The sequence below is a fragment of the Streptomyces sp. NPDC091282 genome, from assembly GCF_044757385.1.
Taxonomy (GTDB): Bacteria; Actinomycetota; Actinomycetes; order Streptomycetales; family Streptomycetaceae; genus Streptomyces; species Streptomyces gramineus.
Genome location: NZ_JBIVUX010000001.1, coordinates 111,115 through 167,203, shown reverse-complemented (window position 1 = coordinate 167,203; position 56,089 = coordinate 111,115). Strand labels below are relative to the sequence as shown.

The 56,089-nt window shown below is 71.0% G+C and carries 53 protein-coding genes and 1 pseudogene (2 of these 54 running past the window's edge); 29 read left to right on the top strand and 25 right to left on the bottom strand.

All coding sequences use genetic code 11. From position 1 onward, the window contains the following. The 7 genes from ACIQOE_RS00810 to pgi form a co-directional block, all read left to right on the top strand. On the top strand, positions 1–1,548 hold the 3' portion of the coding sequence (locus ACIQOE_RS00810; protein ID WP_401408748.1) for a M14 family zinc carboxypeptidase. It extends 1,407 nt beyond the left edge of the window; only the last 1,548 of its 2,955 coding nucleotides appear in the window; its start codon lies beyond the left edge, outside the window; the stop codon is at positions 1,546–1,548. A gap of 274 nt (positions 1,549–1,822) precedes the next feature. Continuing rightward, complete coding sequence (gene gap, locus ACIQOE_RS00805) at positions 1,823–2,833, top strand: type I glyceraldehyde-3-phosphate dehydrogenase (RefSeq protein WP_351326296.1); 1,011 nt, start codon at positions 1,823–1,825, stop codon at positions 2,831–2,833. Between the two features lie 152 nt (positions 2,834–2,985). Then, positions 2,986–4,197, top strand: a complete 1,212-nt coding sequence (locus ACIQOE_RS00800) for a phosphoglycerate kinase (protein WP_351326294.1) — start codon at positions 2,986–2,988, stop codon at positions 4,195–4,197. 6 nt (positions 4,198–4,203) lie between these two features. Beyond that, positions 4,204–4,980, top strand: a complete 777-nt coding sequence (gene tpiA, locus ACIQOE_RS00795) for a triose-phosphate isomerase (RefSeq protein ID WP_351326293.1) — start codon at positions 4,204–4,206, stop codon at positions 4,978–4,980. A 142-nt stretch (positions 4,981–5,122) separates the two neighbouring features. Then, positions 5,123–5,353, top strand: coding sequence for a preprotein translocase subunit SecG (secG, locus tag ACIQOE_RS00790; protein ID WP_046733461.1), 231 nt, complete (start codon positions 5,123–5,125; stop codon positions 5,351–5,353). 210 nt (positions 5,354–5,563) lie between these two features. Beyond that, positions 5,564–5,899: an RNA polymerase-binding protein RbpA gene (locus tag ACIQOE_RS00785; RefSeq protein WP_003976875.1), complete on the top strand. Its 336-nt coding sequence runs from the start codon at positions 5,564–5,566 to the stop codon at positions 5,897–5,899. Positions 5,900–6,210: 311 nt separating this feature from the next. Then, complete coding sequence (pgi, locus tag ACIQOE_RS00780) at positions 6,211–7,863, top strand: glucose-6-phosphate isomerase (RefSeq protein ID WP_401408743.1); 1,653 nt, start codon at positions 6,211–6,213, stop codon at positions 7,861–7,863. Between the two features lie 72 nt (positions 7,864–7,935). Here pgi and pgl read toward each other — a convergent pair whose 3' ends face one another. Genes pgl through tkt form a run of 5 tightly spaced genes read right to left on the bottom strand, consistent with a single transcriptional unit; the run spans position 7,936 to position 14,618 of the window. Next, positions 7,936–8,718, bottom strand: coding sequence for a 6-phosphogluconolactonase (gene pgl / locus ACIQOE_RS00775; protein WP_351326290.1), 783 nt, complete (start codon positions 8,716–8,718; stop codon positions 7,936–7,938). After that, on the bottom strand, positions 8,715–9,857 hold the full coding sequence (opcA, locus tag ACIQOE_RS00770; RefSeq protein WP_401408739.1) for a glucose-6-phosphate dehydrogenase assembly protein OpcA: 1,143 nt from the start codon (positions 9,855–9,857) through the stop codon (positions 8,715–8,717). Before opcA ends, pgl begins: the two co-directional genes overlap by 4 nt. Beyond that, the gene (zwf, locus tag ACIQOE_RS00765; RefSeq protein ID WP_351326287.1) at positions 9,854–11,377 is read right to left on the bottom strand and encodes a glucose-6-phosphate dehydrogenase; all 1,524 of its coding nucleotides are present in this window, start codon (positions 11,375–11,377) and stop codon (positions 9,854–9,856) included. Before zwf ends, opcA begins: the two co-directional genes overlap by 4 nt. 1 nt (position 11,378) lies before the next feature. After that, entirely contained in the window at positions 11,379–12,497 is a 1,119-nt protein-coding gene (gene tal, locus ACIQOE_RS00760) for a transaldolase (protein ID WP_365570130.1), read from the bottom strand. Positions 12,498–12,530: 33 nt separating this feature from the next. Then, a complete protein-coding gene (gene tkt / locus ACIQOE_RS00755) occupies positions 12,531–14,618 on the bottom strand; it encodes a transketolase (protein ID WP_401408735.1) in 2,088 nt (695 codons plus the stop codon). 389 nt (positions 14,619–15,007) lie between these two features. On the opposite strand from tkt, the gene ACIQOE_RS00750 reads away from it, so the two are divergent. The 4 genes from ACIQOE_RS00750 to ACIQOE_RS00735 all read left to right on the top strand — a co-directional run bounded on the left by ACIQOE_RS00750 (position 15,008) and on the right by ACIQOE_RS00735 (position 18,360). Continuing rightward, positions 15,008–15,964 (top strand): heme o synthase, encoded by a 957-nt coding sequence (locus ACIQOE_RS00750; protein WP_351326280.1) that lies wholly within the window; start codon positions 15,008–15,010, stop codon positions 15,962–15,964. Between the two features lie 58 nt (positions 15,965–16,022). Then, complete coding sequence (locus tag ACIQOE_RS00745) at positions 16,023–16,349, top strand: hypothetical protein (protein ID WP_351326279.1); 327 nt, start codon at positions 16,023–16,025, stop codon at positions 16,347–16,349. A 149-nt stretch (positions 16,350–16,498) separates the two neighbouring features. Further along, a complete protein-coding gene (locus tag ACIQOE_RS00740) occupies positions 16,499–17,605 on the top strand; it encodes an amidohydrolase family protein (RefSeq protein ID WP_362645191.1) in 1,107 nt (368 codons plus the stop codon). 17 nt (positions 17,606–17,622) lie between these two features. Beyond that, on the top strand, positions 17,623–18,360 hold the full coding sequence (locus ACIQOE_RS00735; RefSeq protein WP_401408730.1) for a nucleotidyltransferase domain-containing protein: 738 nt from the start codon (positions 17,623–17,625) through the stop codon (positions 18,358–18,360). On the opposite strand, the gene ACIQOE_RS00730 is transcribed toward ACIQOE_RS00735, so the two are convergent. From ACIQOE_RS00730 to ACIQOE_RS00715, 4 genes are all read right to left on the bottom strand, one after another. Next, positions 18,315–19,334: a COX15/CtaA family protein gene (locus tag ACIQOE_RS00730; RefSeq protein WP_351326274.1), complete on the bottom strand. Its 1,020-nt coding sequence runs from the start codon at positions 19,332–19,334 to the stop codon at positions 18,315–18,317. The genes ACIQOE_RS00735 and ACIQOE_RS00730 overlap by 46 nt on opposite strands. Before the next feature lie 114 nt (positions 19,335–19,448). Then, positions 19,449–20,219 (bottom strand): ABC transporter permease, encoded by a 771-nt coding sequence (locus ACIQOE_RS00725; protein WP_401408726.1) that lies wholly within the window; start codon positions 20,217–20,219, stop codon positions 19,449–19,451. Continuing rightward, positions 20,216–21,139 (bottom strand): ABC transporter ATP-binding protein, encoded by a 924-nt coding sequence (locus ACIQOE_RS00720; RefSeq protein ID WP_351326271.1) that lies wholly within the window; start codon positions 21,137–21,139, stop codon positions 20,216–20,218. Before ACIQOE_RS00720 ends, ACIQOE_RS00725 begins: the two co-directional genes overlap by 4 nt. A 46-nt stretch (positions 21,140–21,185) precedes the next feature. Next, positions 21,186–21,989, bottom strand: a complete 804-nt coding sequence (locus tag ACIQOE_RS00715; RefSeq protein ID WP_401408722.1) for an aminoglycoside N(3)-acetyltransferase — start codon at positions 21,987–21,989, stop codon at positions 21,186–21,188. 172 nt (positions 21,990–22,161) lie between these two features. On the opposite strand from ACIQOE_RS00715, the gene ACIQOE_RS00710 reads away from it, so the two are divergent. From ACIQOE_RS00710 to ACIQOE_RS00675, 8 genes are read left to right on the top strand one after another with little or no spacing between them, the layout of a single operon-like run. Beyond that, the gene (locus ACIQOE_RS00710) at positions 22,162–22,905 is read left to right on the top strand and encodes a winged helix-turn-helix transcriptional regulator (RefSeq protein WP_351326267.1); all 744 of its coding nucleotides are present in this window, start codon (positions 22,162–22,164) and stop codon (positions 22,903–22,905) included. Further along, the gene (gene sufB / locus ACIQOE_RS00705; RefSeq protein ID WP_351326265.1) at positions 22,902–24,323 is read left to right on the top strand and encodes a Fe-S cluster assembly protein SufB; all 1,422 of its coding nucleotides are present in this window, start codon (positions 22,902–22,904) and stop codon (positions 24,321–24,323) included. Before ACIQOE_RS00710 ends, sufB begins: the two co-directional genes overlap by 4 nt. 57 nt (positions 24,324–24,380) lie before the next feature. Beyond that, complete coding sequence (gene sufD, locus ACIQOE_RS00700; protein WP_365570142.1) at positions 24,381–25,565, top strand: Fe-S cluster assembly protein SufD; 1,185 nt, start codon at positions 24,381–24,383, stop codon at positions 25,563–25,565. After that, the gene (locus tag ACIQOE_RS00695; RefSeq protein ID WP_351326261.1) at positions 25,562–25,891 is read left to right on the top strand and encodes a non-heme iron oxygenase ferredoxin subunit; all 330 of its coding nucleotides are present in this window, start codon (positions 25,562–25,564) and stop codon (positions 25,889–25,891) included. The genes sufD and ACIQOE_RS00695 overlap by 4 nt, the downstream gene beginning before the upstream one ends. A gap of 8 nt (positions 25,892–25,899) precedes the next feature. Next, positions 25,900–26,664: a Fe-S cluster assembly ATPase SufC gene (gene sufC, locus ACIQOE_RS00690; protein ID WP_351326259.1), complete on the top strand. Its 765-nt coding sequence runs from the start codon at positions 25,900–25,902 to the stop codon at positions 26,662–26,664. Continuing rightward, the gene (locus tag ACIQOE_RS00685) at positions 26,661–27,917 is read left to right on the top strand and encodes a cysteine desulfurase (protein ID WP_351936847.1); all 1,257 of its coding nucleotides are present in this window, start codon (positions 26,661–26,663) and stop codon (positions 27,915–27,917) included. Before sufC ends, ACIQOE_RS00685 begins: the two co-directional genes overlap by 4 nt. A gap of 18 nt (positions 27,918–27,935) precedes the next feature. Beyond that, positions 27,936–28,406, top strand: coding sequence for a Fe-S cluster assembly sulfur transfer protein SufU (gene sufU, locus ACIQOE_RS00680; RefSeq protein ID WP_351936846.1), 471 nt, complete (start codon positions 27,936–27,938; stop codon positions 28,404–28,406). Then, on the top strand, positions 28,403–28,735 hold the full coding sequence (locus tag ACIQOE_RS00675; protein ID WP_037743875.1) for a metal-sulfur cluster assembly factor: 333 nt from the start codon (positions 28,403–28,405) through the stop codon (positions 28,733–28,735). The genes sufU and ACIQOE_RS00675 overlap by 4 nt, the downstream gene beginning before the upstream one ends. 54 nt (positions 28,736–28,789) lie before the next feature. Here the strand turns inward: ACIQOE_RS00675 and ACIQOE_RS00670 are convergent, their stop codons facing one another. Then, complete coding sequence (locus ACIQOE_RS00670; protein ID WP_401408714.1) at positions 28,790–29,644, bottom strand: AbfB domain-containing protein; 855 nt, start codon at positions 29,642–29,644, stop codon at positions 28,790–28,792. Between the two features lie 276 nt (positions 29,645–29,920). Between ACIQOE_RS00670 and ACIQOE_RS00665 the strand changes: the two genes are divergently transcribed. The 3 genes from ACIQOE_RS00665 to dapD all read left to right on the top strand — a co-directional run bounded on the left by ACIQOE_RS00665 (position 29,921) and on the right by dapD (position 31,928). Continuing rightward, entirely contained in the window at positions 29,921–30,241 is a 321-nt protein-coding gene (locus ACIQOE_RS00665; protein ID WP_351326253.1) for an SMR family transporter, read from the top strand. Continuing rightward, entirely contained in the window at positions 30,241–30,777 is a 537-nt protein-coding gene (locus ACIQOE_RS00660; protein WP_401408710.1) for a TetR/AcrR family transcriptional regulator, read from the top strand. The genes ACIQOE_RS00665 and ACIQOE_RS00660 overlap by 1 nt, the downstream gene beginning before the upstream one ends. Positions 30,778–30,941: 164 nt before the next feature. Next, entirely contained in the window at positions 30,942–31,928 is a 987-nt protein-coding gene (gene dapD / locus ACIQOE_RS00655; protein WP_401408707.1) for a 2,3,4,5-tetrahydropyridine-2,6-dicarboxylate N-succinyltransferase, read from the top strand. Positions 31,929–32,262: 334 nt separating this feature from the next. On the opposite strand, the pseudogene ACIQOE_RS00650 reads toward dapD, so the two are convergent. The 3 genes and pseudogenes from ACIQOE_RS00650 to ACIQOE_RS00640 all read right to left on the bottom strand — a co-directional run. After that, positions 32,263–32,466, bottom strand: a pseudogene (locus tag ACIQOE_RS00650) (transposase); the annotation flags it as partial. Next, complete coding sequence (locus tag ACIQOE_RS00645) at positions 32,465–33,007, bottom strand: DUF6882 domain-containing protein (RefSeq protein WP_399008523.1); 543 nt, start codon at positions 33,005–33,007, stop codon at positions 32,465–32,467. The pseudogene ACIQOE_RS00650 and the gene ACIQOE_RS00645, both read right to left, overlap by 2 nt. A 398-nt stretch (positions 33,008–33,405) precedes the next feature. Next, positions 33,406–34,524, bottom strand: coding sequence for a DUF1152 domain-containing protein (locus ACIQOE_RS00640; protein WP_401408704.1), 1,119 nt, complete (start codon positions 34,522–34,524; stop codon positions 33,406–33,408). An 80-nt stretch (positions 34,525–34,604) separates the two neighbouring features. On the opposite strand from ACIQOE_RS00640, the gene ACIQOE_RS00635 reads away from it, so the two are divergent. Together ACIQOE_RS00635 and ACIQOE_RS00630 are read left to right on the top strand one after the other, a co-directional pair. After that, positions 34,605–35,345 carry a GntR family transcriptional regulator gene (locus ACIQOE_RS00635; RefSeq protein WP_401408701.1) on the top strand — a complete coding sequence of 247 codons (741 nt, stop codon included), beginning with the start codon at positions 34,605–34,607 and terminating at the stop codon, positions 35,343–35,345. A 270-nt stretch (positions 35,346–35,615) separates the two neighbouring features. Continuing rightward, positions 35,616–36,056: an ATP-binding protein gene (locus tag ACIQOE_RS00630; protein ID WP_365555464.1), complete on the top strand. Its 441-nt coding sequence runs from the start codon at positions 35,616–35,618 to the stop codon at positions 36,054–36,056. 669 nt (positions 36,057–36,725) lie between these two features. Here ACIQOE_RS00630 and ACIQOE_RS00625 read toward each other — a convergent pair. The 3 genes from ACIQOE_RS00625 to dapA all read right to left on the bottom strand — a co-directional run bounded on the left by ACIQOE_RS00625 (position 36,726) and on the right by dapA (position 38,687). After that, on the bottom strand, positions 36,726–37,013 hold the full coding sequence (locus tag ACIQOE_RS00625) for a hypothetical protein (RefSeq protein WP_351326246.1): 288 nt from the start codon (positions 37,011–37,013) through the stop codon (positions 36,726–36,728). A gap of 136 nt (positions 37,014–37,149) precedes the next feature. Then, positions 37,150–37,659, bottom strand: a complete 510-nt coding sequence (locus tag ACIQOE_RS00620; RefSeq protein ID WP_401408697.1) for a hypothetical protein — start codon at positions 37,657–37,659, stop codon at positions 37,150–37,152. Positions 37,660–37,703: 44 nt separating this feature from the next. Next, positions 37,704–38,687, bottom strand: a complete 984-nt coding sequence (gene dapA / locus ACIQOE_RS00615) for a 4-hydroxy-tetrahydrodipicolinate synthase (RefSeq protein ID WP_401408694.1) — start codon at positions 38,685–38,687, stop codon at positions 37,704–37,706. A 158-nt stretch (positions 38,688–38,845) separates the two neighbouring features. On the opposite strand from dapA, the gene ACIQOE_RS00610 reads away from it, so the two are divergent. The 3 genes from ACIQOE_RS00610 (at position 38,846) to ACIQOE_RS00600 (ending at position 40,860) form a co-directional block, all read left to right on the top strand. Next, positions 38,846–39,328, top strand: coding sequence for a hypothetical protein (locus ACIQOE_RS00610; RefSeq protein ID WP_401408691.1), 483 nt, complete (start codon positions 38,846–38,848; stop codon positions 39,326–39,328). A gap of 87 nt (positions 39,329–39,415) precedes the next feature. Continuing rightward, positions 39,416–40,105, top strand: coding sequence for a helix-turn-helix domain-containing protein (locus tag ACIQOE_RS00605; RefSeq protein ID WP_401408688.1), 690 nt, complete (start codon positions 39,416–39,418; stop codon positions 40,103–40,105). A 17-nt stretch (positions 40,106–40,122) separates the two neighbouring features. Then, positions 40,123–40,860, top strand: coding sequence for an SRPBCC domain-containing protein (locus ACIQOE_RS00600; RefSeq protein ID WP_362645151.1), 738 nt, complete (start codon positions 40,123–40,125; stop codon positions 40,858–40,860). A 15-nt stretch (positions 40,861–40,875) separates the two neighbouring features. Here ACIQOE_RS00600 and ACIQOE_RS00595 read toward each other — a convergent pair whose 3' ends face one another. After that, the gene (locus tag ACIQOE_RS00595; protein WP_401408685.1) at positions 40,876–42,702 is read right to left on the bottom strand and encodes an endonuclease/exonuclease/phosphatase family protein; all 1,827 of its coding nucleotides are present in this window, start codon (positions 42,700–42,702) and stop codon (positions 40,876–40,878) included. Positions 42,703–43,010: 308 nt separating this feature from the next. On the opposite strand from ACIQOE_RS00595, the gene ACIQOE_RS00590 reads away from it, so the two are divergent. Continuing rightward, positions 43,011–44,441: a hypothetical protein gene (locus ACIQOE_RS00590; RefSeq protein WP_351326233.1), complete on the top strand. Its 1,431-nt coding sequence runs from the start codon at positions 43,011–43,013 to the stop codon at positions 44,439–44,441. Between the two features lie 178 nt (positions 44,442–44,619). After that, on the top strand, positions 44,620–46,065 hold the full coding sequence (locus ACIQOE_RS00585) for an alkaline phosphatase PhoX (RefSeq protein WP_401408681.1): 1,446 nt from the start codon (positions 44,620–44,622) through the stop codon (positions 46,063–46,065). Positions 46,066–46,090: 25 nt separating this feature from the next. Here ACIQOE_RS00585 and ACIQOE_RS00580 read toward each other — a convergent pair whose 3' ends face one another. From ACIQOE_RS00580 to ACIQOE_RS00545, 8 genes are all read right to left on the bottom strand, one after another. After that, entirely contained in the window at positions 46,091–47,092 is a 1,002-nt protein-coding gene (locus tag ACIQOE_RS00580) for a helix-turn-helix domain-containing protein (RefSeq protein ID WP_351326230.1), read from the bottom strand. Positions 47,093–47,237: 145 nt separating this feature from the next. After that, a complete protein-coding gene (locus ACIQOE_RS00575; protein WP_401408678.1) occupies positions 47,238–51,092 on the bottom strand; it encodes a S8 family serine peptidase in 3,855 nt (1,284 codons plus the stop codon). A gap of 141 nt (positions 51,093–51,233) precedes the next feature. Further along, positions 51,234–51,851 (bottom strand): G/U mismatch-specific DNA glycosylase, encoded by a 618-nt coding sequence (gene mug, locus ACIQOE_RS00570; RefSeq protein ID WP_401410058.1) that lies wholly within the window; start codon positions 51,849–51,851, stop codon positions 51,234–51,236. Positions 51,852–51,910: 59 nt separating this feature from the next. Further along, complete coding sequence (locus ACIQOE_RS00565; protein WP_365555478.1) at positions 51,911–53,095, bottom strand: TerD family protein; 1,185 nt, start codon at positions 53,093–53,095, stop codon at positions 51,911–51,913. A 52-nt stretch (positions 53,096–53,147) separates the two neighbouring features. After that, positions 53,148–54,137 carry a zinc-dependent alcohol dehydrogenase family protein gene (locus ACIQOE_RS00560; protein WP_399008534.1) on the bottom strand — a complete coding sequence of 330 codons (990 nt, stop codon included), beginning with the start codon at positions 54,135–54,137 and terminating at the stop codon, positions 53,148–53,150. After that, the gene (locus tag ACIQOE_RS00555; protein ID WP_351326223.1) at positions 54,134–54,970 is read right to left on the bottom strand and encodes a carbohydrate ABC transporter permease; all 837 of its coding nucleotides are present in this window, start codon (positions 54,968–54,970) and stop codon (positions 54,134–54,136) included. Before ACIQOE_RS00555 ends, ACIQOE_RS00560 begins: the two co-directional genes overlap by 4 nt. Next, positions 54,967–55,908 (bottom strand): sugar ABC transporter permease, encoded by a 942-nt coding sequence (locus tag ACIQOE_RS00550; protein ID WP_351326221.1) that lies wholly within the window; start codon positions 55,906–55,908, stop codon positions 54,967–54,969. Before ACIQOE_RS00550 ends, ACIQOE_RS00555 begins: the two co-directional genes overlap by 4 nt. Continuing rightward, positions 55,905–56,089, bottom strand: partial view of a sugar ABC transporter substrate-binding protein gene (locus ACIQOE_RS00545; protein WP_351326219.1) — the final stretch only. 1,186 nt of this gene lie beyond the right edge of the window; 185 of the gene's 1,371 nt are visible here — the last part of the coding sequence; its start codon lies beyond the right edge, outside the window — the gene reads right to left on this strand; it ends in the stop codon at positions 55,905–55,907. The genes ACIQOE_RS00550 and ACIQOE_RS00545 overlap by 4 nt, the downstream gene beginning before the upstream one ends.

The following is a 56,089-nucleotide window of genomic DNA, read 5'->3' as shown; positions in this document are numbered from 1 at the left end:
CAGGAGGTCTCCGTCGTCGTCCGCAAGGCGGTCCGCGACAAGGAGCTGAGGTACCGCGTCGACGGCGGCCGCACGCACGTCACCTCGCTCCGGCACTGGAAGGGCGGCGACACCTACGGCGGTGAGGACGACCTCTACTTCGACGAGTACCGGGCCAGGGTGAAGGGCGGCGACCCGGGCGACAAGGTCGAGGTGTGGTTCACCGGGGAGGCCGGGAACGGCAAGAAGGTCTCCAGCTCGCACTTCACCTACACCGTGGCCCGGCTGCCCGGGGCGGACACCCTGGTGGTCGCCGAGGAGGGCGCCAAGGCCGCGCAGGCGCAGACCTACGTCGACGCGCTGCGGGCCGCCGGCCGCAAGGCGGTCGTCTGGGACGTCGCCACCCAGGGCGTGCCCGACGCGCTCGGCGTGCTGAAGCACTTCAGGACGGTCGTGCACTACTCGGGCACGAGCGGCCCGGGCAACGACACCCAGCTCCAGCTGCGCGCCTACCTCAACGAGGGCGGCAAGCTGATCGAGGCCGGCGAACTGGCCGGCGGCAGCGTCGACCTCGGCGACGGCACCCCGTCCAACGACTTCAGCCAGTACTACCTGGGCGCCTACTCCCGCTCCTCCACCCCCGGCGCCACCGGCTTCACCGGCTCCGGCGCGCTGGCCGGCTCCGGCGGCGCCCTCAGCGGCACCTCCGCCAACCCCCTCGACAAGGCCGGCACCTACGCGGTCACCTCCGACGAGCTCCCCGCCGACACCTACCCGCAGTTCGCCAGCGCGGGCGCGGGCCGGTTCGCGGGCACCGTCAACCCCTACGGGCCGTACACGGGGTCGTACATGGCCGCCGCGGTCCACACCGACGACTCCTACAAGCGACTCACCCGCACCATCGACCTCACCGGTGTCACCGCCGCCGACCAGCCGGCCCTCAGCGCCCGGCTGCTGTGGGACACCGAGCCCGGCTACGACCACGCGGTGCTGGAGGCGCACACCGTGGGCGCCGACGACTGGACGACGCTGCCCGAGGCGGGCGGCGCCACCCGCGACACCGTGCCGAGCGAGTGCGGCGCCGGGTTCCTGATCGCCGAGCACCCGTGGCTCAAGCACTACCTGACCATCGGCGGCAACCAGTGCACCGCGAGCGGCACCACCGGCTCCTGGCACAGCTTCACCGGCAGCTCCCCGGGGTGGCAGCCGGTCAAGTTCGACCTGAGCGCCTACGCCGGGCGCACCGTCCAGGTCTCCCTCGCCTACATCACCGACCCGAGCAGCGGCGGACACGGCGTCCTCGTCGACGACACCGCGCTCCTGAAGGGCTCCACGGCCACCCAGACCGAAGGTTTCGAGACCTCCTTCGGCCCCTGGACCGTCAGCGGGCCGCCGCCGGGCAGCCCGGCCGTCCTCAAGGACTGGGAGCGCACCGGCGCCTTGTTCCAGACGTACGGAGCCGTCTCCACCGACCGCACGGTGCTGCTCGGTTTCGGTCTGGAACAGGTCACCTCGGCCGCCGATCGTGCCGCCTTGGTGAAGAAGGCGTTGACAGCACTCGACAACTGACCCCGTCCGCCCTCGACATGTGAGCCGACCCGCTCACGAACGAGTGACAACGGCCTGAAACGCGGTCACCATTCCGTGGCAAAACGGCGTGATACGGGCCCCGATCCGAGACGGTCCGTACCCCTACTGGCGGGTACGGACCGCCTCGCCGTGTATGAGGCATCTGGATGTCACCACGAGAGCCTCAGGGAGGTAGGGTCGTGGGTGGTCGGGGACATCCCAAATACAGCTCGCCGGCACCGCATGGCCGGCGTACCAACGAGGAGATCGGTTCGTGACGATCCGCGTAGGCATCAACGGCTTCGGCCGTATTGGTCGCAACTACTTCCGCGCTCTGCTGGAGCAGGGTGCTGACATCGAGATCGTGGCTGTCAACGACCTGGGTGACACCGCGACCACCGCCCACCTGCTCAAGTACGACACGATCCTTGGGCGTCTGAAGGCCGAGGTGTCGCACACCGCCGACACCATCACGGTCGACGGCCACACCATCAAGGTCCTGTCCGAGCGCAACCCCTCCGACATCCCGTGGGGCGAGCTGGGCGTCGACATCGTCATCGAGTCGACCGGCATCTTCACCAAGAAGGACGACGCCGCCAAGCACATCGCCGGCGGCGCCAAGAAGGTCCTCATCTCGGCTCCGGCCAAGGACGAGGACATCACCATCGTGATGGGCGTCAACCAGGACAAGTACGACCCGGCGCAGCACCACGTCATCTCCAACGCCTCCTGCACCACCAACTGCGTGGCGCCGATGGCGAAGGTCCTCGACGAGAACTTCGGCATCGTCAAGGGTCTGATGACCACGGTGCACGCGTACACGAACGACCAGCGGATCCTGGACTTCCCGCACAAGGACCTGCGCCGCGCGCGTGCCGCCGCCGAGAACATCATCCCGACCACCACGGGTGCCGCCAAGGCCACCGCGCTGGTCCTGCCGCAGCTCAAGGGCAAGCTCGACGGCATCGCGATGCGCGTCCCGGTCCCGACCGGCTCGGCCACCGACCTGGTCGTGACGCTGCAGCGCGAGGTCACCAAGGACGAGGTCAACGCCGCGTTCAAGAAGGCCTCCGAGGACGGCGACCTGGCGGGCTACCTGGCGTACACCGAGGACGAGATCGTCTCCTCGGACATCGTCGGCGACCCGGCCTCCTGCACCTTCGACTCCTCCCTGACCATGGTCCAGGAGGGCAACACGGTGAAGATCCTCGGCTGGTACGACAACGAGTGGGGCTACTCCAACCGCCTCGTCGACCTCACGGTCTTCGTCGGCAACCAGCTCTGATCGGCCGAGCAGGCACCTCGATGCGGTAGCAGGGCTCGGGCAGCGCAAGGTCGCGCCGCCCGAGCCCTGACGCGCGTAAGGATCGACCCGGCGGCTACGGTTCGATCAGCCCTCGTACGATCACGAGCCCTCCTGGAGGAGTCCCCAACACCATGAAGACGATCGACGAACTCCTCGCCGAAGGGGTCGACGGCAAGCGGGTCTTCGTCCGCGCCGACCTCAACGTGCCGATGTCCGAAGGACTCATCACCGACGACGGCCGTATCCGCGCCGTCCTGCCCACCGTCAAGGCCCTCGCCGACGCGGGCGCCAAGGTGGTCGTCGCCTCCCACCTGGGCCGCCCCAAGGGTGCCCCGGACCCCAAGTTCTCCCTGCTCCAGGCCGCCGAGCGGCTCGCCGAACTCCTCGGCGCGCCGGTCGCCTTCGCCCAGGACACCGTCGGCCCCGCCGCCCACGACGCGGTGAACGGCCTGCAGCCCGGCCAGGTCGCCGTCATCGAGAACCTGCGCTTCAACGCCGGTGAGACCTCGAAGGACGACGCCGAGCGCGGCGAGTTCGCCGACCGGCTGGCCGCCCTCGCGGACGTCTACGTCGGCGACGGCTTCGGCGCCGTGCACCGCAAGCACGCCTCCGTCTACGACCTCCCGGCCCGGCTGCCGCACTACGCCGGCTACCTGATCGCCACCGAGGTCGGCGTCCTGAAGAAGCTCACCGAGGACGTCAAGCGCCCCTACGTGGTGGTCCTCGGCGGCGCCAAGGTCTCCGACAAGCTCGCCGTCATCGACGAGCTGCTCGGCAAGGCGGACCGGATCCTGGTCGGCGGCGGGATGGTCTACACCTTCCTGAAGGCCAAGGGGTACGAGGTCGGCAGCTCCCTCCTCCAGGAGGACCAGCTCGCCACCGTCACCGAGTACCTGGAGCGCGCGGAGAAGACCGGCGTGGAGATCGTCCTGCCCGTCGACACCCTGGTCGCTCCCGAGTTCCCCGACCTGTCGGGCAAGACCCCGTCCCAGCCGAGCACGGTCGCCGCGGACGCCATGCCGGCCGGCCAGATGGGCCTGGACATCGGCCCGGAGACCAGCAAGCTGTACGCCTCGAAGCTCGCCGACGCCGCCACCGTCTTCTGGAACGGCCCCATGGGCGTCTTCGAGCACCCCGACTACGCCGCGGGCACCCGGGCCGTCGCCCAGGCCCTCGTCGAGTCCGACGGCTTCACCGTCGTCGGCGGCGGTGACTCCGCAGCCGCCGTGCGCATCCTCGGCTTCGACGAGAACGCGTTCGGACACATCTCGACCGGTGGCGGCGCCTCCCTCGAATACCTCGAGGGCAAGACGCTCCCCGGCCTCGCCGCACTGGAGGACTGACCCCGCATGACCACTCGCACGCCGATCATGGCGGGCAACTGGAAGATGAACCTCAACCACCTCGAGGCCATCGCGCACGTCCAGAAGCTCGCCTTCGCCCTGGCCGACAAGGACTACGAGGCCGTCGAGGTCGCCGTCCTGCCGCCCTTCACCGACCTGCGTTCCGTGCAGACCCTGGTCGACGGCGACAAGCTCAAGATCAAGTACGGTTCCCAGGACCTGTCGGCGCACGACTCCGGCGCCTACACCGGCGAGATCTCCGGCCCCATGCTGGCCAAGCTGAAGTGCACGTACGTGGTCGTCGGCCACTCCGAGCGCCGGCAGTACCACGCCGAGACCGACGAGGTCGTGAACGCCAAGGTCAAGGCCGCCTACAAGCACGGTCTGACCCCGATCCTGTGCGTCGGCGAGGAGCTGGAGGTCCGCGAGGCGGGCAACCACGTCTCCCACACCCTCGCCCAGGTCGAGGGCGGTCTCAAGGACGTCCCGGCCGAGCAGGCCGAGTCCGTCGTGATCGCCTACGAGCCCGTCTGGGCCATCGGCACCGGCAAGGTCTGCGGCGCCGCGGACGCCCAGGAGGTCTGCGCCGCGATCCGCGCCAAGCTCGCCGAGCTGTACGGCCAGGAGCTGGCCGACCAGGTCCGCATCCAGTACGGCGGCTCCGTCAAGGCCGGCAACGTGGCCGAGATCATGGCGCAGGCCGACATCGACGGCGCGCTGGTGGGCGGCGCCTCGCTGGACGCCGACGAATTCGTCAAGATCGTGCGCTTCCGCGACCAGTGAGCGCACCCGCGAGTAGGCGGTAGCGGCGATCCGTCGTACCCTTGCGGGGCCGAAACTGTTACCAGGAGCGCGTCCGGCGCTCCGGTCCCGGTTCCGGCCCCGCAGTCCATCCGTATCCGAGGAAGTTGGTCCAGCCGTGGTTTTGGGGTTCTCGATCGCCCTGATCGTCTTCAGCCTGCTGCTGATGCTGCTGGTGCTGATGCACAAGGGCAAGGGCGGCGGCCTCTCCGACATGTTCGGTGGCGGCATGCAGTCCTCCGTCGGCGGCTCCTCGGTCGCCGAGCGGAACCTGGACCGGATCACCGTGGTGATCGGTCTGCTGTGGTTCGCGTGCATCATCGTCCTCGGCATGCTGATGAAGACGAACAGCTGATCCGCGACACGCACACACGCACAATCCGCACGTAAGGCCCCATGTTCGGTACGCGCACCTGAGCGCGGCCTATCATGGGGCTTGCGTCTAGGTGCGGGGGCGGTAACTCCCAACACTGGACGCGCGTTGGGCCTTACGTAGACTGAGGCGCTCGCAACGAAGCGACACGCCGACTCGCTTCGCGGCACCATCACGCAGGGAGTTACGACCGTGGCAAGTGGCAACGCGATCCGAGGTAGCCGGGTCGGGGCGGGGCCGATGGGCGAGGCCGAGCGCGGCGAGTCCGCGCCGCGTCTGCGCATCTCCTTCTGGTGCTCCAACGGGCACGAGACGCAGCCGAGCTTCGCCAGCGACGCGCAGGTGCCCGAGACCTGGGACTGCCCGCGCTGTGGCTTCCCGGCCGGTCAGGACCGGGACAACCCGCCGGACCCGCCGCGCACCGAGCCGTACAAGACGCACCTCGCGTACGTACGGGAGCGGCGCAGCGACGCGGACGGCGAGGCGATCCTCGCCGAGGCGCTCGCCAAACTGCGCGGCGAGATCTAGGAGTTGAACCGGCCGGGTGCCCGAGGGCGCCTGGCCGGAGTCGTCCCGGCGGCCGGAACCCGGCCGCCGCACCGGCATGCGCGCACCGGTCACCGCCGCCGCGCCGCGCCGGTCCTGCCGCACGCCGTGCACCGCCCTTCCGCCGAGTCCTGCCGTCATCTCGTTGACACCGGTGCGCCGGCCGGACGTACCTGTTGTTGCGCCGCGGGACGGCGCGACGTCGGGCCGCCTCCCCTGCTGATCAACTAGGTTGGGACAGCAGTGGCGCAGGGGCAACAGGACAGGTGCAAGGAAGAAGGCTGAAGTCGTACATGAACGCAGACGGCCGTACCAGGCTCAACCAGACGCCCGAGTGGACCGCGCTCGCCCGGCACCGGGAGGAGCTCGCCGACACCCATCTGCGGGACCTGTTCGCGGCCGACCCGGCGCGCGGTACGGGCTACACCCTCCAGGTCGGTGACCTCCACATCGACTACAGCAAGCACCTGGTCACCGACGAGACGCTGCGGCTGCTGCGCGAGCTGGCCGCCGCGACCGACGTGTTCGGGCTGCGGGACGCGATGTTCCGCGGCGAGAGGATCAACGTCACCGAGCGGCGGGCGGTCCTGCACACGGCGCTGCGCGCGCCGCGGGACGCGGTCGTCGAGGTCGACGGCGAGAACGTCGTCCCGCAGGTGCACGCGGTCCTGGACAAGATGAGCGGCTTCGCCGACCGCGTCCGCTCGGGCGAGTGGACCGGTCACACCGGCAAGCGCATCAGGAACGTCGTCAACATCGGCATCGGCGGCTCCGACCTCGGTCCCGCCATGGCCTACGAGGTGCTGCGCAGCTTCACCGACCGCGACCTCACCGTCCGTTTCGTCTCCAACGTGGACGGCGCCGACCTGCACGAGGCGACCCGTGGCCTGGACGCGGCCGAGACGCTGTTCATCGTCGCCTCGAAGACCTTCACCACCATCGAGACGATCACCAACGCCACCTCGGCCCGCAACTGGCTGCTCGGCGAGCTGAAGGCCGGCGAGGACGCCGTCGCCCGGCACTTCGTGGCCCTGTCCACCAACTCCGAGAAGGTCGCCGACTTCGGCATCGACACGGAGAACATGTTCGAGTTCTGGGACTGGGTCGGCGGCCGCTACTCCTACGACTCGGCGATCGGCCTCTCGCTGATGATCGCGATCGGCCCGGACCGCTTCCGGGAGATGCTCGACGGCTTCCACCTGGTCGACGAGCACTTCCGCACCGCGCCGGCCGAGGCCAACGTCCCGCTGCTGCTGGGCCTGCTGGGCATCTGGTACGGCAACTTCCACGACGCCCAGTCGCACGCGGTACTGCCGTACTCGCACTACCTCTCCAAGTTCACGGCCTACCTCCAGCAGCTCGACATGGAGTCCAACGGCAAGCACGTGGCGCGGGACGGCAAGGAGGTCGAGTGGACCACCGGCCCGGTCGTCTGGGGCACGCCCGGCACCAACGGGCAGCACGCGTACTACCAGTTGATCCACCAGGGCACGAAGCTGATCCCGGCGGACTTCATCGGCTTCGCCGAGCCGGTCGCCGAGCTGAGCGGTGAACTCAAGGCCCAGCACGACCTGCTGATGGCCAACTTCTTCGCCCAGACGCAGGCGCTGGCCTTCGGCAAGACGGCCGAGGAGGTCCGCGCGGAGGGCGTCCCTGAGGAACTCGTCCCGCACAAGACGTTCCAGGGCAACCGGCCGACGACCACCGTCCTGGCCCGCGAGCTGACCCCGTCGGTCCTCGGCCAGCTCGTCGCCCTCTACGAGCACAAGGTGTTCACGCAGGGCGCCGTCTGGAACATCGACTCCTTCGACCAGTGGGGCGTGGAACTCGGCAAGGTCCTCGCCAAGCGCGTGGAACCGGCCCTGACGGAGGGCGCCGAGGTACCGGGCCTGGACCCGTCGACCACGGCGCTGGTGGCCAAGTACCGCGAGCTGCGCGGGCGTTAGGCCCGCACATGAAGGAACCCGTACGGCCGCGGGGCCGTACGGGTTCCTCACGGGGTCCGACTCACCGCTCGGTCACGGGGAAGCCGGCGGGTACAGCGCGCGGGGCAGCTGGGCGGCCGCCGCCGCGTCCAGGAGCCACAGGGTGCGGCTGCGCCCCCGGGCACCCGCCGCCGGGGCCTGGATCTCGCCCGCGCCCGACAGGGCGATGGCGACGGCCTCGGCCTTGTCCTCGCCCGCCGCCAGCAGCCAGACCTCACGGGCCGAGCGGATGGCGGGCAGGGTGAGGGAGACGCGGGTCGGCGGCGGCTTGGGAGAGCCGTGCACGCCCACCACGGTCCGTTCGGTCTCCCGGACCGCGGGCAGCTCGGGGAAGAGCGAGGCCACGTGGGTGTCCGGGCCGACGCCCAGCATCAGGACGTCGAAGGTGGGCACCGCACCGTGGTTCTCGGGACCGGCCGCACGGGCCAGTTCCGCCGCGTAGGACTCGGCCGCCGCGTCCACGTCGGTGCCCCAGGGGCCGTCCGTTGCGGGCATGGCGTGCACGCGCTTCGGGTCCACCGGTACCTGGTCGAGCAGGGCCTCGCGGGCCTGGGTGTCGTTGCGCTCCGGGTCGCCCGTGGGCAGGAAGCGTTCGTCACCCCACCACAGGTCGAGCCGGCTCCAGTCGATGGCGTCGCGGGCCGGAGCCGCGGCCAGGGCCGCGAGCAGCCCGTTGCCGTTGCGGCCGCCCGTGAGGACCACGGACGCCTCGCCCCGGGAGGCCTGGGCGTCCACGATCTTCGTGATCAGGCGGGCCGCGGCGGCCTGCGCCATCAGCTCCTTGTCGTGATGCACGACCAGCTGGGGAGTGCTCATGTCGCCTTCGCCCTCTTCGTCAGCGGCGGCCGTTCCTGGGGCGCCGCTTCTGTCGTGGGAGCCTCGGCAGCGGCGTCGGGGGCCGCTGCCGGCCGGGTGGCCGGTTCTCCTTTGGCCGGTTCCTCCGCAGCCGCGCCGTCCTGCGCCGCGAGGTCCTCGGAGGCCTGAGCCCGCGGGGCCGGAGCCTCGGGGGCGGCAGCCTCGGGTGCCGTCGACGCGTTCAGCCGGTCCACGCCGAAGCGCAGCGCCGACGCGTACGTGTCGTCCGGGTCGAGCCGGCGCAGTTCCTCGGCGATCAGCTCGGCCGTCTCCCGCCGCTTCAGCGCCACCGCCCGGTCCGGCTGGCCGTCGATGGACAGGGTGGCGAGGGAGCCGTCCGCCCGGTCCAGCGCGATCGCGCCGTGGCTGGTCGCCATCCGGACCGCGGTCAGACCCGGGCCGGACGACAGGGAGCGCCTGACCGGGACGTCCAGCCGGTCCGCGAGCCACATCGCCAGCAGCTCACAGCTCGGGTTGAACTCCTCGCCCTCCACCTCGACGGCCTTGACCTCGCAGACCACCTGGTCCAGGGCCGCCGCCAGCATGGAGCGCCAGGGCGTGATCCGGGTCCAGGACAGGTCCGTGTCGCCGGGCGTGTAGGTGTCCGCGCGGGCGGACAGCTCCCGTACCGGCTGCTCGGAGGAGTAGGTGTCGGTGACCCGGCGCTGGGCGAGGGCGCCCAGCGGGTCCTTCGCCGGGTCCAGCGGGGCGTTGACCGGCCACCAGACGACGACCGGCGCGTCCGGCAGCAGCAGCGGCAGGACGACCGAGTCGGCGTGGTCGGCGACCTCGCCGTGCAGCCGCAGCAGCACCGTCTCGCCGGAGCCCGCGTCCGCGCCCACCCGGACCTCGGCGTCCAGGCGGGACGCCGTACGGTCGCGGGGGGAGCGGGAGACGCGCTTGATGACGACCAGGGTGCGCGAGGGGTGCTCGTGCGAGGCCTCCTCGGCGGCCTTGAGGGCGTCGTAGGCGTTCTCCTCGTCGGTGACGATGACGAGGGTGAGCACCATGCCCACGGCGGGCGTGCCGATGGCCCGGCGGCCCTGCACCAGCGCCTTGTTGACCTTGCCGGCCGTGGTGTCCGTGAGGTCTATCTTCATGGCCGGCGCCAGCTCCGTCCGTCTCGTGCGAGCATCTCGTCGGCCTCGACGGGACCCCAGGTGCCCGACTTGTACTGTGCGGGCCTGCCGTGCTGGTCCCAGTACGTCTCGATCGGGTCGAGGATCTTCCAGGACAGCTCGACCTCCTCCGTGCGCGGGAAGAGGTTGGCGTCGCCCAGCAGCACGTCCAGGATCAGCCGCTCGTAGGCCTCCGGGGACGACTCGGTGAACGACTCGCCGTAGGCGAAGTCCATCGACACGTCCCGGATCTCCATCGACGTGCCCGGCACCTTGGAACCGAAGCGGACCGTGATGCCCTCGTCGGGCTGGACGCGGATGACGATCGCGTTCTGCCCGAGTTCCTCGGTGGCGGTGTGGTCGAACGGAGAGTGCGGAGCGCGCTGGAAGACCACCGCGATCTCGGTGACCCGGCGGCCCAGCCGCTTGCCGGTGCGCAGGTAGAAGGGGACGCCCGCCCAGCGGCGGTTGTCGATCTCGACCCGCACGGCGGCGTAGGTGTCGGTCTTCGACTTGGGGTCGATGCCGTCCTCTTCGAGGTACCCGGTGACCTTCTCGCCGCCCTGCCAGCCGGCCGCGTACTGGCCGCGCACGGTGTGCTTGCCCAGGTCGTCCGGCAGCCGTACCGCGCCGAGCACCTTCTCCTTCTCGGCGGCCAGCGCGTCCGCGTCGAAGGAGGCGGGCTCCTCCATCGCGGTCAGCGCCATCAGCTGGAGCAGGTGGTTCTGGATGACGTCACGGGCGGCGCCGATGCCGTCGTAGTAGCCGGCCCGGCCGCCGATGCCGATGTCCTCGGCCATGGTGATCTGCACGTGGTCCACGAAGGACCGGTTCCAGATCGGCTCGAACATGGTGTTGGCGAAGCGCAGCGCCAGGATGTTCTGGACGGTCTCCTTGCCGAGGTAGTGGTCGATCCGGAACACCTGGTCCGGTTCGAACACCTCGTGCACGACCTTGTTCAGCTCCTCGGCCGACTTCAGGTCGTGGCCGAAGGGCTTCTCGATGACCGCGCGCCGCCAGGAGCCGCCGCTCTGGTCCGCCAGCCCGTGCTTCTTCAGCTGCTGGATGACGACAGGGAAGGAGCGCGGCGGGACGGACAGGTAGAAGGCGAAGTTGCCGCCGGTGCCCTGCGCCTTGTCCAGCTCCTCGATGGTGGAGCGGAGCCGCTCGAAGGCGTCGTCGTCGTCGAAGGTGCCCTGGACGAAGCGCATCCCCTGGATGAGCTGCTGCCAGACCTCCTCGCGGAACGGGGTGCGGGCGTGTTCCTTGACGGCGTCGTGGACCTCGGCGGCGAAGTCCTCGTTGGCCCACTCGCGGCGGGCGAAGCCGACCAGGGAGAAGCCCGGCGGCAGCAGACCACGGTTGGCGAGGTCGTAGACCGCGGGCATGAGCTTCTTGCGGGAGAGGTCGCCCGTGACGCCGAAGATCACCAGACCCGACGGTCCCGCGATGCGCGGGAGCCGTCGGTCTGCGGGGTCACGCAGCGGGTTGCTGCTCGACAATTTAGCCCTCCGAAGGGGCCAGGCGCTCCAGCTCCGCCTGGGTCGACTTGAGCAGGTCGTTCCAGGAGGCCTCGAACTTCTCGACGCCCTCGTCCTCCAGAACCTGGACCACATCGTCGTACGAGATGCCCAGCCGCTCGACGGCGTCGAGGTCGGCGCGGGCCTGCTCGTAGGTGCCGGTGATCGTGTCGCCGGTGATGCCGCCGTGGTCCTCGACCGCGAGGAGGGTGGCCTCCGGCATGGTGTTGACCGTGTTCGGCGCGACCAGGTCGTCGACGTACAGGGTGTCCTTGTACGCCGGGTCCTTCACGCCGGTGGAGGCCCACAGCGGGCGCTGCTTGCGGGCGCCCGCGTTCTCCAGCGCCTGCCAGCGGTCGGAGGAGAAGACCTCCTCGTACGCCTGGTAGGCGAGCCGGGCGTTGGCGACGGCGGACTTGCCGCGCAGCGCCTTGGCCTCGTCGGTGCCCAGGTCGTTCAGGCGCTTGTCGATCTCGGTGTCCACGCGGGACACGAAGAACGACGCCACCGAACGGATGAGCGAGAGGTCCAGGCCGCGCTCCTTGGCCTTCTCCAGGCCGGTCAGGTAGGCGTCCATGACCTTGCGGTAGCGCTCCAGCGAGAAGATCAGCGTGACGTTGACGCTGATGCCCAGGCCGATGACCTCGGCGATCGCCGGCAGACCCGCCTCGGTGGCCGGGATCTTGATGAGCGTGTTGGGACGGTCCACCAGCCAGGCCAGCTGCTTGGCCTCGGCGACGGTCGCCTTCGTGTTGTGCGCCAGGCGCGGGTCGACCTCGATCGACACCCGGCCGTCCTGGCCGTCGGTCGCGTCGAACACCGGGCGCAGGATGTCGGCGGCGTCGCGGACGTCCGCCGTGGTGATCATGCGGATGGCCTCTTCGACGGTGACCTTGCGGGCCGCGAGGTCCGAGACCTGCTGCTGGTAGCCGTCACCGGACGAGATCGCCTTCTGGAAGATCGTCGGGTTGGTGGTGACGCCCACGACGTGCTGCTGGTCGATCAGCTCGGCGAGGTTGCCGGACGTGATCCGCTTGCGCGACAGGTCGTCCAGCCAGATCGCGACGCCCTCCTCGGAGAGGCGCTTGAGTGCGTCTGTCATGGAATTACATCTCCTACGTGTCGTATGTGAGCGTCAGCGCTGCGCGGCGGCGATGGATTCCCGGGCCTTGGCGGCCACGTTCTCGGCGGTGAAGCCGAACTCCCGGAAGAGCACCTTGCCGTCGGCGGAAGCACCGAAGTGCTCCAGGGAAACGATGCGGCCGGCGTCCCCGACGTACTTGTGCCAGGTGAGGCCGATGCCCGCCTCGACCGACACCCGCGCCCGGACCGACGGCGGCAGGACGCTGTCCCGGTACCCCTGGTCCTGCTCCTCGAACCACTCCACGCACGGCATGGAGACGACCCGGGTGGGCACACCGTCGGCCTCCAGCTGCTCGCGCGCCTCGACGGCGACGTGCACCTCGGAACCGGTGGCGATCAGGATGACCTCGGGCGTCCCGTTCGACGCCTCGAAGAGGACGTAACCGCCCTTGACGGTGTCCTCGTTGGACTCGTACACCGGCACGCCCTGGCGGGTCAGCGCGAGGCCGTGCGGGGCACCCTTGCCGAACTCCTTGGTGTAGCGCTTGAGGATCTGGCGCCAGGCGATCGCCGTCTCGTTGGCGTCGGCCGGGCGGACCACGTTCAGGCCGGGGATGGCGCGCAGCGAGGCCAGGTGCTCGACCGGCTGGTGGGTCGGGCCGTCCTCGCCGAGACCGATGGAGTCGTGCGTCCACACGTACGTCACCGGCAGGTGCATCAGCGCCGACAGCCGCACGGAGTTGCGCATGTAGTCGGAGAAGACGAGGAACGTACCGCCGTAGACACGGGTGTTGCCGTGCAGGGTGATGCCGTTCATCTCCGCGGCCATGGAGTGCTCGCGGATACCGAAGTGGATGGTGCGGCCGTAGGGGTTCGCACCCGGCAGCGGGTTGTCCGCCGGCAGGAACGAGCTGTCCTTGTCGATGGTCGTGTTGTTCGACCCGGCGAGGTCGGCGGAGCCGCCCCACAGCTCGGGGATGACCGCGCCGAGGGCCTGCAGCACCTTGCCGGAGGCGGCGCGGGTGGCGACGCCCTTGCCGGGCTCGAAGACCGGGATCTTCTCCTCCCAGCCCGTGGGCAGCTCGCCCGCGGCGATCCGGTCGAAGTCCGCGGCCCGCTCGGCGTTGCTGTCACGCCACTGCTGGAACGACTTCTCCCACTCGGCCTTCGCCGCCGCGCCGCGCTCCCCGGCCTGCCGGGTGTGGGCGATGACCTCCTCGGCGACGTCGAAGTGCTTCTCCGGGTCGAAGCCGAGGACGCGCTTGGTGGCCGCCACCTCGTCCTCGCCGAGCGCCGAGCCGTGGGCGGCCTCGGTGTTCTGCGCGTGCGGGGCGGGCCAGGCGATGATCGAGCGCATCGCGATGAAGGACGGCTTGTCCGTCACCTTCTTCGCGGCCTCGATCGCGTTGTAGATCGCGTGCGGGTCCAGGTCGCCGTCCGGCTTCGGGGCGATGCGCTGGACGTGCCAGCCGTAGGCCTCGAACCGCTTGACGGTGTCCTCGGAGACGGCGGTCTCGGTGTCGCCCTCGATCGAGATGTGGTTGTCGTCCCACAGCAGGATCAGGTTGCCGAGCTTCTGGTGGCCGGCCATCGAGGAGGCCTCGGCGGAGATGCCCTCCTGGAGGCAGCCGTCACCGGCGATGCAGTAGACGAAGTGGTCGAAGGGGGATTCGCCCTGCGGGGCGTCCGGGTCGAACAGGCCGCGCTCGTAGCGGGAGGCCATGGCCATGCCCACCGCGTTGGCGACACCCTGGCCGAGCGGTCCCGTGGTGGTCTCCACGCCCTTGGTGTGGCCGTACTCCGGGTGGCCCGGGGTCTTCGAGCCCCAGGTGCGGAAGGCCTCCAGGTCCTCCAGCTCCAGACCGAAGCCGGCCAGGTAGAGCTGCGTGTAGAGGGTCAGCGACGAGTGACCGGCGGACAGCACGAAACGGTCGCGGCCCACCCAGTCGGGGTCGGACGGGTCGTGCCGCATCACCTTCTGGAAGAGGGTGTAGGCGGCCGGCGCCAGGCTCATCGCCGTACCCGGATGGCCGTTGCCGACTTTCTGTACGGCGTCGGCGGCCAGGACGCGGGCGGTGTCTACGGCCCGCTGGTCCAGCTCGGTCCAGTCGAGGTCTGTGGTGGTCGGCTTGGTGCTCACCCTGGGTCAGGGCTCCTCTCCACATGTTCGGTTACCGGTCCACGGGCACACGCCCGCACCGGCTGCCGGTGCACTGGGTGCCCACCGGCCGCTGTCGAGCCTACCCCCGTAAGGACGTGCGTTTTTTCGAGTGTTTCCAGACTGCCGGGCCTTGCGGGGATCCGCCTCCCGACTGGCCGGGAAGCCATGTCGGCACGTGAATCCAGATGAATACGGAACCGCTCATCTGACTGCTCAATCGAGTCACCCCGCCCCTCTTCCGAGACGCCCGCCAACACGACCCCACCCCCGCGAAGGTCGGGGTATGGGCAACGTCTAAAGTGGCGTGGTACGCGCGAGCCTTCACCGTGAGTTCACACGGCGGGGCTCGCTGGGAGTCTCTGTCAGGGGTGTGCGTGACGGCCGTCGAATCCCGTCCAGCCGGGGTGCTCGGTGCGAGCGAGAGCCCGAGTCACCGGCCGCCGATCGGGGCCCGTGTCAAGGCTTTCGTGGCGCTGACCAAGCCGCGGATCATCGAGCTGCTGCTGATCACCACCGTTCCGGTGATGTTCCTGGCGCAGCGGGGTGTACCCGACATGACGCTGGTCCTGCTCACCTGCGTCGGCGGTTACCTCTCCGCGGGCGGCGCCAACGCGCTCAACATGTACATCGACCGGGACATCGACGCGCTGATGGACCGCACCTCGCAGCGGCCCCTGGTGACCGGCATGGTCAGCCCGCGCGAGTGCCTCGCCTTCGGCGTGACCCTGGCCGTGGTCTCCACCCTGCTGTTCGGTCTGACCGTCAACTGGCTGAGTGCCTGGCTGTCACTCGGAGCGCTGCTTTTCTACGTCGTCGTCTACACGATGATCCTCAAGCGCCGTACCTCGCAGAACATCGTGTGGGGCGGCATCGCCGGCTGCATGCCGGTGCTGATCGGCTGGTCGGCCGTGACGGACTCGCTCTCCTGGGCGCCGCTCATCCTCTTCCTCGTCATCTTCTTCTGGACGCCGCCGCACTACTGGCCGCTGTCCATGAAGGTGAAGGACGACTACGCGCGCGTGGGCGTGCCCATGCTCCCGGTCATCGCCTCCAACAAGGTGGTCGCCAAGCAGATCGTCATCTATAGCTGGGTGATGGTCGTGGTCTCGCTCCTGCTGACCCCGCTCGGCTACACGGGCTGGTTCTACACGGCGGTCGCGCTGGCGGCGGGCGGCTGGTGGCTCTGGGAGGCGCACGCGCTCCAGAACCGCGCGAAGTCCGAGGTGACGGGCGGCAAGCTCAAGGAGATGCGGCTGTTCCACTGGTCCATCACCTACGTGTCGCTGCTGTTCGTGGCCGTGGCCGTCGACCCCTTCCTGCGCTGACACAGCTCACACCGCCCTGCCCTCGCCAGTCGATCTACCGGTGAGTAGCATCCTGTCCATGGCAGACACGCAGCAGGTTGAGGTGGACCAGAAGGCCGAGCGCAGGGCCGCGCGCCTCGCGAAGCAGATCGGCGCCTTCGCCAAGGCCCACGGCGGTGCCGAGGGTCAGGTGGCCTACATCGGCGAACGCGGTGCCCGCATCGTCCTGGTCGGCGAGGACGGCGGCTGGGGCGACCTGGTGGCCCCGACCTACGAGATCGCCGAGCAGGCGGTGGCGAAGTCCGGCATCACGGTCCACGAGTCCTTCGACGGCGAGTTCGCGGCGAAGGTGACGACCGGGTCCTACGAGTGGAAGCGCATGGCCGGCATCCAGATCGGCGGCTGAACTCCGCCCCTCGCGGGCGCGGGCACCCGCGCGGGCCAGGACGTGCGGCCCGCGGCCTCCGATCGGCCGGTACCCGCCGCCGGACCGCGACCTCCTTCCCCGTTCCCCCGTTAAGACGGTCAAGCAACCGTCGTCCACGGGGAGCCCGGATGATCGAAACGCCGTCCTTGGTGGACCAGTACTGCCACGGCGTCCTCCGTACGGAACTGGGCCTCGGCACCTTCGAGGCCCAGCTCGCCCGCACCGAAGGCCCCCCGGCCCCCGGCACCACCCTCTTCGACACCCAGACCGGTTTCGCCGTCCGCCGCTGGTGCCCCCCGCTGCTCGGCCTGGAACCGCACTGCCCGCCCGCCCGCTACCTCGCCCGGCGCCGTGAACTCGGCGTCCTGGAGGCGGGCCGCCGGCTGCTGCGCGGCAGCGGCATCACCACCTACCTCGTCGACACCGGCCTGCCCGGCGACCTCACCGGCACCACCGAGATGGCCTCCACCGGGGACGCGGAGGCGCGCGAGATCGTCCGCCTGGAACTCCTGGCCGAACAGGTCGCCGACACCTCGGGCACCGTCGAGTCGTTCCTCGCCAACCTCGCCGAGTCGGTGCACGGCGCCGCGGCGACCGCGGTCGCCTTCACCTCCGTCGCCGGACTCCGGCACGGCCTGGCCCTCGCGCCCGAACCGCCGGGACCCGGCGAGGTGCGGGGCGCCGCGGGCCGCTGGCTGGCGGGCCGCCGGGTCGGCGGCGAGCTGACGGACCCGGTGCTGCTGCGGCACCTGCTGTGGATCGCGGTGGCCTCCGGCCTCCCGCTCCAGCTGCACGCGGGCCTCGGCGAGCCCGGCACCCGGATCGACCGCACCGACCCGGTCCTGCTGACCGACTTCGTGCGCGCCACCGCCGGCCTCGGCACCGACCTGATCCTGCTGCACGGCTACCCGTACCACCGCCACGCCGCCCACCTCGCCGGCGTCTTCCCGCACGTGTACGCCGACTCGGGCGCGGCCCTGGTGCGCACCGGCGCCCGCGCCGCGACGATCCTCGCCGAGATCCTGGAACTGGCCCCCTTCGGCAAGATCCTCTTCTCCAGCGGTGCCCACGCCCTGCCCGAGCTGCACGTGGTCGGCGCCCGCCTCTTCCGCGAGTCCCTCGCCCGGGTGCTCGGCGGCTGGGTCGCCGAGGACGCCTGGTCGCCGGCCGACGCGCAGCGGGTGGCCGGGCTGATCGCGGCGGAGAACGCGAAACGGGTGTACGGGCTGGAGTGACCGTACAGACTGGGCGCATGGACACCGAGACCCTGCTGGACCGGTTCACAGGTGAGCTGGCGGCGCTGGATCCGGTCGCCGTCTGGGCGCACGGCTCGCTCGCCGCCGGCGACTACCAGGAGGGCCGCAGCGACCTGGACCTGATCGCGGTGCTGCCGGGCCCGGTGACCCCGGCCGCCGTGTGGCGGGTGGCCGTGATCCACGCCCGGCTGCGCGCGCTGCCGCTCGCCGCCGGGCTGCACTGCACCTACCTGACCCCGGACACCGTGCACGACACCGCCCGCCGTCATCTGACCTGGGCGCACGAGGAGTTGTTCCGGCGGCCGGTCAGCCCGGTGACCCGGCGCGAGCTGCACGCCTTCGGGCGGGTGCTGCACGGGAGGGCGCCCGCCGACCTGCTGCCTCCGGTCGCGGACCGGGAGCTGCGCGACTACGTCGTCCGCGACCAGCGGGACTTCTACCGGCCCGCCCTCGCCGACGCCCGGCTGTGGAGCAGGGACGTCTGGGTCGACCTGGGCATGATCACCTTCGCCCGGGCCACCGTCACCGTGCGCGAGGGACGGCTGATCTCCAAACGCGAGGCGCTGGACCTGCTGCCCGGTCTCGGGGCGCCCGCCGAGGTCGTCGAGGACATCCGCGGCCGCCGCTACGCCGGGCCGCGCCCGCGCACCGAGGAGTGGACGGCGCGCAGGGCCCGGCTGACCCGCGACTACTTGGGCCCGGCGATCGACGCGCTCACCGCGTCGTACGACTGAACGGGCACGTCGGCGCTCACCTCGGCGCGCTCGCGCAGCGAGAGCAGCACGCGCAGCACGCCGATCCACACCAGGCAGGAGCCGAACATGTGGAGCCCCACCAGGACGGTGGGCAGATGCGTGAAGTACTGGACGTATCCGATCACGCCCTGGCCGAGCAGGATCAGGAACAGGTCGCGGACGCGGTCCCGCGGGCCCTGGGGAGCGCCGACGCCCTTGAGGAAGAACCACAGCGCGAAGGTCAGCGACACCACGATCCAGGCGAACACCGCGTGCAGCTCGGCGACGCCCGACCAGCTGACGTCGATGCGTTCCACCTCGCCGGAGTCACCGGGGTGCGGTCCGGCGCCGGTCACCACCGTGCCCGCGGCGATGAGCAGCAACGACACCGCCACCAGGGCCCACACCAGCTGCTGCACGGCCTTGCCGACCAGGAGCCGCGGCCGGCCGTCGCCCTCGCGGGTGCGCTGCCACATCACGGCGGCGACCGTGATCAGGGCCGTCGCCAGCAGGAAGTGCGCGGCGACGGTGTACGGGTTCAGGCCGACGAGCACCACGATGCCGCCGAGGATCGCGTTGCCCATCACGATCCAGAACTGCGCCCACCCCAGCCGGGTCAGGCTGCGCCGGTGCGGCTTCTCCGAGCGGGCGGCGATGATCGCCCAGCCGACCGCGGCACACAGCACGTAGGTCAGCATGCGGTTCGTGAACTCGATGGCGCTGTGGTAGCTCAGCGCGTTCGTCGGGGTCAGCGAGCCGTCGGTGCACTCGGGCCAGGTCGGGCAGCCGAGGCCGGAGCCGGTGAGCCGCACCGCGCCCCCGGTGACCACGATGACCACCGACATCACGAGAGCGGCGAGGGCGGCGCGCCGGACGGTCCGGGGATCCGGTGTCCAGTGGGCGGCGATGAAGGCGAGCGGGTTGCGCACGGCCGCGACGGCGTCGGCGGGGGTCAGCTTTGGCACGGTCACCATCGTAGGGGGACGCTTGTGCATGAATTCACGTGGGTCGGTGGTCCGGCGTCCGTGCCGTGCGGCCACGGCGGCCCGCGGACCGGGCGGACGCCGGTGCGCGGAGGCGTTCCCGGCCTACTCCCAGCGGAAGAACCGCCCCGCCGCGCCCAGCCCCAGCACCGCCCACACCGCGAGGATCCCGAGGTCCCGCCACGGCGTGCCGGCGCCGTGCGCGAGGACCTCCCGCAGACCGTCCGACAGGGCCGAGATCGGCAGCAGCGCGAGCACGTCCTGAGCGCCCCCGAACCTGTCCAGCGGGACGATGACCCCGCCGCCCACGAGCAGCAGCAGGAACACCAGGTTGGCGGCGGCGAGCGTCGCCTCCGCCTTGAGGGTGCCCGCCATCAGCAGGCCGAGGCCGGAGAACGCGGCCGTGCCGAGGACCAGCAGGAGCAGGACGGAGAGCGGGTCGCCGTGCGGGGACCAGCCGAGGGCCAGGGCGATCGCGGCCAGCAGGATCACCTGGAGGACCTCGGTGACCAGGACCGACGCCGTCTTCGCCGCCATCAGGCCCCAGCGGGGCAGCGGCGAGGAGGCGAGCCGCTTCAGGACGCCGTAGCGGCGCTCGAAGCCGGTCGCGATCGCCTGGCCGGTGAAGGCCGTGGACATGACCGCGAGGGCGAGGACGCCGGGGGCCAGGAAGTCGACCGAGCTGCCGCTGCCCGTGTCCACGATGTCCACCGAGCTGAACAGGACGAGCAGCAGGGTCGGGATCACGACCGTCAGCAGCAGCTGCTCGCCGTTGCGGAGCAGCATCCTGGTCTCCAGGGCCGCCTGCGCCGCGATCATGCGGGGCAGCGGGGCGGCACCCGGCTTCGGGGTGTAGGTGCCCGTCGCGGTGGTCATGAGCGCAGCTCCTTGCCGGTCAGCTCCAGGAAGACGTCCTCCAGCGTGTGCCGTTCCACCGAGATCCGGTCGGGCATCACCCCGTGCTGGGCGCACCACGAGGTCACCGTGGCCAGCAGCTGGGGATCGACCTTGCCCATGACCCGGTAGGAGCCCGGCGTCAGCTCGGCCGCCGAGGAGTCGGTGGGGAGCGCCTTGAGGAGCGAGCCCACGTCGAGGCCGGGCCGGCCGGAGAAGCGCAGGGTGTTCTCGGCGCCGCCCCTGCACAGCTCCTCGGGGGAGCCCTGGGCGATCACCCGGCCGGCGTCGATGACGGCGACGTCGTCGGCGAGCTGCTCGGCCTCGTCCATGTGATGGGTGGTGAGGATGACGGAGACGCCGTCGGCGCGCAGGTCCCGCACCAGGTCCCAGGTGGCCCGGCGGGCCTGCGGGTCGAGGCCGGCGGTCGGTTCGTCGAGGAAGACCAGTTCCGGGCGGCCGACCACGGCCATGGCGAGGGCGAGGCGCTGCTGCTGGCCGCCCGAGAGCCGGCGGTAGGACGTACGGCCGCAGCCGCCGAGGCCCAGCCGCTCGATCAGCGCGTCGACGTCCAGCGGGTGCGCGTGCAGGCGCGCCACGTGCCGCAGCATCTCGTCCGCGCGGGCGCCCGAGTAGACGCCGCCGGACTGGAGCATCACGCCCACCCGGGGGCGCAGCTCGGCGGACTGGCGGACGGGATCGAGGCCCAGGACGCGCACCGAGCCGGAATCCGGTCTGCGGTACCCCTCGCAGGTCTCGATCGTCGTCGTCTTGCCCGCTCCGTTGGGGCCGAGTACGGCGGTCACACCCGGGTGGGCCGCCAGATCCAGGCCGTCCACGGCGGTTTTCGTGCCGTACCGCTTCACCAGGTCCCGCACCTGGACCACGGGCTCACTTCGCATGAGGACAGAGTCTAGGTACGGCCGCCGTCACCCGGACGGCCGGGTACTAGAACTCCTCCTCACGGGGTCGGTGTACGGGCAGCCATCGCTCGGCATAGGCCACCGCCTCACGCAGCGGGAAGAGCCGCGCCCTCGCCGCGCCGACCGGACCGCCGAGGACGACCGGCCGGTCGCGTTCGAAGTCGTGGCCCAGTTCGCCGAAGCGGTCGGAGGTGACCGACACCTCGGTCACCACCTCCCAGCCGCCGCCGGGAGCGGGCCGGCCGACCGGGACGCGCGGTGCCGGTACGCGGTACTCGGCCAGGTGGAAGCCGGTGCAGGTGGCGTATCCGGTGCCGAGCATCAGCACGCGCGCGTCCAGGTCCTCCAGGCGGGCCAGCGGGCTGCGCTCGCCGAGCCGGCAGTCGCGGGCGTGGCCCTCGACGATGACGGCGGCCCGGGGCCCGACGGCGGCGAAGGAGGTCTGCGGGTGCGCGCTGCGCAGCGCGCCCGGCCAGGTCCGCACGGTCTCCGGGATCACGCCGACCCCGCGCGTGGGCGTGATCCGCGGGTCGTACGCCGGCATGGTGGCCCGGATCTCCGCCCACCAGTGCTCGGGCACCGGCGGGTCCCGCCAGAGCGCCGGGTCCGAGAGGTCGCCGGTCTGGGCGGGAACCACCAGCGTGCCGTCGGGACCGAGCGTTTCCAGAAGACTTTCGACGACCGTGACGGCGCCTCCGTTCACCCAGCCGAGGGAACGGAGCGAGGTGTGCGCGAGGAGGGTCTCGCCGGTCCTGACACCGAGCCGCCGAAGGTCTTCGACGAGGGTGCCGCGAGTGACAAGAGGGCCGGTCGGAGGGGGTGTGGGCATGGTGGTGGAGTCTGGCGGACGGGGCCGCGGGACGCCACCGGACCGTCTGGGGGATGATCGATCAAAGATCGTTTGCGCAGGTCAGATTAGGTAAGCCTAAGTGACGCAGGGCACCGTCCGGCCGCTCGGACGGCGCTTGCCTGGCCCTGAGGAATTACGCAACAATGGCGTTGTGAAAAACGTCGGCGAGGCTCGGGAGACCCCCACGGGGACCCCGCAGGAGGAACTCGCGACCGGTGAGCGCTCGACGCGCAACCGGGTCGCGCGGTCGATCCTGGACCACGGCCCGTCGACCGTCACCGAGCTGGCCGGACGCCTGGGCCTGACCCCGGCGGCCGTACGCCGGCACCTGGACGCCCTGGTCGCCGACGACGTCGTGGCCCCCCGCGAGCAGCGGGTCTACGGCGCGCGGACGCGCGGCCGGCCCGCCAAGGTCTTCGCCCTCACCGACTGCGGCCGCGACGCCTTCGACCAGTCGTACGACACCCTCGCCGCCGACGCGCTGCGCTGGATCGCCCAGCAGGGCGGCGGCCAGGAGGCGGTCGCAGCCTTCGCGCGGGCCCGCATCGCCGCACAGGCGGGCGCCTACCGCAAGGCGATCGAGTCCGTGAGCCCCGACGACCGCACGGAAGCGCTGGCCAAGGCCCTGAGCCGGGACGGGTACGCTGCAACGGCGCGCAGCGCGCCCCCTCCGCAGAAGGGCGAGCAGCTGTGCCAGCACCACTGCCCGGTCGCCCATGTCGCGGAGCAGTTCCCCCAGCTGTGCGAGGCGGAGACGGAGATCTTCGCCGAGCTGCTCGGAACGCACGTCCAGCGGCTGGCGACCATCGCGCACGGCGACGGCGTCTGCACGACGTTCATCCCCAAGATTTCCACTGACGCATCTGCTAGCACGGCCGGGAGGAACCCCGCATGACTCTCCCCACGGAGACTGCCCACCCCGAACTCGAGGGCCTGGGCAAGTACGAATACGGCTGGGCCGACTCCGACACCGCCGGCGCCTCCGCCAAGCGCGGCATCAACGAGGACGTCGTCCGGGACATCTCCGCGAAGAAGTCCGAGCCGGAGTGGATGACCAAGCTCCGCCTCAAGGGCCTGCGCCTCTTCGAGAAGAAGCCGATGCCGAACTGGGGTTCCGACCTGTCGGGGATCGACTTCGACAACATCAAGTACTTCGTGCGTTCCACGGAGAAGCAGGCGGAGTCCTGGGAGGACCTGCCCGAGGACATCAAGAACACCTACGACAAGCTGGGCATCCCGGAGGCGGAGAAGCAGCGCCTGGTCGCCGGTGTCGCCGCCCAGTACGAGTCCGAGGTCGTCTACCACCAGATCCGCGAGGACCTGGAGGAGCAGGGCGTCATCTTCCTGGACACCGACACCGCTCTGAAGGAGCACCCGGAGCTCTTCAAGGAGTACTTCGGCACGGTCATCCCGGTCGGTGACAACAAGTTCGCCTCGCTGAACACCGCCGTGTGGTCGGGCGGCTCCTTCATCTACGTGCCGAAGGGCGTGCACGTCGAGATCCCGCTGCAGGCCTACTTCCGGATCAACACCGAGAACATGGGCCAGTTCGAGCGGACCCTGATCATCGTCGACGAGGGTGCCTACGTGCACTACGTCGAGGGCTGCACCGCCCCGATCTACAAGTCGGACTCGCTGCACTCCGCGGTCGTCGAGATCATCGTCAAGAAGAACGCGCGCTGCCGCTACACGACCATCCAGAACTGGTCGAACAACGTCTACAACCTGGTCACCAAGCGTGCCGTCGCCTACGAGGGCGCCACCATGGAGTGGATCGACGGCAACATCGGTTCCAAGGTGACGATGAAGTACCCGGCCGTCTACCTGATGGGCGAGCACGCCAAGGGCGAGACCCTCTCCATCGCCTTCGCGGGCGAGGGCCAGCACCAGGACGCCGGCTCCAAGATGGTCCACATGGCGCCGAACACGTCGTCCAACATCGTCTCCAAGTCGGTGGCGCGCGGCGGCGGCCGTACCTCCTACCGCGGTCTGGTCGAGATCGGCGAGGGCGCGGCCGGATCCAAGTCGAACGTGCTGTGCGACGCGCTGCTCGTCGACACCATCTCCCGCTCGGACACCTACCCCTACGTCGACGTCCGCGAGGACGACGTGTCCATGGGCCACGAGGCGACCGTCTCCAAGGTCTCCGAGGACCAGCTCTTCTACCTGATGAGCCGCGGTCTGTCCGAGTTCGAGGCGATGGCCATGATCGTGCGCGGCTTCGTCGAGCCCATCGCCAAGGAACTGCCGATGGAGTACGCGCTGGAGCTCAACCGGCTGATCGAGCTGCAGATGGAAGGCGCGGTCGGCTGACCCGAGGCGCCCGACCCACCACGACACGTTTTTCAGAAAGCGAGCACTACGACAGCCATGGCTGAGGCTCAGAACTCCCCGGTGGGCTCCACCACCGCCGGCGCCATCGCGGTGGCCGCCGAGTCGACCGTCGCCACGCGCATGAGCGCGCCCCCGTCCTTCGACGTCGCGGACTTCCCCGTCCCGCACGGCCGCGAGGAGGAATGGCGGTTCACCCCGCTGGAGCGCCTGCGCGGGCTGCACGACGGCACGGCGGTCGCGACCGACGGCAGCTTGAAGGTCGACGTGGACGCCCCCGAGGGCGTCGTCGTCGAGCTGGTCGGCCGTGACGACCCGCGCCTCGGCCGGGCCGGCACCCCGGTGGACCGGGTCGCCGCCCAGGCCTACTCGGCCTTCGAGCAGGCCGGCGTGGTCACCGTGCCCAAGGACACGGTGCTCACCGAGCCCATCCGCATCAGCGTGCACGGCCAGGGCGGGGTCGCCTACGCCCACCAGATCGTCGAGCTGGGTGCCTTCGCCGAGGCCGTCGTCGTCGTGGACCACACCGGTGACGTCGTGACCGCCGTCAACGTCGAGTTCGTCCTGGGCGACGGCGCCAAGCTCACCGTCGTCTCCGTGCAGGACTGGGACGACACGGCCGTGCACGCGGCCCAGCACAACGCGCTGGTCGGCCGGGACGCCTCCTTCAAGTCGGTCGTCGTCACCTTCGGCGGCGACGTCGTCCGCCTGCACCCGCGGGTCTCCTACGCGGGCACCGGCGGCGAGGCCGAACTGATCGGCCTCTACTTCACCGACGCCGGCCAGCACCAGGAGCACCGCCTGCTGGTCGACCACGACGCCCCGCACTGCAAGTCCAACGTCGTCTACAAGGGCGCGCTGCAGGGCGAGGAAGCGCACGCCGTGTGGATCGGCGACGTCCTCATCGAGGCCAAGGCCGAGGGCACCGACACCTACGAGATGAACCGCAACCTGGTCCTCACGGACGGCGCGCGGGTCGACTCGGTGCCGAACCTGGAGATCGAGACCGGCGAGATCGTCGGCGCCGGCCACGCCTCCGCCACCGGCCGTTTCGACGACGAGCAGCTCTTCTACCTGATGGCCCGCGGCATCCCGGAGCACGAGGCCCGCCGTCTGGTGGTCCGCGGCTTCTTCGCCGAGCTGGTCCAGCAGATCGGTGTCCCCGACATCCAGGAGCGGCTGCTCGCCAGGATCGACGAGGAGCTGGAGGCCTCGGTCGCATGACGGCCCCGACAGCGTTCGTACGCGCCTGCGGCCTGAGCGAGCTGGAGGACGACACCCCCAAGCGGGTCGAACTCGACGGCACGCCGGTCTCGGTCGTCCGCACCGAGGGAGAGGTGTTCGCGATCTACGACATCTGCTCCCACGCCAACGTCTCGCTCTCCGAGGGCGAGGTGGAGGACTGCCAGATCGAGTGCTGGCTGCACGGCTCCAGCTTCGACCTGCGCACCGGCAAGCCGTCCGGCCTCCCGGCCACCCGCCCCGTCCCCGTTTACCCCGTAAAGATCGAAGGGGACGACGTGCTCGTCTCCCTCACCCAGGAGTCCTGAGGCTATCCATGGCAACGCTTGAAATCCGAGACCTGCACGTCACCGTCGAGGCCGACAACGCCACGAAGGAGATCCTCAAGGGCGTCGACCTCACCGTGAAGCAGGGCGAGACGCACGCCATCATGGGCCCCAACGGCTCCGGCAAGTCGACCCTCGCCTACTCGCTCGCGGGTCACCCGAAGTACACGATCACCGGCGGCACCGTCACCCTCGACGGCGAGGACGTCCTGGAGATGTCCGTCGACGAGCGCGCCCGCGCGGGCCTCTTCCTGGCCATGCAGTACCCGGTCGAGGTCCCCGGCGTCTCGGTCTCCAACTTCCTGCGCACCTCCGCGACCGCCATCCGCGGCGAGGCCCCCAAGCTGCGCACCTGGGTGAAGGAGGTCAAGGAGGCCATGGAGCGCCTCAACATGGACCAGTCCTTCGCCGAGCGCAACGTCAACGAGGGCTTCTCCGGCGGCGAGAAGAAGCGCCACGAGATCCTCCAGCTCGAACTGCTCAAGCCGAAGATCGCGATTCTCGACGAGACGGACTCGGGTCTCGACGTCGACGCCCTTCGCATCGTCTCCGAGGGCGTCAACCGCGTCCGCGAGACCGGCGAGGTCGGCACCCTGCTGATCACGCACTACACGCGCATCCTGCGCTATATCAAGCCCGACCACGTCCACGTCTTCTCCGGCGGCCGGATCGTCGAGTCCGGCGGTGCCGAGCTCGCCGACAAGCTGGAGGACGAGGGCTACGAGGCATACACGAAGGGCGGCGCATCCGCGTGACACAGCTGCCGGGCCTCCTCGACACCGAGGCGATCCGCAAGGACTTCCCCGTCCTGGACCGGCTGGTCCACGACGACCGGAAGCTCGTCTACCTGGACAACGCGGCGACCTCGCAGAAGCCGCGCCAGGTACTGGACGCCCTGAGCGAGTACTACGAGCGCTACAACGCCAACGTCCACCGCGGTGTGCATGTGCTCGCCGAGGAGGCCACGGCGCTGTACGAGGGTGCGCGCGACAAGGTCGCGGAGTTCATCAACGCGCCCAGCCGCGACGAGGTGATCTTCACCAAGAACGCCTCCGAGTCGCTGAACCTCGTGGCGAACATGCTCGGCTGGGCCGACGAGCCCTACCGGGTGGACCACGAGACCGAGATCGTCATCACGGAGATGGAGCACCACTCCAACATCGTGCCGTGGCAGCTGCTCGCGCAGCGCACGGGCGCGAAGCTGAAGTGGTTCGGCCTCACCGACGACGGCCGCCTCGACCTGTCCAACATCGACGAGATCATCACCGAGAAGACGAAGATCGTCTCCTTCGTGCTGGTGTCGAACATCCTGGGCACCGTCAACCCGGTCGAGGCGATAGTCCGCCGCGCCCAGGAGGTCGGCGCGCTGGTCTGCATCGACGCGTCCCAGGCGGCGCCGCACATGCCGCTGGACGTGCAGGCACTCCAGGCCGACTTCGTCGCCTTCACCGGCCACAAGATGTGCGGTCCGACCGGCATCGGCGTCCTGTGGGGCCGCCAGGAGCTGCTGGAGGACCTGCCGCCGTTCCTCGGCGGCGGCGAGATGATCGAGACCGTGTCGATGCACTCGTCGACGTACGCTCCCGCTCCGCACAAGTTCGAGGCGGGCACCCCGCCGATCGCCCAGGCGGTCGGTCTCGGCGCGGCCATCGACTACCTCAACGCCATCGGCATGGACAAGATCCTCGCCCATGAGCACGCGCTGACCGACTACGCGGTGCGCCGGCTCGCCGAGGTCCCCGATCTCAGGATCATCGGCCCCACCACGGCCGAGGACCGGGGCGCGGCGATCTCCTTCACCCTCGGGGACATCCACCCGCACGACGTGGGCCAGGTCCTCGACGAGCAGGGCATCGCGGTCCGGGTCGGCCACCACTGCGCGCGTCCCGTCTGCCTGCGGTACGGAATTCCTGCGACCACGCGAGCGTCGTTCTATCTGTACTCCACGCCGGCCGAGATCGACGCACTGGTCGAGGGGCTGGAGCACGTACGGAACTTCTTCGGCTGAAGGGCGTGAACTGAGACCGTGAAGCTGGACTCGATGTACCAGGAAGTCATCCTTGACCACTACAAGCACCCGCACGGGCGTGGTCTCAGGGATGGCGACGCCGAGGTGCACCATGTGAACCCGACGTGCGGCGACGAGATCACCCTCCGCGTGAAGTACGACGGCACGACGATCCAGGACGTCTCGTACGAGGGCCAGGGCTGCTCGATCAGCCAGGCGAGCGCCTCCGTACTGAACGACCTGCTGGTCGGCAAGGAGCTGTCCGACGCGCAGCGGATCCAGGAGACCTTCCTGGAGCTGATGCAGTCCAAGGGCAAGCTCGAACCCGACGACTCGATGGAGGAGGTGCTGGAGGACGCGGTCGCGTTCGCCGGTGTCTCCAAGTACCCGGCCCGGGTCAAGTGCGCCCTCCTGAGCTGGATGGCGTGGAAGGACGCGACGGCCCAGGCGCTGGGCGGCGCGGCCGACGCCGAAAGGAAGACCGCATGAGCGAGACCGTTGAGATGAAGCCGGCCTCCGAGGAGGAACTCCGCGAGGCCCTGTACGACGTCGTCGACCCCGAGCTGGGCATCGACGTGGTCAACCTCGGCCTCATCTACGGCATCCACATCGACGACGCGAACATCGCGACGATCGACATGACCCTGACGTCGGCGGCCTGCCCGCTGACGGACGTCATCGAGGACCAGGCCAAGTCCGCCACGGACGGCCTCGTCAACGAACTGCGCATCAACTGGGTCTGGATGCCCCCGTGGGGCCCCGACAAGATCACCGACGACGGCCGCGAGCAGCTGAGGGCGCTCGGGTTCAACGTCTGATCTCCGTGTGGACGAGAGCGGCGGCACCGGTCCGGTGCCGCCGCTCTCGCGTGCTCAGGCCAGGGGAGCGGTCAGCCGGAACGCCGAGTCCGCCCGGTAGAGGTCGCTGTCCTGGTAGGAGACCAGTTTCAGCCGGAAGTTCTGGTGGCGCAGGAAGCGGCCGGGATAGTTCACCGACTCCAGCACGACGGCGCCGGAGTAGGCCGAGGGCCGGGCGCAGAAGGTGGCGTCCTGCCGGAACAGGGACGAGCCGTCATCGCGGTCGGCGCGCAGCACGAAGTCGCGGTGGCGCAGGTACCGCCCGTCGGACGTCCGGAACGAGTAGCAGGAGCCGTCCGCGAGGCCGTCGACCACGGTGAAGGCGGAGTCCGCGCGGGACTCGGTGCCGCCGGGCGTGCCGAGCGTGACGTAGCCGCCGCTCACCTGCCAGTAGCGGTCCGGGTAGTTGACCGAACGGACCGACCGGTGGAGCGGCGACCGCGGTGTCGCGCCGCCGCCCGGACCGCCGCCCGGGGGAGCGGACGTGGCGGGCTTCGCGCCGGACGGCGAGGTCCTCGGGGTGGCGCCGGGCGCGGCGGCCGAGGCGGTGGCGGAACCGGACGGGGCCGCGGACGCCGTCCGCGGGCCGGTCTCGTCTTCGCCGGGGGTGGCCGGTCCCGTCGTCGCGGGGGAGGCGAAGGAGAGCAGGCCGGGGCCGTGGTCGAGGGCCGCGCCGGTGGGCGGGGGAGCCGCCGCCCGGTCGGAGCCGCCGTGGCCGGCGGCTATCGCGGTGGCGCAGGCGATGACGGTGGCCAGCGCCAGCGTTCCGGCCAGCCAGAGTCGCCGGGTCCCGGGCGTCCGCGAGGTGTCGGGGGCCCAGCCGTTCTCCCAGGAGGGGCGCGGCGGGGGCTGGGGGGTGGTTCGTGGCATGCGGTTGTTCCTCCAGCGGCGCCAGGGCAGCGGCGGCCGGGGGTGTGAGGGTGGCGTGGGGGACGTGTGAAGCAACGGTGGATCACCGGGGGTGCACACACTAGTGGAGTCGCGCGGCCACGGGGAGTCGTTTCAGTGAGCGGTTTCTATGCGGGCCGCACATCCGCGGTGGGCCATCTCCGGCCGGTGCGAAGGGAGTTCGGGTCCGGAACTCGGCGGACGCCGTGGCCCGATCGTTGTGTACGGCCGTACACAACGGACCGTACACTCGTCCGCATGGGATACCTGACGCTCGCCGGCGCCATAGCCGCCGAGGTCGCCGCGACGACGGCGCTGAAGTACAGCGAGGGGTTCAGCAGACTCGGGCCCTCGCTCCTGACGGCACTGGGCTACGTGCTGTCGTTCCTGCTCCTGGCCTCGACACTCAAGACCGTGTCGATCGGCACGGCGTACGCGATCTGGTCCGGGGCCGGCACCGCGGCCATCGCCCTGCTCGGCCTCCTGCTGTTCGGCGAGGGGCTGAGCCTGGTCAAGGTCGCGGGGATCGTGCTCATCATCGGCGGAGTGGTGGTCCTGAACCTGGGAGGCGCGCACTGATGCCACGCCGGTACGACCCCGACCGCAGGCAGCGGATCATCGAGGCGGCGATCCGGGTGGTCGGGGAGAAGGGGCTCGCCGGTCTCTCCCACCGCTCCGTCGCCGCCGAGGCGGACGTGCCGCTCGGCTCGACGACGTACCACTTCTCGACCCTCGACGAGCTGATGGTCGCCGCGCTGCGACAGGCCAACGAGGGCTTCGCCAAGGTGGTCGCCTCCTACGGCGGCTTGGACGACCCCGGCACGGATCTCGCCACCGCCCTCGCCCGGATACTCGGTGACTGGCTGAGCGGCGACCGCACCGCCGTCGAGCTGGAGTACGAGCTCTACCTCGCCGCGCTGCGCCGCCCCGCCCTGCGCCCGGTCGCCGCCGAATGGGCCGACGACCTCGCCGCACGACTGGCACGGCGCACGGACCCGGTCACGGCACGGGCCCTGGTCGCACTCGTGGACGGGATCTGCCTCCAGGTGCTCCTGACCGGGACGCCGTACGACGAGGGGTACGCGCGGGAGGTGCTGGGGCGGGTGATTCCCTGACCCCGCGGGCCCGCCGCTCGTCCTGCCCGGCAGCCGGACGCGCAGCACGGACCCTCCGGATCCGCTCTCGCCACGACCTCACCGCGGGGGAGTGCGGCCCGACCGCTGAGACGGGCCGCACGCTGGTTCGCCTGCATCGGGCCGCTCACGTTAGGTTTCTCATCATGACCGACACGAACGTTCGCACCACCGGCGCCGTGGCCGCCGGCCTCGCCACCATCGCCGCCGACGGCACCGTTCTCGACACCTGGTTCCCGGCCCCCGCGCTGGTCGCCGAGCCCGGCCCGGCCGGCACCGAGACGCTCTCCGCCGAGCAGGCCGTGGAACTCCTCGGTGAGGGCGCGGCCAAGGCGATCGGCCCGGACCCCCGGCGCAACGTCGAGGTCGTCGCGGTCCGCACGGTCATCGCCTCGATCGACGAGAAGCCGATCGACGCGCACGACGTCTACCTCCGCCTGCACCTGCTCTCGCACCGCATGGTCAAGCCGCACGGGCTGAGCCTGGAGGGCCAGTTCGGCTTCCTCGCCAACGTCGCCTGGACGTCCCTCGGCCCGGTCGCGGTCGACGAGATCGAACAGGTCCGGCTGAACGCCCGCGCCGAGGGCCTGCACCTCCAGGTGACCTCGATCGACAAGTTCCCGCGGATGACGGACTACGTCGTCCCCAAGGGCGTGCGCATCGCCGACGCCGACCGGGTCCGGCTCGGCGCGCACCTCTCCGAGGGCACGACCGTCATGCACGAGGGCTTCGTCAACTTCAACGCGGGCACGCTGGGCACCTCGATGGTCGAGGGCCGTATCTCGGCCGGCGTCGTGGTCGGCAACGGCTCGGACATCGGCGGCGGTGCCTCCACCATGGGCACGCTGTCCGGCGGCGGCAACGTGATCATCGCCATCGGCGAGCGCTGCCTGGTCGGTGCCGAGGCGGGCGTCGGCATCGCCCTCGGCGACGAGTGCGTGGTCGAGGCCGGCCTCTACGTCACCGCGGGCACCCGGGTCACGATGCCCGACGGCCAGATCGTCAAGGCCCGCGACCTCAGCGGCGCCTCCCACATCCTCTTCCGCCGCAACTCGGTCACCGGCGCGGTGGAGGCCCGCCCGAACAACGCGGTCTGGGACGGCCTGAACGAGATCCTGCACAGCCACAACTGAGGTACGGCGGCCGTGATGAGCGGCCGCCTCACCGACCACCGCTCTGACCTGCTGCCGAGCTGTCGGCGGTCGTCGCCGTCGGTCACCACTGAGCGCCCTTCCACGGCCCGAGGACGGCCCGGGGGAGGGCGCTCACGTGCTTCCTCCGGACGGGGTGTCGGCTTGCCTTGGGGGCCATCAGCATCCACGGGGGGCAGCCGCGAACCCGTCGGCTGCGGCAGAGCTGTGGGCCACGGACTATGGATTGACGGGGATCTCCTAGACGATCTCGCAATGGGCGGCGGGCACGATGATGTCCGCGGTCTCGGGCTCCCCACGCGCGTGGAGGAACGCGCCGTTTGAACCGGTGCAGCCAGGCGAAGGCGCGCTCGACCACCCAGCGAACCTTGTCCAGACCGCTTCCGTGGACGATGCCGCGTCGGGCGATCATCGGCTTGATGCCGCGTTTCCACAGCAGGCGGCGGTACTTGTCGTAGTCGTAGCCCTGGTCGGCGTACAAGCGCCGGGGCTTGCGACGCGGGCGTCCCCGCAGACCCTTAGTTGATGTCGATTTTGAAAGTGGAGACGCTGCCATCGGCCTTCGTCAGGGTCACGGACCCGAATGTGATGATCACCGAGGAGTCGCCTCCCAGACCCTTGTAATAGCCGATCGCCCCGGTGATCCGCACAGCGACGGCCACGAGAGTCGAAGCAGCCTGTTCGTCAACGTTGACCTTGGGTTGAGCCAGCGCAGGATGCCCGTTGGCTTCCGCCCAGTCGCAGAAGCTGCGGGAGTCGCAGCTCATGTTGGGGAGGATGCTCTGGTTGGCCCAGGCCCACATCCACGAGCCCGACCTTGGACTGAAGCTGCCGAGGATCTGCGCAGGTGCAGTCGCGGTCTTGTCAGGGAAGGTCCAGGTGATGATGCCGGTCGTCTGATCCAGGGCCCAGCGATCCGCCGAACCCAGGCCCCAGGACATGTGCGCACGACCGAGTTGTTCGATCATGTCTTCGCCCTCCAGTGCGAGCACACTGAGGTCTGCTCGTTCCCCCACCTGAGCTGCACCGTCCGCTTTATTGGCCCGCTCGAACATTCCCATGCCGCGGAGTCTGCCAGACGCCCCTGACCAGTCGACTGGCTTGCCCCCTGCCTCGACCCAGCTCCCATCCCGTACGCCGTCGGCCCACACATCGTGGAGCGGGCGTGGTTCAGGGCGTCCAGGTGGAGCACACCACTAAACGAACGACCTGGACGCTTTGGGCCGCGTTTGCTCGGCTCTGCCTGGGTCGATGGCGTACGGGATGGGAGTACCTCGCGCATGCCCATACGGGCCCGGGGTCGGGAACGGCGCCCGTAGCGGAGCCGGGAGCGCGATCTCCTGGGTCCACAGAATCGAGAGCCTGACCTCGCCGTTGAGCAGGTTGGTGGCGACGTCGACTTCCGTGCCGTTGCCCGTGACGTCGTACACACTGAGGTCCGGATCGCTGCTGAAGGCGCTCATCGCGCCCGGCTTGGGTCATGAGGGTCGGCGACCGTGATGCTCCACAGCGGGGCTGCGTACTGTTCCGGGTGGCTGTTGAGGAGCATCCGGCGTAGTTCATCGCGCTGTGAGCCGTCGAGGTTCAGGACCTCGGTGAGGTGGCGGAATGTCGTGTGAGTGACTCCGCGGCTCCGGGCTTCTGCCTCGAACCGGGTGAGTTGCAGCCGGATCGACTCGGGATCGAGCGTGGCCGGCTGTTGTTCCTTGAGCCGGAGGGCCTTGTTGCGTTCGTAGTCGATTTCGGAGAAGCCGCAGATCTCGCGGCTGAGGGTTTCCGCTTCGGCGAGCGTCGTGGTCGCCATGAGGGCGCGGGCCAGCTCGTTCCGGCCCAGGGCCTCGTCGAAGTCGACCTCGTGGACCGTCGGGCTCTGGTCAGTGAGGGGGACGGGAAGGCCGGCGTCCCGGATTTCGCAGGTGCCCCGTACGCCTCTGGCCGTCGCCGCGAGCATGCCCGTCGCCTCTGAAGGGTGCCACTCCAGGACGGGACCGATCCGCTCGGCGTCCTGCGCGGTGAAGGTGTGGATGAGCGGGCCGAGGATGCCACGCAGGTCTTCGTACGGAAGCTCCCCGTCCAGACCCGGGCCTGCCACCAGCAGGCGGACGGGCGCGTTCACCTGGGCGCAGGCTGCCAGTGTCAGGGCATCGGCCAGCGGGCTCTTCAGGGTTGGTTCGTCGCCTCGGGCCAGTACGTCACCGCCTACGTCGAGGAGATCGATCGAGGTCGGCTGGAGGTGGGTGATCAGGTTTTCGAGCTGGTGGGTGATGCCTTTGGCGCCGTTGTTCGGGTCGATGAGGGCGAGAGTGTGGGGGAGTTCCGCCGCGAGTCGGGGAAGGGTGGAGCCTGCCGGTGGGATCGGGCGGGCCTCCGCCGGTACCTTCGGGACGGCCGGGCTGAGCGGTTCGAGGCCGGTGAAGTCCTCGGCTCCGCGGGGGCCCGGCAGAGGATCGATCAGCAGGCGGTCCCATGCGTAGGTGAGGATCACCGCTTGGTCCGCGTCGCCGTACAGAGCCGCGTGAAGCATTGCGGCGGCGACAGCGTCGCCCCCTCCTCCCGCTGCGACGATCAACCGCGTCATGGCCCCAGGGTACGGGGCGGGCTGTCGACCGTTCACTCTATAGTGGCTAGAGGCTATAGCCACTTGGATGAGGAGGGGACATGCCTCAGATCGAGGAGGCTCAACCGAAGTATCTCCAGATCGCGCACTTCATCCGCGATCAGATTCTTCGAGGCGACCTGCGGCCCGGGGACGAGGTTCCCTCGGAACGTCAACTGGCCACGGATTGGAAGGTGTCCAGGCCGACGGCGGCGCGGTCGCTGGAGGCCCTGAGCCACCAAGGGCTCGTCGAGAAGCGCCAGGGATCTGGGACGTATGTACGGAGCCTTGAAGTGAACCGCCGGGCGCGGGAGTTGTACGGGCGGGCTCGGCAGACCGGAAAGATCTACACCGCGGGTGAGTACGCGGTGATCACGTCCGCTGGATGGCTCGACGCGCCGGACCACGTCGCCGAGGCGCTGGGCCTGCGGAAAGACCGCCGGGCCGTCCATCGTCGCCGGGTCACCAACGACCAGGACGGCCCGATCACACTGTCCACGTCATGGTTCGCACCGGATGTGGGGCAGCGCGCGCCCAGACTCCTGGAGCCGGAGCGCATCCAGGAAGGCACCCTGATGTACGTCGAGAACATGACGGGGCGGAAGGGCAGTTACGCGGAAGACCGCATGTGTGCCCGGGCGGCGACCGAAGAGGAGTCGGCAACCCTTCGGTTGGAGCCCGGTTCTGCGGTACTGATCGTGCATCACGTCGTCTTCGACCTCCAGGACCGGCCGTTGGAGTTCGCCGAAGCCACCTATCCGCCGAACCGTTGGGCCTTCGAACAGGGATACCCCCTGACCTGACGAGACGGGACTCCGTGGAACCGCTTGCGCGCTGCGAGTGGCTAATGCCACTATCCAGTAAGTGGCTAAGGCCACTCGACCGAAAGGGCATGGCTTGACGAGTCGGCGGCCGGACCGGGGAGCGCACTTACGTTGCCCGTGTTGCCGGGGCGCGGCTGGAAGTGCACTGGGGCGCGCGCATCCCGGCTCTCCTCTCGCCGCCGACCGCGCCCGTGCCACATCAAAGGGCGCTGCCTCGACAGCGACGGCAGCGGCAGGGAGTGAGCGCGAATGGCGGCTTACACGATCGACCGCGACCCCTCCGAGGGCTCACCGCGACTTGGAGCGATGACGTTGCACCCAGGTCCGGAGTCCGTTTCTCGGGCTCGTCGCTGGTTCCGGAAGTTCATTGCCCCGTACGACCCGGCCTGCTCGGTCGAGGACTGCGTGTTGATGATCTCGGAACTCGTCACCAACGCGATCCGCTACGGACAGGCTGACGAGCCGTGGCTCGTGCGAGTGGAGTGGTTCCGGGATGGCAGCTCGCTGCGGGTCGAGGTGCACAACCCCGGCTTACCGGCGAGTGTGAGGCTCCGGCGGCCCGATGCCACCGACGCACACGGGCGAGGGCTCTTGCTGGTCGACGCCATCGCCGAGTCCTGGCACGCCGGACCCAGTCGCTTCGGCGGGACGGTGGTCTCCTTCGTGGTCGCCGACGCCTGGCCGAGTTGATCGCTCGACCACCCCTGTCGCACGACAGCAAGGACCGTAGGAAGAAGTACTAGAGACGCATGCTTCCCCCCCGCCGATCGACGTCTTCGCCCGGAGACTACAAGCGCAACCTCACTTCCACGGCTCAGCCCACCACTGTCCGCCGGTATTCGCGAACGGCGCCCCCGCCGGAGGCTCGCCTCGTGGGCGTGCGTCGGCGCAGCGGGGCGCAGCCGGTGCTTGATCGAGCGTCATGTGCCGCTCCCTGGGGCGGTCTCCTTCGTGCTGGCGGCGCACCGGCACGAAGCACCCGCCGATGGAGGTCGCGTCGCCTTGGAAGACCTTGGACGGCTGACTTCCGCCGGCATACCCCTCGGCCGCGAGAGCGGCATGCACGTCCTCCGCCACTTCTGCGCCTCCGTGCTCCTGGAAGCGGGGGAGAGCATCAAGGTCCTGAGCGAGTACCTGAGGCGCACTCGGGCCGCCGTCGACCGAGTCTTCCGGGGCCTGGAGAGCACCGAAGACGGCCCCGATACGGCCCACGGGGCACGTTGGCCCCTTGACCCGCATCGCCATCAGAACAGCCACAACACAACTGAGGTACGGCGGCCGGGATGAGCGGCCGTCCCTGACGGCGAACGGTCGAGCGCCCGTTCCGTGGCCGAAGAAGGCATGGGGAGGGGGCGGTGGTCACTCCACGAAGATGCTGTGCGTTCCTGGTACCTGTTCCGCCAGCCCCGGAGGGATGATTTTGATGAACCCGTTCGCGCAGCCGGGGACGTTGTGGACGAAGGCGGGCTTGTCCGAGAAGTTGACGACCGTGGACAGGTGCGCTATCTCGTAGCAGCCCCTCGGGGCGTTGTGACGGATTCCGTCGATCTCCAGGAATCCGTTCGCGGCGAAGGCCGAGCCCGGAACGGTGAACGCGAGCACTCCGGCGGCCGCGAGCGTGGCGAGTGTCGAGCCGATACGGCGCATGACGAACCTCCCGACGTGGCGGGCCGGGAACCTCCCGGCCCTGCAACCGACCGTACGCAGGCGTGCACGCATCGCATCCGGGCGACCGCCGAACGGGCGACTTCGTGAGCGGTGCGGCAGCCGGCCGGCAGGCTGCTCAGTCGTCCCGCGGCAGGGAGCCGCGGAACTCGGCCAGAGCCGTGAAGTCGCCCTGGAGCAGCCCGATCCGCGGGTCGACGTGGTGGAGCAGGGCCGGGCCGGGGTGGTGGGCCCCGACGTACCGGGTGTCCGCCGGGCTCTGCTCGTCGTCCACCCAGGCGAAGGGCCGCCCCTCGGCGTACGCCACGATCGCCGCCGTCTTCCAGTGCACCCCGTCGGGCCGCTCGGTCAGCAGCGCGCTGCCGAAGTCGACGTACGGCAGCTCGGGCAGGCCCACGACCGGGGCGATCCAGCGGTTCGCCTCGGCCGTCCACGTGGTCGCCCAGCACAGGTCGTAGCCGAGGGCGAGCAGCGCCGGGCCGTGGGACGGGTTCAGCCACACCCGCAGCGGGCGTCCCGGGCGGACCTGGGCCCGGATCGTCGTGTACCCCTCGGGGCGCCGCTCGGGCTGTGCGGCATAGGGGTTGAGAGGGCCGTCGACGTCCAGGAACAGCAGGGGGCGGATCATGGGGACAAGGTAGGGCAGAGGCGGGTGAGGTGAGCGGTACGTACTCAGCCTGCGGTCAACTCATCGTGGAGCGAACGCAGTTCGTCGGTCCTCTCGCGGTCGGCGGAGCGCAGCGGCGCCCGCACCGGTCCCGCCGGCCGGCCGAGCGCGCTGAGCAGTGCCTTTGCGGTGACCGTGCCCGGCAGGCCCGCGGCGGTCATCGCCTCGATCAACGGCGTGGCCCGCAGCTGGAGTCGGGCGGCGCGGGCGGTGTCGCCGGCGTCGAACGCGTCGAGGATCGCGGCGACATGGCCCGGCACCACGTTCGCGACCGTGCTGACGCAGCCCGCCGCGCCCACCGCGTACAGGGCGAGGATGTGCTCGTCGCAGCCCGCGTAGTACGCCAGTTCCGTGCGCGCCAGCACCTTCTGGACGCCGAGGAGGTCGTAGGAGCAGTCCTTCACGGCCACGATCGCGGGGTGCGCGGCGAGCCGGATCAGCGTCTCGGGCTCGATGCGGGTGCCGGTGCGGCCCGGGATGTCGTACAGCATCACCGGCAGCCCGGTCGCCTCCGCCACCTCCAGGAAGTGGGCCTCCAGGGCGTCCTGCGGCGGCCTGCTGTAGTACGGCGACACCACCAGCACGCCGTCCGCGCCCGCCTTCTCGGCCGCGCGCGCGAGTTCCACGGTGTGCAGGGTGTCCGCGGTGCCGACGCCCGCCACGAGCGGCACCCGCTCGCCCACCGCCTCCCGGACGGCCGCGATCAGCTCGCTCTTCTCGGCGTCCGTGGTGGTCGGCGACTCGCCGGTGGTCCCGTTCAGCACCAGGCCGTCACAGCCGTCCGCGACCAGCTGGGCGGCCAGCCGCCGGGCGCCGTCGAGGTCGAGCGCCCCCGCCTCGGTGAACGGCGTGACCATCGCGCAGAGGGTGCGTCCGAAGGGCCGGAGCGGGCGCGGCGAGCGGGACGGGCGGGACGGGCGGGACGGGTGGGCGCTGTCCGGTGTGTGCGTCATGGGGGTAGTCTCGGCAGCCCGACAGCTTAGCTCCACTTAATTCTTCTGCGGAGTATTCCTTAGAAATGCTAAGACGTGGTCTTCGGGGGCCGGTGTCCGTGCTGGTCGCCCCGCCTGTTCGCCGCCCCACGGGGTACCCGGAAGTCCTAAGGCGCCGCGAGCGGACGCCCACGCGACCAGGAGGGGCAGGAGCGATGACGAAGAGGACCGCACACGGAACGGGGGCCCGGATCGCCGACTCGGCGGGCTCCCTGGCGGCGAAGGCCGACCTCAAGGGCCGCACCCAGGCCCGCGCCGCCGACCTCAAGGACAAGGCGGGCGCGCTCACCGTCCAGCTGCGCGAAGGTGCGAGCCGGGCCGGGCACCACGCCCAGGACCGCGCGGCGAAGGGCGGTCACACCACCCAGGAGCAGATGACGAAGGCGCGGCACGTGCTGGTGGAGCGGGCGCTGAAGGCCGGACACGCCGTCCAGGAGCAGGCGGAGCGGGCGGGCCATCTGGCCTCCGAGAAGGCCGTCGAGGCGGGCCGCGCCGCCGAGGAGCACCTCCCGAGGTCCGGGCGCGGCGGCCTGTTCGCGTCGCGCCGGTCCTCCCGTCCGCTGCTGATCGCGGGCGCCGCCCTGGCGGTCGTCGGAGCGGTGGCCGCGGGCACCCTGCGGCGGCTCCGGCGCCACTGAGGCCCCGTTCGGAGCCTTCTCCTCCACCCTCTTGCCGAAAACCTGATCCGTCTGGACAGGAAAAGTTTTCGGTGGGAGGGTGGAGCCATGCTGGACGTGACCGTGATCGAGGACCCCGAGGCCGCGGCGGTGTCGCTGGACCCCATCAGGGCCCGGCTGCTCGCCGAGCTGGCCGCCGCGCCCGCGTCGGCCGCGATGCTGGCCGGACGGGTCGGACTGCCCCGGCAGAAGGTGAACTACCACCTCAAGGCGCTGGAGCGGCACGGCCTCGTCGAGCTGGCGGGCGAGCGCCGCAAGGGCAACGTCAACGAGCGCCTGATGCGTGCGACCGCCGCGTCGTACGTCATCTCTCCGGCCGCGCTGCCCGCCGTGCAGCCGGACCCGGACCGCTTCCGCGACCAGCTCTCCGCGCGCTGGCTGCTGGCGGTCGGCGCCCGCCTGGTGCGTGACGTCGGCACGCTGATCAACGGCGCCGCCAGGGCCCGCAGGCGGCTGGCGACCTACGCGCTGGACGGCGAGGTGCGCTTCGCCTCCGCCGCCGACCGCGCGGCGTTCGTGCAGGAGCTGACGGCGGGTGTGAGCGCGCTCATCCGCAAGTACGACACGCCCGGCGCGGACGACGGCCGGGACCACCGGATCGTCGTCGCCCTCCACCCCACGGTCAAGGCCGACGGCCACCCGGCGGCGGACCCCCTTCCGGCGGCCGGAACCTCCTCCCCGGCGCCCGGGGAACGGCCCGGGACCCCGGACCGGACCGCATCCGAACCGGATCAGTAGGCAGCAGGAGCCCCGACATGTCCAAGGAATTCGAGATCGCCCGCGAGTTCGAGGTCGACGCCACGCCCCAGGAGGTGTGGGAGGCGGTCACCAACGCCTCCGGCGCCTATCTGTGGCCGATGGAGCCGCCCGAGCCCCGGGTGGGCGGCGCGGCGGCCTTCGGCTCGACCGTCACCGCCTACGATCCGCCGCACCACCTGGTCGTCCGCAGCGAGGACGTCGGTTTCCCGGTCCAGAGCGTCAACCAGCTGGAGCACGTCATCGAGCCCCGGGACGGCGGCCGCCGGGCCTGGGTGCGCTACGTGCACAGCGGCATCTTCACCGACGACTGGGACAACCAGTACGACGGGGCGAGCCGGCACACCGACTTCTATCTGCACACCCTGCGCGAGTACCTGGTCCACTTCGCGCCCCGCCCGGTCACCTTCGCGCAGCTCGACGGACCCGCGGCGGCCCAGGCGCCGGACGCCTTCGACGCCGTGGGCCGCGCCCTCGGCCTGCCGGACGGCCTGGCCGCGGGCACCAAGGCGAGCCTGACGGGTCCGGGCGGGCGGACCCTTCAGGCGGTGGTCGACTACCGCGACCCCTACTTCATCGGGCTGCGGACCGACGACGCCCTCGTCCGGTTCTTCGGGCGCAACCACTGGGGTGCCCCGGTGGGCGTCAGCGTCCACGACTTCGCGCCGGACGCCGACGCCCTGGCCGACGAGCGCGCCTGGCAGGACTGGCTCAACGGAGTGTTCGGCCAGTCCTGAGCCGCCGGCACGTCCTCAGGGGCGGAAGCGCAGCACCTGCGGGTCGTGGTCGCTGATCTGGTCGTGGAACTCCGAGTTGATGTGCACGCTGTCGTACGCGAAGTCGCCGTTGCGGCGGATCTCCTTGCTGATCAGGATCTGGTCCAGGACCTGCTCGTTGCCCTGGTAGTCGTACGTGTAGCGCTCCTTGGTCGGCAGCGACCGGATCGCCGACCAGAGCGCGCCGTGGCTCTCCAGGATCTTGGTGGTGCCGGAGAAGTCGAAGTCGTTCATGTCGCCGAGCGCGATGACGTCCGCGTCCTTCTGGACGTCCAGGACGCTCTTGACGAACGCGTTGACCAGCGTCGCCTGCGCGTGGCGCTGGACCTCCGAGCTGCGCGTCACCGGCTGGTACTGCGCGGTCAGGCCCTGGTCGCCGCCCTTGGAGTTCAGGTGGTTGGCGATCACGAAGACCGTCCTGCCGCGGAAGACGAACTCGCCGGCCAGCGGCTTGCGGCTCGCCGTCCAGGCGGAGTCCGCCGGGGCGATGCGGCCCGGCGAGGCGGTCAGCTGCGCCCGGCCGTGCACCTCGGTGACGCCGACCGCGGTGGTGGAGTCGCCGCCCGCGCGGTCGACGAAGGACACCCGCGCGGGGTTGAAGAGGAAGACCTGGCGGATGTTGCCGCCGGGCTCGCCGCCGTCCTGGTCGTTGACCGGGTTGATGGAGCGCCAGTCGTACTTCGGGCCGCCGGCCGCGACGATCGCGTCGATCAGCTTGTTCACCGTCACGTCGGCGGCGACCGTGCCGTCGTCCGTCGCGCCGTTGTTGTCCTGGATCTCCTCCAGGGACACGATGTCGGGCGACTGGAGGTTGTTCACGATCGCGGCGGCGTGCGCGGCGAAGGTGCCGTCGGAGGGGTCGAGGTTCTCGACGTTGTACGTGGCGACGGCCAGCTCGCTCTTCGACTGCTTCTTCGTCGTCTCGCGCTGCAGGCCGCCGCTCTTCAGGCTGCCCAGCTCGCTCGCGACGAGGGTGTAGCCGCCGAACTGGTTGTAGTCCATCGGGCCGGTCGTGGCGCCGGCCAGCGTGTCGCCGACGTTCGCCACCGGGAAGTCGGCCGTGGCGCCCAGGGACTGGATCTGGAGGCGGCCGGTGTTCTGGTCGTCGTAGGAGCGGTACAGCGAGCCGCCGCGGACGGTGCGGTTCTCGTGCGGCTTCACCGTGACCCACAGCTCGGCGTACGGGTCGGTGGCGGTGATCACGCGGGTGTCGCGGACCTGGACGTTCATGCCCTCCAGGGACTCGTAGTAGTCCAGGGCGTACTTCTTCGGCTGGAGCGTCAGCCCGTTGACCGAGCCCGCGGCGGCGGTGTCACCTGCCGGGGTGTACGCGTCCGGGACCGACTTGCGGTCGATCACGACCGGCGCCGGGACGGGGTTGCCGGTGGAGACCGTGGTGACCGTCGGCTTGGTGATCTCGGTCACCGACTGGTTGCCGGAGGTGGCACCGCCCGGGACGTACTCGGAGACCGTACCGGTGACCGTGACGGAGTCGCCGACCGCGACCTTCGGCGTGGAGCTGGTGAAGACGAAGACCCCCTCGCTGGTGGCCGGGTCGTCGTCCGGCGTCGGATCCTGGAGCCAGAACCCGCGCGAGGAGCCGTAGGTGCGCGTGGCCGTGACGATGCCGGGGACGTCCGTCACCTTCTGCCCGGCGTACGGCGAGATGCGCGTGGCGCCCTGGACGTCGTGGATGCGCAGCCCGTCGGCCTGGGCCGGCGAGGTGAGGGCGACGGTGGACGCCGCGCTGCAGACGGCGGCGACGGTGAGCGCGGCGAGGCGCGCGGAAGACCTGCTCGGCAAGGAAATCCCTCCGGGGACATGAACGGTGCCGGGACGAGGAAGCGTCATGAGATGGGCATGACACGCGTAGAAAGCGAGTGAACACTTGTCCCCCTGCTTTCTACGCGCGTCAATCTCGTGCCTGCGCGGGGGAGTTGTCAAGGTTTCGGCCATGTACGCGACCCGGCGGGGAGATGAACCGGGCGGCATGGGTGGAAATCCGTCTAGGCTGAGCGGCTGAGGCGTACGGCGTCCCGATGACCGTACGGCCGGCGTACGGCGTTCCCCGTCGTCGTACGACCGAAGAGGCGTCCGAGGAGAACCACCCGATGTCAGACAGCTCCCCCCTGCCGCCGGTGCGGTTGCGTCCCGAAGCGGAGCTGGCACGCGCCGCGCTGGCGACGCCGCTGCTCTCCCGGGCCGCCCGGCTCGCCCGCTGGGCCGGCCCCGGCACCCGCGTCGACGCAGGTGGCGGCCTGGCCGAGGAGCAGCTCCCGGCCGCCGCCGAGCTGCTCGGGCTCACCGGGGACGACGCGCCCGCGTACGCCGCCGAGGCCTGGCGGGTCGCCCTGGACGCCGGGCTCGTCGAGATCGTGGACGAGGACGCCGGGACGGTCGCGGCGGGCGAGGAGCTGGCGCTGCTCACCACTGGCTCGCCGCACGACGTCCTCGCCGTCTGGCTGGCCGCGCTGGAGACCGTGATCGGCGACGCGAGCGTGCCCGACCTGGACGGAATTGTCGACGCGCTCGGCGAGGGCGGCGAGGTCGATTTCTCGTCACTCGGCTGGGACCCCGAGGCCGAGGCGGAGTTCCTCGACGGCGTCCTCGGCAACCTGTACCTGCTGACCGTGAGCGAGGGCGGCCCCGGCGAGGCGCCGGTGCCGCTGCCGGCCCTGGCCGCGTCGATGATCGTCCCGAGCGACATGGGAGAGCCCACCAACGACGTACTGGAGCAGGTCTCCGACGCGATGATGCGGCTCGACGACCAGTTCCGGATGCTGGAGCCGGTCGGACTGGTCGCCTACCAGCCGGTCGACGAGGCGCTCATGGCCGACGCCGAGGAGGAGCCCGCCGCAGGTCCGGTCGACGAGAGCGACGTGACCCGGTACGGCATGGTGCGGCTCACCCCGCTCGGCGCGTTCGGGCTGCGGGCGCGGCTGCTGGAGGCCGGCTTCGACGCGCCGGCGGTCGGCGAACTCGCCGACAAGGGCGCGGACGCGCTGCTCGACGGCATGGCCGCGTTTCCGCAGGGAGCCGCGCAGGCCGAGACCGAGCAGTGGCTGGACCGCCGTGAATCCCTCGCCGCCGCACGGGAGTTGCTGGCCGCCGCGCGCGGCGGGGACGCGGGTGCGCCGCTGCGCAGGCTGCGCTGCCAGCAGGCGCTCTCGCTGGTCGGCATCGAAGCCGAACCCGCGCTCCGCGACGTCCTCGGCGACCCCGAACTGGGCGGCCTGGCCCGGGTCTGGCTGGCCGAACGCGGTGCCGCCGGCGTACCGGCGCCGTCGCCGGACATGATCTTCTGGCTGACCATCGACACGGTCGCCGCCCAACTGGCCGCCGAGGGCAACTCGGAGGAACTGCAGGCCCTGGTCGAAGGACTGGCCCAGCAGCACGAGGGCTTCTTCGCCGAGGCCTGGCGGGTCGAACACCCGGACACGGCCGACGTCTTGGAGGCGATGGGACGCCTGCACCCGGACAAGAAGGTCGCGAAGGAGGCCCGCAAGGCGGCGTTCAAGGCCCGGTCGCAGCACGGGGGATGAGCGGCGGGCACGGCCCCTTCCCGGGCGGTGCTTGGGGTGCCCTTGGGGTGGCGCATACGGATTCGTGGAAGTCGCGAAGCCGATGTCGCCCTGTGTTCAGGCGGAGTTCAGGCGCGGCCGGGAGCGTGTGCGCCGACCTGAGGTCCGCCACGGCACCACGACCGTCACAGGAGACACCATGTCGCTCACCCGCAGGGACTTCGCCAGGAAATCCGCGATCACCGGTGCAGGTGTCGCGCTGGCCGGCAGCGTCGGCGCCCTCGCCACCGCCCCGAACGCCCTGGCCGCCACCGAGACCGAGGCGTCCGGCGCGGCCGGGACGGGCCACGGTCACGGCGGCGTCGGCTACGGCCCGCTGCTCCCCGACCCCGACGGCATCCTCGCGCTCCCCGCCGGATTCTCGTACCGCGTCATCACCTACAGCGGCAGGACCCGGCTGGAGTCGGGCGAGTTCACCCCCTCCAACCACGACGGCACGTCCACCTTCGAGGGCCCGCGCGGTGCCACCCTCCTCGTCAACAACCACGAACTGGCCGGCCCCCGCACCGGCTGGGCCCACCCGGTGCCGCTCACCGAGGGGCTCGTCTACGACCCGGCGGCGGCCGGCGGCTGCACGGTCGTCGAGGTGCGCCACGACAAGGTCGCCGAATGGGTCGGCATCGCCGGCACCGCCACCAACTGCGCGGGTGGCAACACCCCTTGGGGGACCTGGCTCACCTGCGAGGAGACCGAGGACAAGGCCGGCGTCAACGGCATGACCAAGGACCACGGCTACGTCTTCGAGGTCGACCCCGAGGACCGCCGGGCCAACCGGAACCCCAAGCCGCTCAAGGCGCTGGGCCGGTACGCCCACGAGGCCGTCGTCGTCGACCCCAAGCGCGGCCACCTCTACCTCACCGAGGACGCCTCCAACCCGAACGGCCTGCTCTACCGCTGGACCCCGCCCGCGCACTTCCGCCACGGCCGCGGCCGGCTGCGCACCCTCGCCGACGACGCGGGCACGCTCCAGGCCTTCAAGTGCTTCGACTCCGGCGGCGTGTTCGTCGACGACCTGGCCCGCGCCACGAAGATCGGCACGGTGTACGGCGTCGACTGGACCGGCGTCCCGGACCGCGACGCGCGGACCACGTCCGTCCGCAAGCAGTTCGGCGCCGGCCAGGTCACCCGCGCCCGCAAGCTGGAAGGCATGTGGTGGGGTGACGGGGGCGTGTACATCGTCTCCTCCTACGCCCGCGCGGAGAGCCCGGTCCAGCACGACGGCGCCGTCTGGTTCTACGACCCGGCGCGCCGCACCCTCACCCTGAAGGTCCTCATCGGCGTCAACCCCGACCCGTCCGCGGACGGCGCCTTCGACGGACCCGACAACATCACCGTCTCCCCGTACGGCGGTCTGGTCATCGCCGAGGACGGCGAGGGCGTCCAGCACCTGTTCGGCGCCACCGACAGCGGCCGTACCTACCCCATCGCCCGCAACGAGCTGAACACCGGCACCGCGGACGACCCCGAGTACAGCGAGTTCACCGGCGTCACGTTCTCCCCCGACGGCAGGACCCTGTACGCCAACATCCAGACCCCGGGCATCATGCTCGCGATCACCGGACCCTGGAAGCGGCAGCGGCGCTAGGCCGGACACGACCTCGGCCGGGCGGTCAGAGCCAGCCGCGGCGGGCCGCCTGCCAGGCGAGCTGCATCCGGGTGGTGGCGCCGGCGAGCGTCATCATGTGCTGGATGTGGCGTTGCACCGTCCGGCGGCTCAGCCCCATCTGGCTGGCGATGGCCTTGTCGGCGATGCCCGCCACGAGGAGGGACAGGAGCCGGCGGTCGGTCTCGGAGAGCGGGTCGCCCGACTGCGCGGCCCGCGCGTCCGTGAGGGTGCCGGCCGCGCCGAGGCTGAGCGGGACCGCGGTCTCCCAGTAGCGCTCGAAGAGCGAGATGAGCGCCTCCAGGAGACTGCTGCCGCGCACCAGGGCGGCGGTCGGCTCGCCGGGGGACCCCTGCGGTCCGCCGGGCACCAGCGGACAGATGGCTATCGCCCGGTCGGCGACGGCCAGCCGCAGCGGCAGATGCGGCACGCTGCGGGCGATCTCCCCGGCCTGGACGCCCTCGATCACGTTGTCGACGGCGTTGTCGTCGTCGAAGAACGCCTGCTCGTACAGGACGCGGTAGCGCACCCCGCGGGCCAGCGCGTCGTACTCGGCCCGGTTGCTGCCCGACGGCATGGCGACGTACTGCGCCTTGCAGAACCACAGCATCTCGTGACAGGCGTTGTCCTGCATCTGCCGCAGGTGCAGCCGCAACGACTCGGCGCCGGTGATCACTTCGATGAGCTGCCCGGCGTCCTGGCGGCGCCGGGTGCTGCGGTAGAGGTCCAGCAGATCGGTGACCGTGCTGCGGGCCTTGTCCAGTTCGTCCGTGCGCCGTTGCAGCCGGGGCAGCAGCGCCACGTCCGGCGGAACGGCCGAGTACTGCGGCGGATCGCTGTCGGTGGGGCCGGCGAGCCCCTTGCCGGTCAGGGCCGCCAGCACCGCCTCCACCCGGTGCTGCGGGAGGCCGCTCTGCCCGGCCAGTTCGCGGGCGGACGCGGTCGTCGTCGCGACCAGCAGGCGGTACACCGACTCCTCGACGGCCGTCAGGCCCGCCGCCTCAAGCATGGGCAATCTCCCTCGGTCCCGGCCGGAGCCCGACGCGCCCCACCGGCGCAGCCTGCGGTTGGTACCGCCGTGCCGGGCGGGCGGCGGCCGCCGGTGCCGTGGGCCCCGGCGGCCGCCGCGCTTCCGTCCCGGTGACGGCACCCGGTCAGTGCCGCGTGGCGCCGGGGTGGAGGTAGGCGCGGTCGATCGTCTGCACGACGCTGTGCCCGGCGTCGTCGGTCGCCGTGACCCGCAGTGTGACATAGGCGTCGCCGCGCACCCGCGACGGCCGCTCCACGGTCGCCGTGAAGTGCCCGCCCGACCCCTTCTTCGAGGTCCGGGCCGTCACCCAGGTCTTCCCGTCGTCGTAGGAGGTCCGGACCGTGAGCCGGGTACCGCGGGGCGCGGCCAGACCGTCGGGCAGCCGGACGTCGAAGCCCAGCGTGTGGCCGCGCTGCGGGCCGACGGCGTTGCGGGCGTCGACGGGCACCGCGCAGTCGACCTGGAGCAGCGGCAGCACCGACGCGGCCTGCGTGGTGTCCGAACCGAACGTCCACGACGTCTCGGTACGGGTGCCGAAGCGCCAGTCGTCCGAGTCGCGGCCTGTCGCCAGGTCCAGCCGGTACGAGGCCCGGCCCGCCGGGACCTCGAAGGTGCCCCAGGCGCCGGTATCGGAGTGGGCCACCCGCCGGCCGTCGCGGAACAGGTCCGCCACCGCCGTGTCGGCGGCGCCGGACGCACGGGTGCCGACACCGCCCAGCGCGTCCTGCTCCGCGTACGCCCAGTGGCCGTCGGCGTCCGTGAACTCCGGGATGTACAGGGACAGGGTGTCGCCGTATCGGGTCGGAGCGGGCCAGTCGGCGGTGCGGGGCAGGGAGGGGCGCACCGGCGCGGTGAACCACCGCTCGGTGGCGTGCTGTCCGGCCCGGTAGCGGTGGGCCGCGTCCTGCATGCCCACCTGGAGCGGGACATCGCGGTCCAGGACCGTGTCGTGGTGCACGACGTGGTTCCACACGGTGTCGCCGGCCGTCACGTACTCGGTGCGCTGCCCGCCCACCGGCACCTCACGCGAGTACTGGTTCCAGGCGGTGTCCTGGTAGGGCCGCCAGCCGAAACGCTGCTCGCTGGCCCAGTCGGAGGCCCCGGTGCGGGCGTACGTGGCGCGCACCACCGCGCTCTCCCGCGCGGAGACGGTGTGCACGAGCCGCTCGGGGACACGCTGCTTCGACACCTGCATCACGTCGTACAGGTACGGGCTGCGCACGGTGCCGGAGAACTGGACGGCGGTGGTCCGCCGGGCCGCCCGGTCGAGGATCGCGGTGCCGTCCGCGGTGCCCGCGCGCATGACCGGCAGGGCCAGGCGCGGCCCGTCCGGACTCCACCGCGTCCAGGGGTAGAAGCCCTCCGGCATGACGAGCATCAGCGCCTTGGCGCCGGCGTCCGCGGCCGCCCGGGCCAGGGCCGTGTCGTCGCCGAAGTCGTAGCGCACGACGGCGAGTCTCCCGCGCACGTGGGCGGCCCTGAGGTCGGCGGCGCTGCCCGTCCCGGCGTCGACCGCGGTCAGCCGTACGCCCTTGTCGTCGAAGACCGGTGACGCCGGGAGGTAGTACGGGGCGAAGGACCGCGAGGTGTCCGCGACCCGGGCGGTCAGCTGCGGTGCCGTCAGCTGCCAGCGCGAGGCGAACTCGAAGGTGCCGTCGGTGACCTGGGCGGTCGGGCTGACGTAGATCCGCTTGGCGACGTCGAAGAACATCACGCCCTGGATCAGGCCGTTCCCGTCGATCCGGCGGTACGTCTGATAGCTGAGGACGCCGTGCTGTTCGGCCGGGCGGGGCGTGCGGATCCGCACCTCGGTCACCTTGGAGGCGTCCAGGGTGACGGTCCTGTCCTTGGTGACCTTCACCTGCGGGTCGACCACCTCGCGCAGTTCCTGCCCGTCGGCGGCGTTGTCCAGCGTGCCGAAGCTGAGCTGGTAGGTGCCCTCCTCGACCACGGCGACCGCCGGATCGAGACTGGCGTACCCGACGAAGCCGTCGGCACCCCAGATGGTGGGCGCGGCCTGCGGGATCACGGCGCCGTCGCGGTCGCGGGCGACCACGGTCAGCCGGTGCAGGGGCGTGTGCACGACCAGGGAGAGCGTGGTGTGGGCGAGCACGGTGCCGTCCGCCGCGGTCGCGGTGGCGTAGCCGTAGTAGGCGCCGCGGGCCGCGTGCGTGGCGTCGGAGAGCACCGGTACGTCCCCCGAGGCGCCGGCGGCGAGGTGCAGAGAGTCCGAACCGAGGGTGAGGACGCCGTCCGGGAGGGTGACACCGTTGTCGGTGCTCAGCGCCGCGGACAGCCGGACGTCGACCGGGTGGTCGCTCTCGTTGGTGTAGCGCAGGGACGCCGCCTGGCGCCGGCCGCCGGGGCCGCCGGTCTCCAGGGCGGGCAGGGTCAGCGATCCGGTGGCGGTGAGGGTGCCCAGGGCCGCGCCGATGTCGATGCGGCCGCCGCCCTGTTCGGTCACCTTGGTGCCGGACACCAGGTGGGCGGTGCTGATGAGCGCGTCCTTGATCCGCTGCCCGTTCCAGTCCGGGTGCCGCTGGGCGAGGAGCGCGGCCGCGCCGGCGACATGCGGTGTGGCCATCGAGGTGCCGGACGCGGCGGTGTAGTCGGCGTCCACCGGGGTGCCCATCGCGGTGCCCGCGGCGCGTGCGGCGACGATGCCGACGCCGGGCGCGGTGACGTCGGGCTTGGCCGCCTTGTCGGTCAGGCGCGGGCCGCGGCTGGAGAAGGGCGCGAGCGAGTCGTCCCGGTCCACGGCGCCGACGGTGAGCGCGGCGTCGGCCGCGCCGGGCGAGCCGATGGTGGACGCGCCCTGCTCGCCCGCGTTGCCCGCGGCGACGACGAAGAGCGTCTGCCCGGAGGCGGACAGCCGGTCGACGGCCTGGCTCATGGGGTCCGTGCCGTCCGAGGGCGCGTCCGAACCCAGGCTCATGTTGACGACCTCGGCGTGCTCGGCCGCCGCCCACTCCATGCCGTCGATGACCTGCGACTCCGAGCCGTAGCCGTCGTCGCCCAGCACCTTGCCGATCAGCAGGTCGGCCCGCGGTGCGACACCGCGCCGGGTGCCGCCGGACGCCGCTCCGCTGCCGCCGACGATCGACGCGACATGGGTGCCGTGACCGAAGTGGTCGGTGGTGCTGCCGCTGTCGGAGAAGTCCTTCGACTCGGCGATCCGGCCCGTCAGGTCCGGGTGCCCGGCGTCCACACCGGTGTCCAGCACGGCCACCTTCACGCCCTGGCCCTCGAAACCGGCCTTCCAGGCGATCGGCGCGCCGATCTGCGCGGTGCTGCGGTCCAGCGTGGGCGCCACCCGGCCGTCGAGCCACACCCGGGGCGTCCGGGCGAGCCGGGACGTGCCGGCCGGGCCGTCCGCCCGCAGGGTCTTCCAGAAGGCGCCGAGGTCGTCATCGGCGACCCGCAGGGCCGTCGCGTCGATGCTCTCCAGGCGGCGCTCGGGCGCGGCCGCCGCGCCGAAGGCGGTAAGGCGGTCGGCGGCGGCCGCCGCGGCCTTCTTGTCCGCCGTGGTCACCCGGCCCGTCGCGGGGGCCGCCGCGGCGGTACCGCCCGGCTGCGGGGAGACGATCAGCGGGAGCGCCGGGGTGCCCGCCTCGTCGTAGCCCTGGGCCAGCAGGGCGGTGACGTCGAAGAGCCGGCGGTCCAGCGTCCCGGCGGCCACCAGTTCCGCCGCGTCGGACGGCAGCACGGTCATCGTGCCGTCGTCCTGCTCATAGGTGCGGAAGACGATGTCCTGGCGGCCCGGACCGGGCTCCACGGACGCGGTGCGCCGCCCGTCGGCGCCCGGCGTCAGGGTGACCCGGTCGCCGGTCACCAGCCGTACGGTCGAGGCGGTCCTCGCGGTGCCCGCCGCAGGTTCGGCGGTGCCGGGCGAGGACGCCCGGGCGGAGGCGGACGACATGCCTCCCGTGGTCAGCACCAGTGCCGTTGATATCGCCGCCGTCAGACGGATCCATGCCATCAGCCACACACCTTTCGAGCGACGCCGGTTCGCGCGCTGTTCGAAAGAATCAGCCGAGTGGATGTCCCTGTCACTGGCCGTCGGTGTCGCGACTGCGACATGTCCCAACTCCGCCACCGCGCACGGCGGTACGCAAACGGGTCAGGTCTCGTCGAAAGGGCCGTCGCCGAGCAGCCCGGAGCGGTCCGGCAGGCCGGCGGCGACCCGCAGCCGGGCGAACTCGACGGCCAGCGCGGCCGGCGGGAAGTGGGCGTTGAGACCGCTCGGGTTGGGCAGCACCCACACCCGTGTCCCGCCGACCGGTTCGGGCTGCGGGCCGATGCCGGCGTCGCGGACCCCGAAGGCCGCGCGGTATCCGGTGACGCCCAGCAGGGCGAGCCAGGCCGGGCGCAGGGCCCGCACCCGGCGGCGCAGGTCCGCGCCTCCGCGCACGTACTCGTCGCGGGTCAGTTCCGCCGCGCGCGCCGTCGGCCTGCGCACGATGCTCGTGATGCCGAGGCCCAGGTCCAGCAGGCCGCGTTCCTGGTCGGGCCGGAACAGGCGGGGCGTGAAACCCGAGCGGTGCAGGGCCGGCCACATCCGGTTGCCCGGCGTCGCGAAGTTGTGGCCGCGCAGGGCCGACGGCAGACCCGGGTTGATGCCGACGAAGACGACGTCGAGGCCCTCGGCGACGACGTCCTCCAGCGACGGCGGCCGGCTCGCGTGGGTGATGACTGCCTCACAGCGCTGCGAAGGGACCTGCCGACGGCCGGAGTCTATCGGCCGGGGCGGACGGCGGAGGCGGTCCCGCGCCCGGACGGGGGCGCGGGACCGTGCCGTCACAGGGCCTGCGCGCCCGGCTTCACCATGTTCCGTACCGTGCGGGCCTTCACGAACTCGCCGACGCCCGTCATGTCCCACTCGCCGGAGAACTGGCGGACCAGCTTGGCCATCATCACGCCGGTCTGCGCCTCCGCGTTGGTCAGGTCGAAGCGGACCAGTTCCTCGCCGGTCGCCGCGTCCAGGAGCCGGCAGTAGGCCTTGGCGACCTCCGTGAACTTCTGGCCGGAGAAGGAGTTCACGGTGAAGACCAGGCCGGTGACCTCCTGGGGGATCCGGCCGAGGTCGACCACGATCACCTCGTCGTCGCCGCCGCCCTCGCCGGTGAGGTTGTCGCCGGAGTGCTTGATCGCGCCGCCGAGGATGGACAGCTTGCCGAAGTAGCAGCTGTCGACGTGGTTGCGCTGCGGGCCGTAGGCGATGACCGAGGCGTCCAGGTCGATGTCCCGGCCGCCGTACGCGGGCTCCCAGCCCAGGCCCATGTGGACCAGGGAGAGCAGCGGGCTGCCGCCCTTGACCAGGGACACGGTCTGGTTCTTCTGGAGGCTGACCCGGCCCTTGTCGAGGTTGATCTTCCCGCTGCCCGGGGCGGGGGCGGGCGGGGCCGGCGGTGCGGCCGGCATCGGGGGAGCGGCGGCCGGGGCCGGCTGGGCCGCCGGGGCGGGCTGGGCCGCCGGGGCCTGAGGCGCCGGCTCCTCCACCGTGACGCCGAAGTCGGTCGCGATGCCGGCCAGGCCGTTCGCGTACCCCTGGCCCACCGCGCGGGCCTTCCACGCGCCGTTGCGCAGGTAGATCTCGACGACCACCAGGGCCGTCTCGGCGCCCAGCTGCGGAGGCGTGAAGGTGCCCAGCACCGAGCCGTCGTCCGCGTTGCGGAGGGTGGCCGTCGGCTCGATGCCCTGGAACGTCTGGCCCGCGGCGTCGGGGCTCGCGGTGACGACGATCTTCTCGATGCCCGGGGGCACGGCCGCCGTGTCGACGGTGATCGCGTCCGGGGACGTACCGCCGCCGGAGCGGTACGTCACGCCCGGGCCGCTGGGCTGGTTGTAGAAGATGAAGTCGTCGTCGGAGCGCACCTTGCCGTCGCCGGTGAGCAGCAGGCCCGACACGTCGAGCCGCACGGGGGCGGTGACGTCCACCGCCACCCGGGCGACCGGAAGAGGGATGTTCGAGCCAGGGGTCATAGCTGTCATGCCGGGTGAACGAACGACCTCCCTTTACCGTTCCCTTAAACTTCTACGGCACCACCACGATCTTCCGCCCCACTCCGGCGGCGAACTGCTCCAGGGCCTGCGGATAGCTGTCCAGCGGCAGGCGGTCGCTGATGAAGACCTCCGGGTCCAGGACCCCGTTCGCGAACAGCTCCGCGGCGCGTTCGTAGCTGTGCAGGACGGCCATGGAGCCGGTGATGGTGATCTCCTGGTTGTAGATGCGGTACGGGTCGATCGTCACCCGGGCCGCGTAGTCGGCGACGCCGAACTGGAGGAAGGTGCCGGCCTTCGCCACCCGGCCCAGGCCGTCCTGGATGGCCGCCGCGTTGCCGGTCGCGTCGATCACCACGTCCCAGCCGCGCGGGCGGTCCAGTTCGTCGGCGTTCGCGGCGGACCCCGAGACGCCGAGCGCGCGGGCGGTCTCCAGGCGGGCCGGGTTCAGGTCGACCACGTCGACGCGGGCCGCGCCGGTCCGCTTGGCGAGTTCCAGCATCATCAGGCCCATGGTCCCGGAGCCGTAGATCAGGACGTGCGCGCCCAGCCGGGAGTTGAGGACGTCGTAGCCGCGCACCGCGCAGGACAGCGGCTCGACCAGGGCCGCGTCCTGGGTGCGGACGTGCTCGGGGAGCTTCACGCAGTTGGCGACGGGCGCCACGGCGTACTGCGCGGCCCCGCCGGGCACCGTCACGCCGATCGCGGCCCAGCGCTCGCACATGTTGTTGTGGCCGTCCCGGCAGTAGCGGCACTCGTGGCAGTACAGCGACGGGTCGACCGCGACCCGGTCGCCGACCGCCACCTCGGTCACCTGGGTGCCGACGCCGACCACCTCGCCGGCGAACTCGTGACCCGGCACGATCGGCAGCTTGGGCGCGAACTCGCCCTGGAGGATGTGCAGGTCGGTGCCGCACAGTCCGCAGGCGGCCACCTCGACGACCACGTCGCGGGGGCCCGGCGTGGGGTCGGGGACCTCGGTGACCACGGCACGGCCCACGGACTCGATGACGGCGGCCTTCATTTCACGGCTCCCAACGACAGGCCCTGGACCAGCTTGTCCTGGGCGGCGAACCCCGCGGCGAGCACCGGCAGGGAGACGACGAGCGACGCGGCGCACACCTTGGCCAGGAACAGGCCCTGGCTGGTGATGAAGCCGGTCAGGAAGACGGGGGCGGTCTCGGCGACCACGCCCGTCAGGACTCGGGCGAAGAGAAGTTCGTTCCAGCTGAAGATGAAGCAGATCAGCGAGGTGGCGGCGATGCCGGGCAGGGCGATCGGGGCGACCACGCGCGCGAGGATCGTCGGGAGGCGGGCGCCGTCGATCTGTGCCGCCTCGATCACCGCGACCGGGACCTCGGCGAGGAAGGACTGCATCATCCACACCGCGATCGGAAGGTTCATGGAGGTGTAGAGGATGACCAGCAACCAGATGTTGTCCAGCATCCCGGTGTTCTTCGCGAACAGGTAGACCGGCAGCAGGCCCGCGACGGCCGGCAGCATCTTCGTGGAGAGGAAGAAGAACAGGACGTCCGTCCACTTGCGCACCCGCCGGACGGACAGCGCGTAGGCCGCGGGGAAGGCCAGCACGAGGACGAAGAGCGTCGAGACCACCGACGCCATCGCCGAGTTGATCAGCGCGGGCCAGGGGCTCGCGCCGCCTCCGACGCCGAAGAACTCGCGGTAGCTGTCCAGGGTCAGACCGGCCGCGAAGGACGGCGGATTGGTCGCCGCGTCCGCCTCGGAGTGGAAGGAGGTCAGCGCCATCCAGGCGATGGGCAGGAAGAACACGATCCCGGTCAGCCACGCGACCAGCCCGAGTCCGCCTCGCCGTACGGCGGTCAGGGCGGTGTTCATGCGCGGGACACCTCCTCGCGGAACAAGGACGACACCACGCGCAGGGCGAAGGTCGCGATGACGATCGAGCCGATGACCACCACGACGCCGGCGGCCGAGGCGAGGCCGTTCTCGTGCGCCTGGTAGAAGCTCTGGTAGACGGTGTAGGGGAGGTTGGCCGTGCCCAGGCCGCCCGAGGTGATCGTGAAGACCGCGTCGAAGTTCTGCACGATGTAGATCGAGCCGAGCAGGCCGCCGAGTTCCAGGTACCGGCGCAGGTGCGGGAGGGTCAGGTAGCGGAAGATCTGCCAGTCGCTCGCGCCGTCCACCCGGGCCGCCTCCAGCTGCTGCTGGTCGCGGCTCTGCAGCCCGGCCAGCAGGATCAGCATCATGAACGGCGTCCACTGCCACACCAGGGCCGCCTCGACGGCGAGCAGCGGGTTGTCCGAGATCCAGTCCGGCTGGGGGCCGCCGACGTAGTGCAGCAGGCCGTTGAGCAGGCCGTACTCGGGGTTGTAGAGGACGTGCTTCCACAGCAGGGCCGCCGCGACCGGGACGACCAGGAACGGGGCGATCATCAGGGTGCGGACCACGCCCCGGCCCCGGAACCTCCGGTTCAGCAGCAGCGCCACCAGCAGTCCCAGGACCAGGCTGGCCAGCACCACGGTGACCGTCAGCAGGACCGTCGTCCACACCGAGTGGCGCAGGTCGGGGTCGGCCAGCACCTGGCGGTAGTTGTCGATGCCGGTGAAGTGGCGGTCCTTCGGGTAGAGCGCGTTCCAGTCGAAGAACGAGATCACCACGGTCGCCACGAACGGCAGCTGGGTCACCACGACCATGAAGACCAGCGCGGGCAGCAGCGGGGCCCGGGTGGCCCAGGCCCGCAGGCGGTCGGACGGGGGCCGGGGCGCCGGCCGCGCGGAGGCGGCGGCGACCCGGGGGGAGGCGGTGGCGGTCATGATCCCTCGTACTTCTTGCCGACGGCCTCGGCGAGCTGCTGGGCCTTCTTCAGCGCGTCGTCCACGGACTGCCGGCCGGCGACGGCGGAGCTGATCTCCTGGGAGACCTTGGTGCCCAGGTCGGTGAACTCGGGGATGTCGACGAACTGGATGCCGGGCGCGGGCCGCGGCTGCACGCCCG

Coding starts and splice junctions, on each gene's coding strand:
- ACIQOE_RS00800 (WP_351326294.1), top strand. CDS start 2,986: ATGAAGACGATCGACGAACTCCTCGCCGAAGGGGTCGACGGCAAGCGG.
- tpiA (WP_351326293.1), top strand. CDS start 4,204: ATGACCACTCGCACGCCGATCATGGCGGGCAACTGGAAGATGAACCTC.
- pgi (WP_401408743.1), top strand. CDS start 6,211: ATGAACGCAGACGGCCGTACCAGGCTCAACCAGACGCCCGAGTGGACC.
- pgl (WP_351326290.1), bottom strand. CDS start 8,718: ATGAGCACTCCCCAGCTGGTCGTGCATCACGACAAGGAGCTGATGGCG.
- opcA (WP_401408739.1), bottom strand. CDS start 9,857: ATGAAGATAGACCTCACGGACACCACGGCCGGCAAGGTCAACAAGGCG.
- tal (WP_365570130.1), bottom strand. CDS start 12,497: ATGACAGACGCACTCAAGCGCCTCTCCGAGGAGGGCGTCGCGATCTGG.
- ACIQOE_RS00745 (WP_351326279.1), top strand. CDS start 16,023: ATGGCAGACACGCAGCAGGTTGAGGTGGACCAGAAGGCCGAGCGCAGG.
- ACIQOE_RS00740 (WP_362645191.1), top strand. CDS start 16,499: ATGATCGAAACGCCGTCCTTGGTGGACCAGTACTGCCACGGCGTCCTC.
- ACIQOE_RS00735 (WP_401408730.1), top strand. CDS start 17,623: ATGGACACCGAGACCCTGCTGGACCGGTTCACAGGTGAGCTGGCGGCG.
- ACIQOE_RS00730 (WP_351326274.1), bottom strand. CDS start 19,334: ATGGTGACCGTGCCAAAGCTGACCCCCGCCGACGCCGTCGCGGCCGTG.
- ACIQOE_RS00725 (WP_401408726.1), bottom strand. CDS start 20,219: ATGACCACCGCGACGGGCACCTACACCCCGAAGCCGGGTGCCGCCCCG.
- ACIQOE_RS00720 (WP_351326271.1), bottom strand. CDS start 21,139: ATGCGAAGTGAGCCCGTGGTCCAGGTGCGGGACCTGGTGAAGCGGTAC.
- ACIQOE_RS00715 (WP_401408722.1), bottom strand. CDS start 21,989: ATGCCCACACCCCCTCCGACCGGCCCTCTTGTCACTCGCGGCACCCTC.
- sufB (WP_351326265.1), top strand. CDS start 22,902: ATGACTCTCCCCACGGAGACTGCCCACCCCGAACTCGAGGGCCTGGGC.
- sufD (WP_365570142.1), top strand. CDS start 24,381: ATGGCTGAGGCTCAGAACTCCCCGGTGGGCTCCACCACCGCCGGCGCC.
- ACIQOE_RS00695 (WP_351326261.1), top strand. CDS start 25,562: ATGACGGCCCCGACAGCGTTCGTACGCGCCTGCGGCCTGAGCGAGCTG.
- sufC (WP_351326259.1), top strand. CDS start 25,900: ATGGCAACGCTTGAAATCCGAGACCTGCACGTCACCGTCGAGGCCGAC.
- ACIQOE_RS00675 (WP_037743875.1), top strand. CDS start 28,403: ATGAGCGAGACCGTTGAGATGAAGCCGGCCTCCGAGGAGGAACTCCGC.
- ACIQOE_RS00670 (WP_401408714.1), bottom strand. CDS start 29,644: ATGCCACGAACCACCCCCCAGCCCCCGCCGCGCCCCTCCTGGGAGAAC.
- ACIQOE_RS00665 (WP_351326253.1), top strand. CDS start 29,921: ATGGGATACCTGACGCTCGCCGGCGCCATAGCCGCCGAGGTCGCCGCG.
- ACIQOE_RS00660 (WP_401408710.1), top strand. CDS start 30,241: ATGCCACGCCGGTACGACCCCGACCGCAGGCAGCGGATCATCGAGGCG.
- dapD (WP_401408707.1), top strand. CDS start 30,942: ATGACCGACACGAACGTTCGCACCACCGGCGCCGTGGCCGCCGGCCTC.
- ACIQOE_RS00645 (WP_399008523.1), bottom strand. CDS start 33,007: ATGGGAATGTTCGAGCGGGCCAATAAAGCGGACGGTGCAGCTCAGGTG.
- ACIQOE_RS00640 (WP_401408704.1), bottom strand. CDS start 34,524: ATGACGCGGTTGATCGTCGCAGCGGGAGGAGGGGGCGACGCTGTCGCC.
- ACIQOE_RS00635 (WP_401408701.1), top strand. CDS start 34,605: ATGCCTCAGATCGAGGAGGCTCAACCGAAGTATCTCCAGATCGCGCAC.
- ACIQOE_RS00630 (WP_365555464.1), top strand. CDS start 35,616: ATGGCGGCTTACACGATCGACCGCGACCCCTCCGAGGGCTCACCGCGA.
- ACIQOE_RS00625 (WP_351326246.1), bottom strand. CDS start 37,013: ATGCGCCGTATCGGCTCGACACTCGCCACGCTCGCGGCCGCCGGAGTG.
- ACIQOE_RS00620 (WP_401408697.1), bottom strand. CDS start 37,659: ATGATCCGCCCCCTGCTGTTCCTGGACGTCGACGGCCCTCTCAACCCC.
- ACIQOE_RS00610 (WP_401408691.1), top strand. CDS start 38,846: ATGACGAAGAGGACCGCACACGGAACGGGGGCCCGGATCGCCGACTCG.
- ACIQOE_RS00605 (WP_401408688.1), top strand. CDS start 39,416: ATGCTGGACGTGACCGTGATCGAGGACCCCGAGGCCGCGGCGGTGTCG.
- ACIQOE_RS00600 (WP_362645151.1), top strand. CDS start 40,123: ATGTCCAAGGAATTCGAGATCGCCCGCGAGTTCGAGGTCGACGCCACG.
- ACIQOE_RS00590 (WP_351326233.1), top strand. CDS start 43,011: ATGTCAGACAGCTCCCCCCTGCCGCCGGTGCGGTTGCGTCCCGAAGCG.
- ACIQOE_RS00585 (WP_401408681.1), top strand. CDS start 44,620: ATGTCGCTCACCCGCAGGGACTTCGCCAGGAAATCCGCGATCACCGGT.
- ACIQOE_RS00580 (WP_351326230.1), bottom strand. CDS start 47,092: ATGCTTGAGGCGGCGGGCCTGACGGCCGTCGAGGAGTCGGTGTACCGC.
- ACIQOE_RS00575 (WP_401408678.1), bottom strand. CDS start 51,092: ATGGCATGGATCCGTCTGACGGCGGCGATATCAACGGCACTGGTGCTG.
- ACIQOE_RS00565 (WP_365555478.1), bottom strand. CDS start 53,095: ATGACCCCTGGCTCGAACATCCCTCTTCCGGTCGCCCGGGTGGCGGTG.
- ACIQOE_RS00560 (WP_399008534.1), bottom strand. CDS start 54,137: ATGAAGGCCGCCGTCATCGAGTCCGTGGGCCGTGCCGTGGTCACCGAG.
- ACIQOE_RS00555 (WP_351326223.1), bottom strand. CDS start 54,970: ATGAACACCGCCCTGACCGCCGTACGGCGAGGCGGACTCGGGCTGGTC.
- ACIQOE_RS00550 (WP_351326221.1), bottom strand. CDS start 55,908: ATGACCGCCACCGCCTCCCCCCGGGTCGCCGCCGCCTCCGCGCGGCCG.